Source organism: Pedobacter cryoconitis (assembly GCF_014207135.1).
In the GTDB taxonomy this organism is placed as follows: domain Bacteria; phylum Bacteroidota; class Bacteroidia; order Sphingobacteriales; family Sphingobacteriaceae; genus Pedobacter; species Pedobacter cryoconitis_D.
The window spans coordinates 288358-346028 of the sequence record NZ_JACHCC010000004.1 but is presented as its reverse complement, the minus strand read 5'-3'; the positions used below and the strand labels follow the sequence as shown (position 1 = coordinate 346028).

Genomic DNA, 57671 nt, shown 5'->3' with positions numbered 1-57671 from the left:
ATTAAAAATATGGCTGCGTTACCAATTTCGTCAATTTAAGTCCAGACTCCGTTCACAAAAGATTAATGATGATTAAACTTCTTATAGATTATCAAACGTTTATACTTCAATCTTACGGTGGAATTTCTCGTTATTTTGCCAATATACATCATGCCGCCCAGGCTAGAGAAGATATAGAATCCAGAGTTGGCCTGTTATATACACGTAATTACTATCTGAAGGATTATCCTTCACCATTAAATAACGCATTAGGCCAATGCCTGATGAAGAAACAATCCAGGTATCATTCCTGGAATAAAGCTTACTCCAGACACCTGATCAGCAAAAACGACTATACAGTACTTCATCCCAGCTATTATAACCCATACTATATAAAATACGCCAAAAAACCAGTCGTAATTACCGTTCATGACATGATTCATGAGCGCCTGCCCGAATATTTCGACCCAGGTGATTTTTATGTGAGATTTAAAAGGCTCTGCATAGAAAATGCAGCACATATCATAGCTATTTCGGAAACCACTAAAAGAGATTTACAAGAAATACTTCAGGTTGAAGAAAGCAGGATAACTGTTGTTCACCATGGTTACCAGATGAGTCCGGACTTAGCTGGTCAGCACGAAGAAGTCAATGTTCGGAAACCGGATAGCAACTATCTTCTCTTTGTCGGTGACAGGAAAGGTTACAAGAATTTCCCGATCTTTCTGACCGCAGTCAGCGAATTATTAAAGACTGATCAAACATTGAAATTAATATGCGCGGGCGGAGGTCCCTTCAGGGAAGCAGAGCAGGAGATGCTGATGCGTCTGAAAGTCAAAGACAAAGTAATTCAGGTCAGTCCAACAGATAATGAGCTGAAAAGTCTCTATCAGCATGCCATAGCTTTTATTTTTCCCTCTCTTTATGAAGGATTCGGATTACCCATTCTGGAATCTTTCAAAAACAATTGCCCGGTAATCGCAAGTAACAATGCCTGTTTTAAGGAAATCGGAGAAGATGCAATAGCTTATTTTGACCCGCATGACCAGCATAGCATTGCAGCCACAATTAAGGAGGTAATGACTAACGAGCCCTTCAAAGAAAAGCTCATTAGCAACGGCAGAAAGCAACTGGAAAAGTTTTCCATGGAACTTTGTATGGAAAAAACAATGGCTGTTTACAGGAAGGTCTCAGGATAAACCCCATCCTTATTTCAGCTTTTTCAGGATCATATCAAAGTCCTTTAACAGCAAACTTTCTCTTTCAATAGTACGGCGATCATACCGGCTGAGCTTTCTTCTCAACGACCTGATCAGATACGGTTCTTTACTATTTTTAAATGGATCAAAAGACAGTTTTGCTTTAGTAAACAAATGCGTGCTTATCCCATCAGAATAGAAATGGAATCCTAATTTTTTTGCAATAGCATCCAGTGAAGACTTCGTATGCAAAGCAATATGCTGACCTGTTTCAGGGACGAAATACCACCAGTCAGCAACATCTTTCAGATTAGCAGGCTGCAATTCTGTAGTAAAAAGAATATTATCTCCGAATTCAGCGATAGCTTTTATTCCTTCCAGTGGACTGGCCATATGTTCAAACACCTCAAAAGCAGTTACCAGTTCAAAGTTTTTCTGCTGTGAACAATCAGAAAGGTCGAAATACTCAGCAAAGATATTCTGACAGTATATATCAGAATGATAAAAATCATATCCTTTATCCCGCATCATCCGCGTGAACATCCCGTAACCACCAGCATAATCCAAAAACTTTTTACCCCCTTCAAAACAGGAAGATATAATTCTTAAAGTTCTGTTTCTAAGCATTTCATTTCTGGATACCAGGCCCACGTCAAGTTTCGTTATAGCGGACGAATAAGCCTCTTCCAGCCAGTAAGGTTCTTCCGTCTGGATAAATCCGGTTTCAACACATTTATAATAAGTAACCGTGTATTTATTTAATACTTTAGTTGTGAACAGGACCTCGGTAGGTCCCCCGGTTATTTTACTATACATATAATCAGTTTCATCTTAAAATTTACTCAATTCAGTAGCTAATATCCCCTTTAAACTCTTCTTTACCTCTATGGCAGAAAAGTGCTCCAGCGTATAGGATTTAACCGCATTAGAGTAAGCTAAATAAGTCGAATCATCCAGTTGCATCAATTCATTAATTGTTTCATTCAGACAATCAGAATCTAACGAGGGTAATTCAAATATAAATTTTTCCTGAGGAAAACCACAATACTTCCCTACTATCGGAATCAATCCGGCAGACATAGGTTCGATTGTTCCTCCCGGAAGTCCGTCGATATAACTTGGAGCGATAGAGTAAGTACAATTCTCAATAATATGCATCATCTCTTCCGAATCCATCCGGATATTTTTATAAAGGAATACGTTAGTCTGTTCTTTTAATACATCCGAATAATAATCCTCCAGAACTTCATTGATTGAAGGTACGACAACATAAAAGTTAAGGTCCTTTCTTAATCTAGCCATCTCCATCACCAGATGAAACCCCTTGGTGATCAGCTTTCCTCCGCTCAAAAACAGAAAATTAGAATTGCGGTTTTCTATACTTTTTGGTTTATAACCGGCAAACGTACCCAGGATATTATTATTTAATGAATAAACCTTATTCTTAAATCTTGACCGATAATCTGACAGGACATTCCCATGAGCCAGAATAACTACAAAATCAGCATTAAAGTGCGAATAATAACAATTTTCATCGAGCACATTTGCTTCATTTGACAGCCACAAACCCGATAATTTATAAAAATCACCGATGCTTTTCAAACTCATCTCATTGTGCAGGTAGTGATGCGCTCCGGTAACAAAATGGATCCTGGGGATACTTCTGTCTGCACTATAAAATGAATGCTCCAGGTTCCGCCCCATGCCAAATATGACTGCGTATTCGTCATAGTTTAAAATCACATCTGAATTAAAATAATCTACGATATCTACATTATAACCTTCTTCTGAAAAGCATTCTGCAACGATATGAGATGTTACATAGTTCTGGTGGGTAAATTGATTTGCATTCAGGAACGGCGACCTTATATAAGAGATCAGTACCTTCCTGTCAAATCCTGTCAGATACAGATTTGTAATCAGTCCTCTGTTTTTTTTTAACTTCCTCTTGAATATTCCTCTGAAGGTCTTTTTAAGATTCATACTAAGTTAAGTGTCAATATAAAAAAAAAGGAGCTGTCAATATGCTTGAACAACTCCTGTTTAATAAGTATGTAGTGATTACAGTTTTCTCTTAACCTCTACCTGTTCGTAAGCCTCTACGATATCCCCAACTTCAATATTATTAAAGTTATGAATATTCAGACCACATTCGTAACCTCTTGCTACTTCTTTAACATCATCTTTATAACGTTTCAATGAAGCCAGTTCACCTGTGTAAACTACTACCCCATCTCTTACGATACGGATTTTACTATTACGTGTAATTGTACCATCCAATACCATACAACCTGCAATGGTTCCGACTTTAGTGATTTTGAAAGTATCTCTGATCTCTACGTTTGCAGTAATTTTCTCCTGGAACTCAGGAGCAAGCATACCTTCCATCGCAGCTTTGATCTCATTGATCGCATCATAGATGATAGAATACAAACGGATATCGATTTGTTCAGCTTCAGCAAGTTTTCTTGCACCTGAAGAAGGACGAACCTGGAAACCAATGATGATCGCATCAGAAGCCGAAGCTAACAATACATCAGATTCTGAAATCTGACCTACTGCTTTACTGATGATATTGATCTGAATTTCTTCAGTAGACAGTTTCAGTAATGAATCCGCTAAGGCTTCAATTGAACCATCCACGTCACCTTTAACAATCAGGTTCAGCTCTTTAAAGTTACCAATCGCTAAACGACGGCCAATCTCATCAAGTGTAATATGTTTTTGTGTTCTCAAGCCCTGCTCACGCATCAATTGTAAACGTTTGTTTGCAATTTCTCTGGCTTCAGATTCATTCTCTACTGCGTTGAACTTATCACCTGCTGTAGGTGCACCCTGCATACCCAATACCTGTACCGGTACTGATGGGCCTGCCTGCTCTACTTTTTGTCCGCGTTCGTTAAATAATGCTTTTACACGACCACTGTAGCTACCTGCAAGAATCGGATCTCCGACTTTCAATGTACCAGCCTGAACCAGTACAGTAGTTACAATACCACGTCCTTTATCTAAAGTCGCTTCAATTACACTTCCTGTAGCACGTTTATTAGGGTTAGCCGTTAATTCTAACAACTCAGCTTCTAATAATACTTTATCTAACAGTAAATCTACATTCAAACCGCTTTTACCTGAAATCTCCTGTGACTGGAATTTACCACCCCAATCTTCTACCAGGATATTCATGATAGATAACTGCTCACGGATTTTGTCAGAGTTAGCACCCGGTTTATCAATTTTTGTGAAGGCGAATACCAAAGGAACACCAGCTGCCTGCGCATGACTGATTGCTTCTTTAGTCTGAGGCATCACTGCATCATCCGCTGCAACCACAATAATTGCAATATCTGCTACTTTCGCACCACGTGCACGCATCGCTGTAAAGGCTTCGTGACCCGGTGTATCTAAGAACGTAACTTTTTTACCAGTAGCAGTAGTTACCATATAAGCACCAATGTGCTGGGTAATACCACCCGCTTCACCTGCTACAACATTTGCTTTACGGATATAATCCAGCAATGATGTCTTACCATGATCGACGTGACCCATGATAGTAACAACCGGGGCTCTTGGTTCTAAATCTTCAGGATTATCTGATTCTTCAATAATGCTGTCACCTTCATCATCCGGTTTAACGAATTGTATTTCGTAACCAAACTCATCAGCAACAATTGTTAATGTCTCTGCATCCAAACGCTGGTTGATCGAAACGAACATACCCAGACTCATACAAGTACCAATAATTTTGGTAACCGGTACATCCATCATGCTGGCCAGCTCATTTGCCGTTACAAATTCTGTAACTTTCAATACTTTAGACTGTAGTTCCTGTTCCATTGCAGCTTCTTCGGCTGAAAGAGCTACATCATCACGTTTACCACGACGAAGTTTCGCACGTTGTGCAAATTTACCTGACTTACCGGCTCCGCTTAAACGTGCAAGCGTTGCTTTAATCTGGTCTTGTATTTCTTTTTCCGTAGGTTCTTCTTTAGATCCGCCAGTTCCTCCTGGTTTGCTGTTTCTAAAGTTCGGCCTGTTGGCTGTATTATTTGTATTGTTCCTGAAATCAGGTCTGTTGGTAAAAGTCGGTGCGCCGGCAGGTCTTGCAGGAGCAGGAGTGTTACCACCACCTCCCTGTTGACCAGGTGTTGAAGGATTACCTCCTCCAGACGACTGATTTTGCTGTCCAGGTGCACCCGGAGTCTTTTTACGCTTGCGTTTCCTTTTCGCATCGTTACTGTCAGCTGAAGAAGCGACAGGTTGTGATTTACGTTCAGGTGTTGTCGGCAAGACAATTTTACCAATAATATTTGGTCCGGAAAGTTTTACCGAACGTGCTTTGATAACCTCAACTTCGTCAGGTTTATCAGCTTTTGGTGCAACTACTTCTTTAACCGGCTCTGCTTTAACAACAGGTGATTCCACAGGTTTTGGTTTTTCTTCTTTAACTTCTTCCACAGGTTTAACTACTTCAGGTTTAATTTCAACAGGTTTAGCCACAATAGGTTTTTCTACCGGCTTAACTTCCTCCTGAACTACCTTAGGTGCTTCCGGGATAATCGCTGCTGGCTCTGGTTTCTCAACTGGAGCAGGCGGTACTACAACCGGAGCTTCAGCTTTAACAACCTCAGGAGCGGGAAGTTCTTCTTTTTTAGTAGGACGGGTCTTAGAGTTTAAATCGTCAAGATTAATTTTCCCTACAATTTTAACACCTTTTAATGTTCCTTCTTCAACCTTTTCAGCCTCCTTTTCTACTTCCTTCTCAGGAGCAGCACTCTCTTCTTTCGGTTTTTCAACTACAGGAGGAGTATAGGAATGAAGGTTCTTGATTAAGATTCCTTCGCTTTCAAATTCAACATTTTTTCTAGGTGCATCAGCAACTTTATCAGTTACTTCAGGCTCATCACGACGAATTTTACCTATAACAATTTGATTGGCTTCTTCTTTTACGATTTTATCTCCCTGAAACTCCTTTAATAATGCATTATACATATCACGAGAGAGTTTTGTAGTGGGTTTATTCTCTACAGAAAAGCCTTTCTTTTCCAAAAACTCAACGGCCGTAGCTATCCCTACGTTAAGTTCCTTAACTGCTTTGAATAAAATTATTGGTTTGTCGTCTGACATTGATTATCCTATTTTTTTCTTAATTCTTATACAAAAGTAACGTTTATTCTTGTTTTTTCATCCGTATATATTGTTTTTTAACGGTTATGAACCTATAATGAACTTATAATCCCTTAATCAGGTCTGCATTCATTCTATTTCATCAAGTTAACGCTTATTCAAATTCTGACTGTAAGATACTGATAACTTCTTTAATTGTTTCTTCTTCCAGATCAGTTCTTTTCACTAATTCATCAACAGATAGTGCAAGTACACTTCTCGCTGTGTCACAACCAATTGCTTTCAATTCGTCAATGATCCAGCTATCTATTTCATCCGAGAATTCTTCGATATCCACATCTTCATCTTCTTCTCCAGCTTCACGATAAACATCTATCTCATAACCAGTTAATTTACCGGCAAGCTTAATATTATGTCCTCCGCGACCGATAGCCAGAGAGACCTGATCAGGCTTCAGATAAACTGATGCATGTTTAGTCACATCATCCAGTTTGATCGAAGTAATTTTTGCAGGACTCAAAGCCCTTGTGATATATAAAGAGATATTATTAGTGAAATTAATAACATCAATATTCTCGTTTTTAAGTTCCCTTACGATTCCATGAATACGTGAACCTTTCATTCCGACACAAGCACCCACCGGGTCAATTCTGTCATCATAAGATTCTACTGCCACTTTAGCACGTTCTCCTGGTTCGCGAACGATTTTCTTGATCGTAATTAAACCATCAAAGATCTCAGGAACCTCAATTTCAAATAAACGCTGTAAAAACTCAGGAGCAATTCTCGAAATAATGATTTTCGGAGTACTGTTCATCATATCTACCTTCAGGATTACTGCACGGACAGTATCACCTTTTTTGAAATAATCAGCTGGTATCTGTTCTGTTTTAGGCATGATCAACTCATTTCCTTCATCATCCAGTACAAGCGTTTCTTTTTTCCAAACCTGGTAAACTTCTCCCGTTACAATTTCTCCAACCCTGTCTTTATATTTTTTAAAGATTTCGTCCTTCTCCAGTTCAAGAACTTTAGATACCAGGGTCTGACGTGCAGCTAAAATAGCTCTTCTGCCAAAACTCTCTAAAGTAATCTGCTCTATGTAGTCGTCACCAACTTCCATATCTGCATCCAATTGTTTAACCTCAGCCAGTTCGATTTCCAGATCATCATCTTCAGAAAAGCCATCTTCCATAACTTTTCTTGTACGCCAGATCTCTAAATCACCATTATCAGGGTTAACAATTACATCACAATTCTCATCAGTACCATATTTCTTACGCAGCATACTGCGAAATACCTCTTCCAGCACACTGATCACCGTAGGACGGTCGATGTTCTTGAACTCTTTGAATTCTTGAAATGAATCGATTAAATTAATATTGCTCATTTTTATTTAAATGAAATTAAAACCTTTGTTTCTATTATATTATTAAAGTCCAGACTGGTTTCAACCAATTGTGCTTTCTTTCCTTTTTCTTTTACTTTCGCTGCTATAGTAATTGTATGTTCATCCATAGACAGTAACTCTCCTTCTTTAATTTCACCACCGGTGATTTTAACACTCAAATCACGCCCGATGTTTTTCGCATACTGTCTTTTCAGTTTCAAAGGTTCGCCAACACCAGGAGAAGAAACCTCGAGATTGTATGCTTTTTCTATAGTATTTTCTTCTTCCAGATGAAAACCAACATGTCTGCTGATCGCTGCACAATCCTGAATACTGATCCCTTCATCACCATCTACATGAATGATCAATTTATTGCTGGGTAACAACTTCACCTCAACCAGAAATAACTCCGGTCTGTCCGAAATTTTTTCCTCTACTAATTCTATTACTCTCTTCTCTACTTGCATAAACCAATTTGCGGGTAAAAGAAAAGAGGGGACCTCTGCCCCCTCTTGCCCTCTATAACAGTGCAAAGGTAGGCAATTTATTTCAAAAATAAAAACAATTACAGCTTGATAAATCCACCAGCCAATCCATCATTCAATTTAAAAAAATTAAATAACAGCCTGAAACAGAATTAAGAAAAAAAATTAACGGCCTGAAATCTGATGATTTATCGCTTCAAAACAGCCTGCTGAGGTTCTATACGATGATTTAGCTGTCCACTCAACACTTTTTCTGTATTTGCAAACCCACTGTTCATATAAGAGAAAACTACATAATGTTTTCCCCGAACAAATGATTTTAAAGGTTTAAAAACTAATGTACTGTCCGTAACCATCAGTTTACCTGGCACTTCATGCTCCTTCTCTGTAGAATCTTCATCATCGGAAGTTTCCAAAACAGAGATTAAATCTGTATAAGCCGTATCAACATGGGGCCTGTTCCGGATCTGCAGTAAGCCGGCCCGGTCAATGACAGAAAATACGATTGCAGTACTATCCGTAGAAAACCGGATAGAAAGTGGCTTATTATTTGCTGATGAACATGACATTAAACAGGCCGCCAGCAACAATACCGGAGGTAATTTTGATAAACAACTATACATTTTTTAAAACTAAACATTATGAAACTTATTATTGAAATTTTATTGATGGGTCTTGCCATGCTGCTTGGATCGTATCTTGTTCCCGGGGTTCATCTCAACGGATTCGGGACTGCCATTATTGCGGCTGTTCTGATTGCACTGGCCAATGCAACTATCGGATTCATTCTCAGACTACTTACTTTTCCAATTAACTTTCTGACATTAGGATTGATGTCTTTTATTATCACTGTACTGATGATTCTATTAGTATCCCGGATGATGTCAGGATTCGCAGTGTCAGGTTTTTTTGCAGCAGCGTTCCTGGCCATTGTCGTAGCAATTATCAAATCTCTGTTTGGCGCAATTGCCGGAACCAACAGTAATTAACAATACAAGGAAACCGATAGAACGTCCTGTAGGTAATAATTCCAGACATTCTATCGGTTTTGAAATTTTTTAGTTTATAAATAATTATTATGGAGCCAATCTACCGCGATGAGAACTAACTTGATTATTTGATCCTGCATCTGCTAGTACATAAGCCATCGTCACAATTGGAGATATCTTATACGTGAAGTAAAAAACTAAGTTACCGTCATCCTGAAGTGCATAGTAAGCATTATCACCGATTAGTTCTCCATTATTAGCGCACCTCCCACTAGCCCAATTTGCACCAGTATCATACCCTAGCTCCCTGTACATCACAAGATTACCATCTGTTTGAAAAAACAAAGACTTAGCAGGAACCGGGCTAGTATTATTTGTAGCACTATCCCAAACAGCGACACCGTCAGTACGATACACTACAAGATTACCATCGGTTTGTATTGTAAGATAGTATTTACCATTAGGAGAGTATACATTTTGTCCAACGGTTAACATAGGTGTAACGTTATTTGGATAAAATTTCGTACTTGGCATACTAGTAAGTTGAGCTGTGCTTAAAACATACTTTTTCATACTGGCAGGTAGGCCTGATAAAGATGTAGTGACCCTATATTTTGTTTTCGAATATTCAGTAACAGTCTTTTGCTCCTTTGTGCTATAATATACAAATCTTAATGAGATCTCACCGTAAGTTTGTAAAACAGGAAGTGATCCTTCAATATCAGTCTTGGCTAGTGCAATCCCCGGTCTGCCATCTTGAACCCAATCAACATTACTGATATTCTTTACTTTTGATATTTCCTGGTAACCACCCCCAATAAACATAACAACCGTTACAGCACATGTTCCATCCTCTAACAAACTTGACCCTGGCGCAAAACCCCTTGCAGCAGAAAATCCAAAATTAAATTTCCCTCCTGTATTCGGATTAAAATACAATAATCCACCATCCAAATTTTCATTTGCTATTACAAATTGAGTAAGCTGGACATCAGCTCTTACAGAAAAAAAACTCACTACTAACACTGCAAATAATATTATTCTTTTCATATCTACAGATTTTTGTTCTCAAATTTAAGTTTGTATTCATTAGCCCTATTGTACTGAACAGAAATAGTATCTTTGTTAAACTCATATCCTCTTATCAGATAGCTATTTTTGAGTTTATCAAATTTGATTTCTTCAGAATTTACTCCAAGCGTATTTGCCAGATAATTTAAAACTTTTTGATTTGATTCCTTATCTGCACTAAGTTTTGCAGGAATTGTAATTTTCTGATCCACTTTTCCCTCTTTCTTACACCCTGATAAGGCGAGTACAAAAGCGAACGACAGAGTCGCTAATTTTAACGTCATAATGAGTTTATTTTTCATTTTTTTATCTTTTCGCAAAAGTAACTAATAAAAAGAAAAAAAAACACCCCCTTAAAATTAATGCACCTCAAATAAAATCTCAATGATAGTGCTCAAAAAAACACAATCAAACTATAAATCCATCCCGATCTGAAACAAAAAAAAGTCCCCCAGACAACTGGAGGGCATTCAAAAGTCTGTGTAGTTAAATTGCAAAAATGTGGTAGTTCAAGATTTATGAACTATCACATTTTCTATGACTTGTATGAAGCTTCTTTAGCCGAGATTTCATGTAACCAATTTTAAAAACGTCACTTTCAATTATTACTTAATCGCTTATTTTCAGGGTGCTTTTTCAGTGCCCACAAAATATCGGCACCTCTTTTTTATTGGACATTATTCATTTACTGTTCAAAAATGATTCGAGTACCATTCGTGAGGAGATCATATTCAGAACACCCTTAGAACATGGCAGGTCCATGCTTTTCAACTAGTTAAAATACATGGACCTGCCACGCACTAACAACGAGTCAATACTGGTTCAGTCACGACTAGCACCCGACTACTACCCGACCACAACCCCAACAGATTAGCAACCATCTCTGCTTGGTTAAAAGCAACAATAAAAAGGGGGGCTTTAAAAGCCCCCCTTTTTTATTTATATATCTATCAAAAAAATGATCTTATCTGAGTATTTCTCTTGAAATGACCATTTGCTGGATTTCGGAGGTCCCCTCATAGATTTGCGTAATTTTAGCATCCCGCATTAAACGTTCAACATGGTATTCTTTAACAAAACCATATCCTCCATGCACCTGCACAGCTTCAACCGTCACATCCATCGCTACCTTAGACGCATAAAGCTTAGCCATTGAACCTGCAAGTGTATATGGTAATCCCTGATCTTTCAACCAGGCTGCCTTATAAACCAGTAATCTTGCCGCTTCAATTTTCGTAGCCATATCTGCCAGTTTGAAGGCAATCGCCTGGTGTTCAGCAATTGGCTTCCCAAATGATTTACGTTGTTTAGCATAGTCCAACGCCAGTTCATATGCACCAGCTGCAATACCTAATGCCTGAGCTGCAATACCGATACGTCCGCCCTCAAGGGTTTTCATTGCAAATTTGAATCCGAAACCATCTTCTCCGATCCTGTTTTCTTTAGGAACCTTAACGTCATTAAACATCAGAGAATGTGTATCAGATCCACGGATTCCCATTTTATTTTCTTTCGGTCCTATTGTAAAACCTTCCATACCCTTTTCAACTATGAAGGCATTAATTCCTTTATGTTTAAGCGCAGGGTGCGTCTGGGCAATAACCAGATAAGTAGAAGCAGTACTACCATTGGTAATCCAGTTCTTGGTTCCGTTCAGCAAATAATAGTCACCTTTATCCTCAGCCGTAGTTTGCTGAGAAGTCGCATCCGAACCAGCTTCCGGTTCAGAAAGACAAAATGCACCGATCTGCTGACCTGACGCTAAAGGCTTAAGGTATTTTTCCTTTTGAAATTCAGAGCCATAAGCCTCTAAACCGTAACATACCAAAGAATTATTAACTGAAACCACAACCGAAGCCGAAGCATCAATCTTAGAAAGTTCCTCCATAACCAGTACGTAGGATAGCGCATCCAATCCGCTTCCGCCGAACTTTTCTGAAACCATCATTCCCAAAAAACCCAGTTCGCCAAGTTTTTTCACCTGCTCAGCAGGAAACTTTTGATGTTCATCTCTTTCAATCACACCAGGCTTTAATTCACTCTGCGCAAAATCCCTCGCAGCCTGCTGGATCATCAATTGTTCTTCACTTAATTGAAATAGCATAATAATTATTTTTGTAAAGTTACTTTTTGCCAAATTTAGTATTTCCAATCGAAAATTACTATGGCTGCATAGTATCTTTACAAAAAATATTCAGACAGGCTCTTATTTCAACAGATGATTGTTATCATCCGGAAAGACCAGAATTGGTTTATACAATTTAGCTTCCTCTATCGGAAGGGATCCGTAGGATATAATAATTAAAGTATCTCCAACCTGCACCTGTCTTGCAGCTGCACCATTCAGACATACTGTTCCTTTACCGCGTTCACCTTTAATCACATAGGTTTCAAATCTTGCCCCATTATTATTATTGACAATTTGCACCTTTTCATTAGCAATGATATTCGCGGCATCCATCAGGTCTTCATCGATAGTGATGCTGCCTACATAGTTTAATTCCGCCTGTGTCACCCTGACACGGTGTATTTTCGATTTTAATATCTCGATAATCATGCTGTAAAGTTAGATAATATTATATTGATTCATTGTAATTCATGTCAGTTCAGCATCATGTTATCGATCAGCCTGGTTTCACCAACTTTTGCGGCAACCAGCGCGACCACATGCTGCGCATTCTTATTTGTTTCCGGGAGAAGAGTTTCACCGTTAGCAATCGTAAAGTAGTCAAGCTCAACACCTTCCACCTGCTGAATGATCGTTTTAGCCTTTTGAAGAAGATTTTCAATACTGTCCGTCTGAAAATGCGCTTTCACATAAGACAATGCCTTACTGAGTACAAGTGCGTGCTCATGTTCCGCGGCAGAAAGATGGATATTTCTGGAACTCATTGCCAGTCCATCTTCTTCCCTGATAATGGGACAGGATATGATTTCAACGGGTAAATTAAAATGAGCAACCATATTGCGGATCATCAGCACCTGCTGAAAGTCTTTCTGACCAAAAAAAGCAAGATCCGGATCTACTGCATCAAAAAGTTTTTTAACAATCTGAGTCACGCCCTGATAATGCCCCCTTCTGAATTCACCTTCCAGTAAAAATTCGGCAGGACCTAAATCGATATGCCAGTTTTCCGGTACGGGATACATTTCCTTAACTGAAGGCATGAACACGAAATCACAGCCCGCCTCTTCCAGCATTTCAATATCATGCTGCAGGGGCCTGGGATATCTTTCCAGGTCTTTAGGATCAGTAAACTGTGTGGGATTCACGAAAATGCTGCATACTACGATATCAGCATGTTGCTGCGCAATTTTAACAAGAGAGACATGTCCTTTGTGCAAAGCGCCCATTGTAGGCACTAAAGCAATTTTTTGTTGAGCCAGTTTTCGTGGCTGCAGCAAGCTATTTAATCCTGCTATTGTATTTATAACTTCCAAACCCGGTTGTAAAATTTCAAAGTCCAAAGTTGGGTAATTATATAATCCCAACAAAACATCTCGGCAAGATATTGATAAATTTGAATAAATTGCTTACCTTTGCCCCTTGATTATCTTTTCTTTAACATAAATATTTATTCACAAATATGGAGATGGCAAAAACGAAGCTACTGATTGTTACACACGAGATGTCGCCTTTCCTGGAACTCACCAAAATTTCAGAGATTACCCGCCAACTGCCTCAGGCAATGCAAGAAAAAGGATTTGAGATCCGTATTCTTATGCCGAGGTTCGGAAACATCAATGAACGGAGGAACAGGCTGCACGAAGTTATTCGTTTATCTGGGATGAACATCATGATTGATGACAATGACAACCCTTTAATTATCAAAGTCGCATCAATTCCAGCAGCCCGTATGCAGGTTTACTTCCTGGACAATGAAGATTATTTCCAGCGCAAGTATGTATTCAGAGATAAAGAAAATAAGTTTTATGCAGATAACGACGAAAGAACGATTTTCTTTTGTAAAGGTGCATTAGAAACTGTTAAAAAGTTAGGCTGGGCACCGGATATCGTGCATTGCCATGGCTGGATGACTGCACTGGTTCCTGCATATATCAAGACTTCTTACAAGAACGACCCTACATTTAAGAATTCAAAAGTAGTTTACTCTGTATATGAGAACTGCTTTACAGAATCTTTACATGCCGATATGCATAAAAAGGCCGTGATGAACAACATGACAGCTGATGACACTAAAGTTTTTGAAAACGCAGACAGCAACACATTACATATTGGTGCAATCACCTATTCTGATGCCGTTGTTTTAGCCGATGAGAAAATTGATGCTCATGTGTTAAAATTTGTTAAAGATTCAAATAAGCCAACTTTAGCCTTTAATTTAACCGAAAATTTCGAGAACTTCTATTCTTTATATGAGGAAATCTCGAATGATGAATTGGTTTCAATAGCTTAAACTCAGGTATTATTAAATTAAATATGAAATTTTCAAAACTAGACTTATTGACCCTGTTAATAAGTCTTTTTCTTTTCTCGTCTTGTAAAAACTCCAGTACGATTGGTTTAGATATTGATCCTAATAATGCGATCAAAGGGATACTGATTGACACCGTCACGGTTACTTCCAGAACACTGGCTGATGATCCTGTGACTACATACCCCACTGGTGTAGCCAATGTTTCTTCGGCCGGCCTGATCCGTTACCCTTTAGGACAAATGACTGATCCTGTATTCGGATCAACAGTTGCCAGCCTGGCTCTATCGTTAAACCTTCCGGGTAGTGTGTATTATGCTTTCGGTAAAAACGCAGTTATTGACTCGGCAGTTTTAGTTATGCCTTATCAGATTGTACCGGCAACTTCATCAAGTATTGCTGCTGGTGTAAGTCTTTTCTCGCCTTTCTACGGAGATAGCACCTCAGTGTTTAACTTCAATGTAAGCCAGTTAAATCAAAACCTGTCGACTCAGACTTCATGGTTAAGCAATGTAACTTATGCTTCAACCGATCAGCTTGGATCCATGACAGCAGGTGTAAAACCAAACACCACCACAAAAGTGATCAGTATAGTTACAGGTGGCCCGGATACAGCGATTACAGTAGTTCCCCAGATAAGGATCAGACTGAATCCAAGTATGATCCAGAACAAAATCATAAATCTGGATTCTGTCACACTCAGCACGAATGCCAACCTGAATGCTGCATTTAAAGGCCTCAAAGTAACCGCAAGCAGTACTTCCAAAAATGGCGGAATGATGTTCCTTGATTTTAAAGGCGCAAACTCCAACCTGGAAATCTATTACAAAAGACAAAACGCAACAACTGCAACATTAAGAGATACTGTAGTCGCTAAATTCCCGATCAATGCCGGAACTAATCCGATTGCGGCGACTGTAGCACACGATTATACAAATACTCAGATTGCAGCGCAGATTAAAACTCCTGCAGACTATCCTGTAACTTACTTACAGGCTATGAGCGGGGTTAAGAACAAGATAACGTTCCCCTATCTTAAAAACCTGCTGACTTCAATCGGTTCTAAAATTGTAATTAACAAAGCCGAACTGGTTATTGATATTAACGATCCGACAGACTCTATTCCATTCAAAATACCACCGAGACTGGCACTGTACAGATACGACATTGCAAACCAGAGACAGCAGTTACCAGACAACAACCCGGCTTCATCATCGAACCCGTCTGGCGATCCACGTGCAGCACTTCCATTCGGAGGCTATTATGACCCGACCAAAAAGAGCTACACTTTCAACATTACCAATTATGTGCAGGATATTGTTAGTGGTAAAACAGTGGATTACGGAACTTACCTGGCACCAACTGCAGCCAGTGAATTTAACCTGTTCGATTATCCGACCTCAGGAGGAAGAGCGGTCATCGGCTCATTTAACAATCCAAACAACAGGAAAATAAGGCTAAACATCTATTACATCAAAAGCACAAACTAGCTTTAACAGGATGATATAAACAAAACGGGCTGTCCAAATGGACAGCCCGTTTTGTTTATAAAGAGATCCCGGCTGTTTAAAAAGGGAGATCTCCTGAGATGCCATCTGCATCGAGGTAATCATTTTCACTTTTAGGCGTACCGCCTGTGCTCACCGGTGTATTCTCAAAATCACTTTTCCTGCCAAGGATGGTGAAATTTTCAGCGACTACTTCGGTTACATATTTTTTTATCTTCTCCCTGTCTTCAAATGAGCGTGTACGTAGTTTTCCCTCAATATAAACGAGTTTCCCCTTTTGTAAGTACTTTGATGCCACTTCAGCCAGTCCTCTCCACAGCACAATATTATGCCATTCTGTTTGCTCAATTCGTTTTCCGTCTTTATTATAGGTTTCTGACGTTGCTAAAGGAAAGCTGGCAACCGTAACACCACCATCTAAGTGCCGGACTTCAGGATCCTTCCCTAAATGTCCTACTAAAATTACTTTGTTAATACCTGACATGAATTTGGAGTTTACTATTTGTTAAAATAGAAGTTAATAAATTTGGTTAGAATTTTTGGTTGCGGCAGTTGATCCAAATCGGCCCATGAGACCCAATTGGCTTCTGCGTTAACATTAAAGTTAATGATATAATTATCTAAAGCAAAAAACTGAACATATATAATTTGGTGTGTCAGTAAATGTTTCATTTGCATCAGCGGACGGATAACCACATCCGGTCCGAAACGCTGTTTAACTTCTATGGAAAACTCTTCACCAGCTGTTTCCGGCGCCACCAGTGTTTCAATTCTTGGGAAATCATATAAATGCTGCCATATATCCTCCTTAATTCTTTTATTGACCAGGACACAATCTTCTGCCTGGCAAATGAAATAATTAATATATCTGGTTTTAACCTTTACCGTTTTAAGCTTAACCGGCAGTACATCGATCAGGTTATTGTGCTTTGCATAACAAGAGCCTGCAATGGGGCAAATCCCGCAATCCGGAGATTTCGGTTTACATTGCAGCGCCCCAAATTCCATGATCGCCTGGTTGTATAATGCCGGATCATCCACATGCATAATTAATGACTGTGCCAGTTCTGAAAACTGTTTTTTGCCAGCCCCGTTATTGATGGGCGTATCGATTCCGAAATACCGCGACAATACCCGGAATACATTCCCATCCAGCACCGCTTTAGCTTCCCCAGAAGAAAAAGAAGAGATTGCGGCAGCAGTATATTCACCAACACCTTTAAGCTTAACCAGCTCGCTATAACTCACAGGAAATACACCTTCGTATAACTCCTGGATCTGTTTTGCAGTGAACAGCATATTCCTCCCACGGGAATAATAACCGAGTCCCTGCCAGAGCTTCAGAATTTGTGTTTCTGATGCTGCCGCAAAGTCTGATACCGTAGGGTAAGCTTCCAGAAAACGATTGAAATAAGGTAGTCCCTGCTCTACTCTGGTCTGCTGTAAAATTATCTCTGAGAGCCAGATAATGTATGCATCTTGTGTATCTCTCCAGGGGAGGTTTCTTTTGTTGATCAGATACCATCCGATTAGCTCTTGCTGAAATGCCATAACCCCAAAAATACGAGTAATCCAGTATTTTGCAGATTTATAAATTATAATTTTTTAAGGCGCAAAATTTACCAATGTATATTTTGTTATACCCTGTAGAAATACCCCGATCACACCATGATTATATAAAACTTGCAATTCCCTGATACTATTTGAGATAAATAATTGATCTTTTATTTTCCTATCTCATTAAAAAGCAATACTTTTGCAACCCCAAATCACTTATAATATTAAACACACAACAATTAATAATAGAAAATATGACTAAGGCAGATATTATTTCAGAAATATCAACGAAAACAGGAATTGAAAAGGTAGATGTACAGGAAACCGTTGAGGCGTTTTTCAAAGTAATCAAAAGCAGCATGATCGGTGGCGAAAATGTCTATGTTAGGGGTTTTGGAAGTTTTGTTGTTAAAAAGAGAGCACAAAAAACTGCAAGAAATATTTCAAAAAACACTGCAATTATTATTCCAGAGCATTTTGTTCCAAGTTTCAAACCAGCAAAAGTTTTTGTTGATAAAGTAAAGAACAATTCTAAAAAACTAAGCGTAGAAGCTTAATCTGCTTATGATGAACACTATCCGGTCTAAACAAACATTAATTATAGCCGCAGTAATCCTGCTAGCCGTATTTTTGTTTACAAGAGATATTAAAGGTTTAGTGAAGCCGAAGAAAGAGACAACTGGCGTTCCTGCCGGTGGACAACTGACTTCAGCAGGCAGTACAATTAATTTGACAGAGGTTTCGACCGCTGCAAAAAATTCAATTAATGCAAACTTAGCTGCAGAAATCACTACATTGGAAAATGCATATAAAACTGCATCGGAAGATCAGAAAGTGAACGCAGCAAAAGTTCTTGCAGAAAAATGGGATGATGTTGAGCAGGCTGTTCCAAGCGCGTTATATCTGGAAATCATAGCTGGCAAGGAGCGTAACCTGAATAACTGGTTAGCTGCTGGCGGCAGACTGATGAAAGCTTTTGACAACTCACAAGATAGTTTAATCTCTCCTGTGCTGTTACAGAAAGCCAATGCAGCTTATACGAATGCTGTAGCGCTGGACTCAACAAATCTTGAAGCTAAGACAGGCTTAGGAGTTACCATTGTTAATGGAATGGGAGCCCCGATGTCAGGAATAGCGATGTTACTGGATGTTGTTAAGAAAGATCCGAAGAACCTGAAAGCAAACATGAGCTTAGGAACTTTTGCGATAAAATCCGGACAATTTGACAAGGCAATCACCAGGTTCAATGATATCATTGCAACCAAGCCTTCACCAGATGCTTATTTCTATCTGGCTACAGCTTATGAAAACCTGGGCAAAAACAAGGAAGCTGTTGAAGCTTACTTAAACAGTAAAAAACTAGCAGCGAATCCAACTTTATCTAACTTTATAGATAAAAAAGTGGCTGAGCTGAAAAACAAAAACTAATAAACAGATTTATAAAAATATTTAAACCTTACAATTATGCCAAGCGGTAAAAAAAGAAAAAGACATAAAATGGCCACCCACAAACGTAAAAAACGTTTAAGAAAAAACAGACATAAGAAAAAATAGAATTTTTCTCCACGATCAACGAACAATAGATACTAGGAATCATCTTAGTATCTATTGTTCGTTGATCTGTTTTTTTTATATTCAGTCCATGTGTTTAATAAGGGATTTATCCCTTTAAATGTATAGCTTTTGGTAAAGGAATTAATTATCGATTCATCTCCCACGGGGGTAACCATAGCTTTGATTGAAGATAAACAACTTGTAGAACTTCATAAAGAACACGTCAACACGAATTACGCCGTAGGCGATATTTATTTAGGCCGCATAAAAAAGATTATGCCGGGGCTAAATGCTGCGTTTGTTGATGTAGGTTATGAGAAAGATGCTTTTTTGCATTATTTCGATCTTGGTCCGCAAGTTCAATCTTTATTAAAGCTTACAAAAATTAAGCGGAATGGCACTGTTAGTGGGACATTATTAGACAATTTAAAGCTTGAAGCCGATATTAATAAGGCTGGCAAAATTTCTGAGGTTGTTTCCAAAAACATGCTTATACCTGTTCAAATAGCTAAAGAGCCTATTTCAACGAAAGGACCGCGTCTAAGCTCTGATCTTTCTATTGCAGGACGGTACATTGTATTGGTCCCGTTTTCTAATGTAATTTCAATCTCTAAAAAAATTAAGAGTAATACTGAACGTAATCGTTTAAAAAAGATTATTGAAAGTATTAAACCCAAAAATTTTGGTGTTATCATCAGAACCGTCTCTGAAGGTAAAGGGGTTGAAGAACTGCAAAAAGACTTATTGGATTCTGTCTCTAAATGGGAGAGTTTCATTAAAAAACTACCGGAGGCCGAGCCCTCTAAACGTGTCTGGGGAGAAATGGACAGGACGTCAACGTTAATTCGTGACATCTTAAGTACAGACTTCACTAACGTTTACGTAAATGACACAGGTCTGTTTGAAGACATCCGTTCTTACGTACATGAAATTTCTCCGGAAATGGAGAAAATAGTAAAACCATACAAACACAAAGAGCCAATTTTCGAACACTTCGGGATCGAAAAGCAAATTAAGAATGGCTTTGGTAAAACAGTAAATCTTGCTGGTGGTGCTTATCTTGTTGTTGAACACACAGAAGCGCTGCACGTAATCGATGTCAATAGTGGTAACAGAACTGCTAACAAAGAGAATCAGGAAGAGAATGCCTTACAGGTAAACAAAGAAGCCGCAAAAGAGATTGCCAGACAACTCAGACTTCGTGATATGGGCGGTATTGTGGTCATCGATTTTATCGATATGCACAAACCGGTTAACCGTAAAATGTTGTTTGACTACCTGCGTGAACTGATGCTGCTGGACCGTGCTAAACACACTATTCTGCCACCAAGTAAATTTGGCCTGGTACAAATTACACGTCAGCGTGTTCGTCCTGAGATGAATATCGTGACCAGTGAAGTTTGCCCTATGTGTCATGGAACTGGTGAAATTAAAGCAAGTATTGTTTTAATGGACGATATTGAAAGTAATATGAACTACATCCTGCGTGAGCAGAATGAAAAAAATATTACACTTTGTGTACATCCGTATATAGAGGCCTTTATCAAAAAAGGTATTTACTCCCTGCAATGGAAGTGGTTCTTTAAATTCGGACAGAAAATTAAAGTGAAGGCGGTTCCGTCTTACTTATTAACAGAGTTTCATTTTATCTCTTCTAAAGACGAAGAAATAAAACTGTAAATCTCGTGTTCAAAACATAATAGAAAAGCCTGGTAACTAAAATTACCGGGCTTTTCTATTTAATATCGGTCTAATAACGTTAAATTCGTTTTTTAAATCTCAAATCAATTGGCTAAAACTAAATCAGCATATTTTTGTCAGAGTTGTGGATACGAATCAGCCAAATGGCTTGGTAAATGTCCATCCTGTAATTCATGGAATACTTTTGTAGAAGAAGTAATCGAAAAAGCAGGTGCCAGTGTACCTGCATGGCAAACGAGCGGCTCGACCAAAAGGTCAAACAAACCCAATAAGATTACCAGCATCGCTTTTAGCGAAGAGAACAAAATTTCGACGAATGACCTGGAACTGGACCGCGTACTAGGCGGCGGACTGGTAGCTGGTTCGGTTGTCCTGATTGGCGGTGAACCTGGAATAGGTAAATCGACGCTGATGTTGCAGCTTGCACTAAACATCGCAGGCAAAAAAGTGCTGTATGTTTCGGGAGAAGAGAGTGAACAGCAAATCAAGATGCGGGCCGAAAGAATAACCAATATCCCTACTGCTGATTGTTATATTCTTACGGAAACTTCAACACAAAATATATTCAAGCAGATAGAGATCCTGGAACCGGATATTATTATAGTAGATTCTATACAGACGCTCCATTCCGCACATATTGAATCTACTCCCGGCAGTGTATCACAGGTCAGGGAATGTACAGCGGAATTATTACGTTTCGCTAAAGAAACCAATACACCGGTATTTCTGATCGGCCATATTACGAAGGACGGAGCGATAGCAGGTCCTAAAATACTGGAACATATGGTGGATACGGTATTACAGTTTGAAGGGGACAGGCATCATGTTTACAGAATACTCCGTTCTATCAAAAACAGGTTTGGGGCAGCTGCAGAGCTAGGTATTTATGCGATGCACAGCGGTGGCTTAAGACAGGTTTCCAATCCTTCGGAGATTCTTTTATCTCAAAGGGATGAAGAACTGAGCGGGATTGCAATTGCAGCAACTTTAGAAGGCGCCAGACCAATGTTAATTGAGACCCAGGCTTTGGTGAGTACTGCGGCTTATGGAACGCCGCAGCGATCAGCTACAGGCTTTGACACCAGACGCATGAATATGCTGCTTGCCGTACTCGAAAAACGCTGTGGTTTTAGGTTAAGTACCAGAGATGTATTTTTGAATATTGCAGGAGGGATAAAGGTAGAAGATCCGGCTATTGATCTGGCTATCCTGGCTGCGATTATCTCTTCACATGAAGACATATTCATTTCCTCTAAAATCTGCTTTGCGGCAGAGGTCGGGTTATCAGGTGAAATCAGGGCTGTAAACCGGGTTGAACAGCGGATTGCAGAAGCTGATAAGTTAGGATTTGAAAGGATATTTGTTTCCAGTTATAATCTTAAGGGGCTGGTTACTGATAAGTATAAAATTGAGATTACAGGTGTGAATAAGATAGAAGACGTTTTTTCTTTGTTATTCGGGTAAGAAACAGGTCTCAGATTTAGACCTGTTTGGGGGCATTTCAGAGCCGGTATCGGATTACTTATAAGTAATCCGATACAATGTATCTCTGCTTTTAAGATTGTAATATATCGCTTTATTTAAACGATCAATCCCTTTAGTTATAATTTTGCTCCCATTGACGAGTATAGTGTCATTCTTGATCAACTGGACATTAATGACATTAGTAAAGGAGTAATCATCTATTAGATTTTTGTGCTTATTAAAGTCTTGCTTCGTATAGGTCGAATATCCAACATCTCCTGCCACTGATGCGCTAATAATATTTCCCTTCTCGTCAAATATCTCATCGGTTACAATGAGATATTTATTCCCTTGATAGTTAAATGTACTATCATCTTCCTTTAGCGCATAGCCCGGTTTAACTAAGATAGAGGTCGCTTTGCTAACGACTTCTATCTTAGTGGATAGACATTGTCCAATAAACAACAATAACCCTACTGGTATATAAAGAATTAATTTACTCATGGTGTAACTGTTTTACGTGTAGGGTCTGACGATGTACCCTGCACAACTACCTGTATTTTTCCCGGATCAGTTTGACTATTATTTGCCTGATTAACAATTGAATTAACAACACTGGTCACTGTACTGTTTGATGGATTTGACGATGAATTATTTGGATTAACTACTCCAAAACAACCATATGCCATTGCAACATTAGTATTACCATTAGGGGTAACATAATATCCTCCAACATGCATTTCTTCACCTGTAACATAATTCGTATGTGCTCCTGGTACCTCTGCCTCTACGGCAGCAGATCGATCTGCTGACGGCAGTTTGTCACTTCCATTTTGTGTTAATTTTAAGGCAGGCAACCCCGCAACCTGCACAGGTTCTGCATCATAAGTTTTTGAACTTCCCACAGCCGGCACAAACCCTACATTGGTAGCGGTTCTTGGACCATCGCCATTTCCATTCTCTTTATACGCATTTGAGTAATCGCTCTTGGTAACAGCATAGCCAGCTCTCGTCACCCCAAATTCCATGTGAAAACTTGCATCTTCTGTATCTGTAACTACTGCCCTATACACATTAATAGTTGTAGTCGCCACTTTAGAGTTATTACTATACCTACTTGAATAACCCGCAACAGTTTGCTTAGTTCTTCCAATCACCTGGTTAGTAATTGTAATTATCGGGTAAGTAGCCATTCCGTCAGGATCAATATTCCTGATAGGATTATTTTCAACATAAGTGTATGGAGAAAAACGCCTCGATTTCTCCGCCAGGGGATCTACACTTGTCCACCTTCCAATAACCGGATCATAAAACCTCGCTCCATAATCATACTGCCCTAATTCATCCTGCAACTCCTTCCCATTATAAAGGTACTTATTATCATTTGAAGCTGTCAGAACAGCCTTCCTTAAACCAAAGGCAAAATAATCATCCTTTTGCAAAACCTCAATACTTGCTGATGGATTTTTATAAAATGTTGCCCTGTTATTTCCCAGATGATCAGTCAGCGTATATTCATAGCTATAGATTCCTCCATTGTTTCTTACCAACCCCTCTTCAGTAGTAATAATATCGATAGTTCCATCACCTTTATGCTGGATCCCACCAATGTAATCCGTAGTCACTGAACCACCAGTTTTCTTTAACTTATTACCAGCAGCATCATATGTATAACTTAAATTCTGACTGCCTGTGATAGTCTGTGGTAAGTTCAGGTAATTATAAGTCAGTTTAATGTTTTTCTCACTGTCATTGTTCAAATTACCATTCGCATCATAACCATAAGCACTATTGGTAAAACCAGTTATCTTAGTCAGCTGGTTACCAGTATAACCACTATAAGTATTCAGCAGTCCATTTCTGGTCAGTGTTTTGATATTCCCATTTACATCATAACTGATAATTTCCGCAAGATTTGTTGAAGTCGCATCAGTCAGCCTATTTAGTTTATCATAACTGTAAATAAAATTATTGTCTAAATTATCTTTTGCCCTTCCCCAAAGCTGCTTGGAAATATTACCATTCCATTGTGGTTTATCCCCTTCATTGTACTTCAACTGCATGTTGAATAAATCACTCGCACTTTTATTCAGCCAACCTCTTTCATTATATCCATAAGTGATTGTTTGCAGATAAGAACCTCCATTGTCAGTACTATGCAGCTGTTTAGTCACTACCTGCCCGGTTTCAGTATAATCCAATTTATTCAGGACTATTTCGGGTTGTCCATTGATACTTTCTGATGTAGCAATTTTACGCCCTATATGATCATAGAAATAGCGATTGGCAATTACTGTGGCTGCCTGCCCCTTGATTGTGTGATTACGTGTACTCTCTGTGAGTTCGCCTGCAAAGTTGTATGCATTATCAACGATATCTGTCCCACCCAGATGATTTTCACGCTTAGTCTGTACAAGACGGCCTTCTCCATCATAGTAGTAAACAGAAAGCAACATATTACTTGTACCCAATGTAGTTATCCTGGTCCCTGTCATCAATGATTTAGTCCGTTCTGCTCCCATTTGGTTTCCCGATGGCTGACCGAAGGTGCCCACCAATGGGAAACTGTAATCATCATAATAATTGATCACATAATAAGAACTTATATCTGAGGCCAGCGGAAAAGAGAGATTATCATAACCGATATCACCACTGGCTATTCTGTTTTCCCAGAGTACTTTCTGAGCCGTTACAAGGTCCTGCAAAGCAGCCCTTTTAATATCTTTAGTGTATAACCCTGAAATCACCACTCTGCCTAAAGCATCATATTTAGTGAATATCCACTGCTTAGCTGCGCCTCCATTAGCATCCTGCGTCAGGACAACCTGATCCAAACTATTATAAACCAGGTACTCCCAGTCCTTACCTGGCACCTGTTTCTCAACTAAACGCCGACGTCCATCATAATGATAACCATAAATAAACTGCTTAAAAACATCATCACTTTCCGCAAAACTACTTATGTTACTCTGTCCGTTTTCATTCACTGCCGGAGGTAATACATAACGTAGATTACCCAAATCATCATAAACATAATAAGTAGAAAGACTTTTGGTATCAGTTTCCCAAACCCGTTTCAGAATTACCAGACCATCAAAATTTTTATATTCGTCCGTTGAACCAGCTTTTAAATCCGCAGCTTTCCAGTTTTCATCTTTGGAGGTAGTTTTGTATAATTTACCCACCCCATAATTGGTTGTTCCTGAAGCTCCGGTTGTCGTAATCGTCCAAAGCTTCACATCATCAGCCGCATTCGTTCCATACTCTATTTTCTGCGTATGCCCGGTATTACTTCCGGAAACAGGCTGCCAGTCAGCACCAGGTGCCCCTTGTTCAACAACCCGGTTCAGTGGAGAGGGTTCAAAAACAGTCTGCCCATAAGGATAACCAGTTGCAGCAATTCCAGCAGTAGGTGTAGCATAAAAAGCAGTCAGCCCCGTCAATGCATCGCTGCGGTAAGCACCACCGTTACTAGTAATAGCATAAGGCTGATATTTCTTATCCTCCCTGCCAAAAGCATCATAAGTCACCGGCTGCACTACATCAGCAAAACCCGGGCTTCCCTGAATAATTACAGTTTGCATCGGACGACCCAATCCATCAAAATACTGAATGCTCTGATTGACCTCGGCAGTATTATAGCTATTTGAACTTGCCGCAGCATCAGTCTTGATATCCGGTCTTCTAAAGACCCGCGCCAATATGTAGTTTTGGTCAGTACTTGGCTTACTGGATAAAGCCACCCAGTTATCAAAATTGATCCCGGTAAAGATCCTCACAGTTTTGCCAGCTGGAATCGTAAAACCAGGAAGTAGTGTAATACTTCTGACAGCCTTTATCTCGGTCTGATTAGTATAGGCATTCAATGTTGTGTCCTTCGGCATCTGTCCTTTACTCGAATGAATGCCCAGAAACAAAGCACAAAAAATCAGGGCAGGGGAATATAAATATCTTCTCATGAGGCATTAATCTTTGGAATAATTAATAGAATTTAACAGCTACAATTTTTGAACACGACAAAACCATAACCTGTTTAATAGCAGCGTAAATTAAATTAATTAATACACAAATCATAAAGAATAAGAATAATAAAACATTAAGAAATTGATATCCGAAACGTACCCCTCCCAGAGAATTTCGAGGCGATGTAAAAAGCAGAACTGCCAGATATATAGTCACAAAAAAAGGCCTGTGTTTTTCAACACAGGCCTCAGATATTTTAAAGATTATATTATTTCGATAAATACATAGATTTGTCTTTATACAGTTTTCTGAAATATGGATCTTCCAGATCTTTGATAAACCGGATAGATTCACCTGTTGATTTCATCTCCGGACCTAATTCTTTAGGTACTTCAGGGAATTTATCATAAGAGAAAACAGGCTCTTTAATCGCATAACCTTTCAGTTTACGTTCGATCGTGAAATCTTTCAGTTTATTCACACCTAACATGATCTTAGCGGCGATATTGATGTAAGGAACGTCATAAGCCTTAGCGATAAAAGGAACTGTTCTGGAAGCTCTTGGATTCGCTTCAATCACATATACCTGTTCATCCTTAACAGCGAACTGTATATTCAGTAAACCAATTACGTTTAATGCTCTCGCAATTTTCTTAGAGTAAGTTTCCATGCTTTCCATTACCTTCTCAGAAAGACTGAATGGAGGTAATACGGCAAATGAATCTCCGGAGTGGATACCTGCCGGCTCAATGTGCTCCATCAAACCTACGATATGTACATCCTCACCATCACAGATGGAATCAGACTCTGTTTCTTCTGCTCTGTCCAGGAAATGGTCAATCAGTACTCTGTTACCAGGCAGGTCACCCAATAATTTTACTACTGCTTTTTCCAGGTCTTCATCGTTAATTACGATGCTCATTCCTTGTCCGCCTAATACATAACTTGGACGAACCAGTACCGGGTAACCTACTTCATTAGCTACGACAATAGCCTCTTCAGCATTTTCAGCCACACCATATTTAGGATAAGGAATATCAAGCTCTTTTAACAGATCTGAGAAACGGCCGCGGTCTTCGGCGATATCCATATCATTGTATGAAGTACCGATGATCTTGATTCCGTTTTCATGCAGTTTTTCTGCCATTTTCAAAGCAGTCTGACCACCTAGCTGTACAATCACACCTACCGGGTTCTCCAGTTCGATGATTTCACGTACATGCTCCCAGAATACTGGCTCAAAGTATAATTTATCAGCCATATTGAAATCGGTAGATACCGTTTCAGGGTTACAGTTGATCATAATAGATTCAAATCCGCATTCTTTTGCTGCCAGTAAACCATGCACACAAGAGTAATCGAATTCAATTCCCTGACCGATACGGTTCGGGCCTGATCCTAATACAATAACTTTCTTCTTATCAGAAGGTACAGACTCATTTTCCTCCTCAAAAGTAGAGTAGTAATATGGGGTCTGTGCAGCAAACTCAGCAGCACAGGTATCTACCATTTTATAAACCCTTCTGATACCTAATGACTTTCTGCGGTTATAAACTTCGTCTTCAGTTACATTACCCAACAGGTAAGCAATCTGAATATCAGAGAAGCCTTTTTGCTTCAATGTGAAGAAGAATTCTTTTGGTATATTATTTAACGAATAACGTTTCAGTTCTGTTTCCAGATGCACTAATTCCTGTATCTGTGCTAAGAACCACTTATCGATTTTAGTTACTTTACGGATAGACTCCAATGGAACACCCATGCTCATTGCATCCTTGATCAGGAACAAACGGTTCCAGCTCGCATGCTCTAAACCATACATGATCTCCTCGATACTTCTGTTGTGTTTACCGTCAGCACCTAAACCTGCACGTCCGATCTCCAGACTCTGACAAGCTTTTTGCAGGGCTTCGATAAAACTACGGCCGATGGCCATAACCTCACCAACAGATTTCATCTGTAAACCCAGTTCCATATTGGCACCTTTGAATTTATCAAAGTTCCAGCGAGGTACTTTTACAATTACGTAATCCAGTGTTGGCTCAAAGTAAGCTGAAGTAGTTTTGGTAATCTGATTCTCGATTTCATCAAGGTTATAACCAATTGCCAGCTTAGAAGCGATCTTTGCGATAGGATAACCTGTTGCTTTACTCGCCAGTGCTGATGAACGGGAAACCCTTGGATTAATCTCGATAGCAATGATGTCATCGTTATCAGGGTTAACAGAGAACTGTACGTTACATCCACCTGCGAAATTACCAATTGCACGCATCATTTTGATTGCCTGGTTACGCATATCCTGGTAACAGGTATCAGATAAAGTCATAGCTGGTGCAACTGTAATCGAGTCACCAGTATGAATACCCATCGGGTCAAAGTTTTCGATAGAACAGATGATAATCACATTATCATTACTGTCTCTCAATAACTCCAGCTCATATTCTTTCCAGCCTAAAACTGCTTTTTCTACTAATACTTCGTGCGTTGGAGAAGCTTCAAGACCACGTTTCAAGGCTGCATCAAATTCTTCTTTTTTATGCACGAAACCACCACCAGATCCACCTAATGTATAAGAAGGACGGATAACCAGTGGATAACCGATTTCCTGAGCAGCTTCTTTACCTTCCAGGAAAGAGTTTGCGATTTTCGATGGAGCAACACCCACACCTATATCTACCATTAACTGGCGGAAAGCTTCCCTGTTTTCTGTTTTTTCAATCGCAGCAACATCAACGCCGATAACCCTAACGCCGTGTTTTTCCCAAACGCCACGCTCTTCAGCTTCTTTACAAAGGTTTAAGGCAGTCTGCCCTCCCATAGTAGGTAATACTGCATCAATTTTCCGTTCTATCAGGATCTGTTCGATAGAATCTACCGTCAGAGGTCTGAGATAAACATGGTCTGCAATGACCTTATCAGTCATAATAGTCGCAGGATTGGAGTTTATAATCGAAACTTCAATTCCTTCTTCTTTTAAGGATAAGGCAGCTTGGGATCCGGAGTAATCAAACTCACAGGCTTGGCCAATAATAATAGGTCCGGAACCGATAATCAATACTGAACGTATAGAGGTGTCTTTAGGCATAAGGCTTTAAAAAAGTCTAAAGTGTTTTGTTAAAAAATGTTCGTCTTGTAAGACCTGATAGCTGGGCGAGATTTTATGTGCTATTGCTAAAGAATCCCGACTGTTCTGTCGGGATGCAAAGATACAGTATTAGGTGGTAATATTGCAGATTTTTTTTAAAAGAGATTTAGAGAAATCCGGACTAAAAACACGGATTACCTGACAATAGAGCCTCTTTAATTTTAATGATTGTACTTGGAACAACTTTTGTTCGTTAATGGAAAAGGCGAAACGCCGGTTGACACTACAAAAAACACTCACACACGAATGAAGAAATTACTATTTGCGGTCCTTGCCGCTACCGTTTTATTTAGCGGATGCGGGACAGTTCAATCCATTATTAAGTCCAGTTTTCCATATACAGCTACACTGGTTGTACCTAAATCATCAAAAGTAGATTCGACTTTATCTGTGACCAGTGCAGCTAGCAGTTTTGATGAGGTGTTTGGAAACCAGAGTGGAAGTGACTATATCAGGGATGTCAGAATTGCCTCGGCCCGTGTAATAGCCTCCGATCCAAATGACAAAAGTATGGGCATGTTCAAGTCTGTAAAAATGTTTGTCTCCAACGGGAACAGCGGCGAAGTCATGGTTGCGTCAAGAAATGATGTTTCAGCACATATAGGATCTTCACTGGTACTAGATATTGACAATTCCCGTTTTCTTGATAAATACATTAAAGGCAACAGTCTGAAAATACGTATGGAATATGTATTAAGAGATAATTTAACCACAGATGTAAGCGTAAGAACTTCTTTGAGTTTCAGTTCTTCGCCTAATAATAAAAAATAAATATATCCTGCAACCTGAGGTTGCCCATGAATACGGTATATAGATCTTTGTTTGGTTTATTATCCGGTAGGTGATCACTCCTGCCGGATTTTTTTTTGATTACATTTGGCGCATGGTAACAATAGCTGATGCGGTCAGGGAGAGCATTATACATTTTTTCAACATCACCACTCCATTGGAATGGTGCGGGGTAATCACCGGAACCCTTTGTGTCTGGCTGGCAGCAAAAAATAATATTCTAAACTGGCCTCTGGCTATCATCAGCGTCCTGATTTACATTTTCATTTTTTTTGAAAGCAAACTCTATTCAGATATGGGCCTGCAGGTCTATTTTCTGGTTACCAATGCCTATGGCTGGTATTTCTGGAGCAAAAACAGAAATAACCCGGAAACCTCCAGACCAGTCAGTATTATTACCAATAAAGAAATGGGCTTATCGGCAATTGCAGTTATTCTACTCACCATACTGCCAGGAACCTTACTTCACTACTTTACCAAAGCATCTTATCCATTTCTGGACAGTTTCTGCACGGCATGCAGTCTGGTCGCTCAGATATTCCTGGCCAGAAAAGTATTACAGAACTGGCTGATCTGGATCTTTGTAGATATTATTTATGTCGGTGTTTATATTTCCAAAGACCTGTATGCGACCGCGATTATGTATGCATTATATGTTTATATCGCATGGGTAGGCTATCAGGGATGGAAGAAAACCTATATTATTGAAAACAGTCATGATTAAAAAAATAGCAATTGTCGGCCCGGAAAGCACGGGTAAATCAACTATAACAAAACTCCTGGCCAAACATTACGGTACGCTTTGGGTGTCCGAATTTGCCCGTTATTATTGTGCAGCACTGACCAGCCCATGTACCATGCAGGATGAAATAAACATGTTCCATGGACAGGTTGCCCTTGAAGAATCAGTCCTTGCCATTACCGAAAAGGATCTCATTTTCTGTGATACCACCTTTTTAACAGTCAAAATATGGAGTGATGAAATGTTAGGGGAGACTGCACAGCTAGTCCTTGATGCTTTACCGGAAAGAACCTACGACCTTTACTTATTGCTGGATATTGATTTACCCTGGCAGGAAGATCCTCTGCGTGACTTCCCGCATATGCGTGAACATTTCCTGTCTGTATGGCATAAAGAATTAAAAGCCCTGGGTGCGAATTATGTCCTGATCAACGGTATTGAAGACAGGTTACAAAACGCAATTACTGCCGTAGATCACTTTCTGGGGCAAGTATAGTAGCTGCTAAACACCAAGAATTGCTATCTGTAAAAAAATGCATACCTTTGCTTTCATCAAAAGGGGTGCCTTGTTTTGTAAAAAACACAAAGACAGGCTGAGATCATACCCATTATTTGAATACTGAGTTTATATCCTGTTATTCAAATATGCACCTGATCCGGGTAATGCCGGCGGAGGGATTGGAGTTATGGAGTTTAATTATGCTGTATTGGGCCCTATTTACAGCAGGTTTTACTAAAAAGCAATAAAAAATTGAAAACTTTACTGATCGCAGTTATTACTGTGTTCCTATTCCCTGTTTTTGCCAATGCGCAATTCACTATTTCAGGATCTGTTTCCGAAAAAACAACACACAATAGTTTAGCAGGAGCGAGTATCAGCCTGAAAGGGGCTGGAAAAAACACCAATAGCTCTGCTGGTGGAAAATACCAGTTAAAAAATATTAAAGCCGGAAAATATACGCTTACTGTAAGTTTCATCGGTTATGAAACCCAGCAGAAAACCATTGAGATCAGTGGAGATCAGCAAATTGATTTTAGCCTGGTCTCATCGGCTTATCTGGCTGATGAAGTCATTGTCATGGCTACCAGAGCGACAGAAAAATCGGGTACCACTTATAAAAATTTAAGTAAGTCGGAGGTTACTGCCAACAACTTTGGCCAGGATTTACCTTTTATTATTAACAATACTCCAGGTGTGGTAGTCACTTCAGATGCCGGAGGTGGTGTAGGTTACACAGGTATCCGGATCCGGGGCAGTGATGCAACCAGGGTGAATGTAACCGTGAACGGGATTCCTTTGAATGATTCTGAAAGCCAGGGAGTCTTCTGGGTAAATATGCCGGATTTTGCTTCTTCAGTAGAAAGCATTCAGATCCAGCGGGGTGTGGGTACCTCAACGAATGGTGCGGGCGCATTTGGTGGAAGTTTAAATGTACAAACCTCTGCACCAGGCCTGGAACCTTATGCTGAACTCAATAATACCTATGGCTCTTTCAATACTTTAAAAAACACTGTAAAAATCGGAACCGGACTGATCGATGATAAATTTAGTTTTGACGGCCGCCTGTCCCGGATACAATCGGACGGTTTTGTAGACCGCGGTGCATCACTGCTGAAATCATATTTCCTCTCTGGTGCTTATCATGGTAAAACAGACTTGCTCCGTATCAATGTTTTTTCAGGTTCTGAAAAAACGTATCAGTCCTGGAATGGTGTCCCTGAATCAAGATTAAGAGGTGACGTACAGGGAATGAATGACTACATCATACGAAATGGCCTGAATGAAACTGATGCGGCAAACCTTCTGAATTCTGACAGCCGGAAATACAATTCCTTCCTTTATAAAGACCAGAATGATAATTACTGGCAGGACCACTATCAGGTATTATATGCCAAACAGTTTAATGATAAATTTTCGTTCAATGGTGCATTACATTATACTTATGGCCGGGGATATTATGAGGAATTTAAACCCGGACAAGCTTTTAGTGACTATGGTTTAGCAAACCCGGTGATTAACGGTGCACCTGTAACGACTACCGACCTGATACGCAGACGCTGGCTGAATAATAATTTTTACGGAACAACCTATAGTTTTAATTACAAAGCGCAATCTAATTTAACCTTTACACTGGGTGGAGCTTATAACCAGTACAGAGGTAAACACTTTGGCCAGGTGACCTGGTCACAAGTCTCTTCAACACTGAATAATTCTGATCATTATTATGATGGGGATGGAAATAAAAATGATTTTAATGTCTACGCTAAAGCAACTTACAGCCCTGTAGAGAAACTAAGTTTGTTTGCAGATCTGCAATACAGAAGATTTACTTATGCTATAACCGGCCAGGATGACAACCGGAAACCAGTTGATATCCACGACAACCGGAATTTCTTCAATCCGAAAATCGGGGCCACTTATTTTGTCGATCCGAAAAGTAATATATACGCTTCCTTTAGTGTAGCGAATAAAGAAGGAAACCGGGATGATTATATCAACGCCATAGCTGGTGCATTACCAGTTCCTGAACGTTTGTATAATGTAGAAGCCGGATACCGGATCAAAGGAACGGATTATAGTGCAGGTATAAATGTATATGGCATGTTCTATAAGGACCAGCTGGTTATTACCGGTCAGATAACGGATGTAGGTGGAAATATCCGTCAGAATGTACCTGACAGCTATAGGGCAGGCGTTGAATTTGATGGTTCCTATACACTCAGCAGACATTTTTTAATAAATGCAAATGCAGCCCTGAGCCGGAATAAAATCAAAACATTCATAGAACATCTTCCCAATTCAGATACTAAAACAGATGATTTAATCACCTATCAAAACACCAATATTTCTTTTTCTCCTGATGCCGTACTTTTCGGAGAACTCGTTTATAAACCGTTTACTAGTTTCGCTATCGCCCTGCAAAGTAAATATGTGAGTAAACAATACATGGACAACACACAAAACGAAAACAGGAAATTAAACGGGTACTGGGTAAACAATCTTCGTTTAGGATACGATTTTAGTTTCAAAGGGGTAAAGAATATGAATATTGGCTTATTAGCAAATAACATCCTGAATAAGAAATACGAAAGTAATGGTTACACCTATGGCTATACAAGTGGCGGCAACCGGACTACCGAAAACTTCTATTTTCCACAGGCAGGTACAAACTTCCTGTTATCTTTGAATGTTAAATTCTAAAATAATGAAAAAATTCATCGAGAAACTTCAGTTCATCACTCACGATATAGATACCCTAACACATGTAGAACAGGCACAGATAGCTTGTGAAGCAGGAGCTAAATGGGTTCAATACCGTTGCCTGACGAAAGATGACGAAGCTCTTTTAAAAGATATTAATACTATTGCCGAAATCTGTGATGACTGGGGGGCAACCCTGATCGTGACCAATCATATTCACCTGAACAGAAAAGCAGATATCCAGGGTTTCCACATCGAGGATATGGATGCGGATTTTACCGCATTACGCGCGCAACTGGGTGAAGATATCACGATCGGAGGTTCTTCAAACACCGTGGAGGGCTTAATCAGACTTGCCGCTGAAGGTGCAGATTACGCAGGTTGCGGCCCATTCAGCCATACCGATACTAAACCGAACAATGCTCCCTGGTTAGGTCTGCAAGGCTATAAGGAGGTCGTTGCGCTATTAAAAGAAAAAGAGATTGATCTACCGGTATTAGCTGTTGGTGGTGTAAAACTGAATGATGTAGATGCCCTGATGGAAACGGGCATATTCGGAATCGCTGTATCTTCGGCAATCAATCAGGCCGAAAACATGAAGCATGCTTACCAGGATTTCTACGACCTGGTTAAATAATTCATTCAGCACCTTAACCATTTTTAGATGAAAGTATATTTTATAAGTGGTTTAGGTGCTGACCAAAGGGTTTTTCAATTCCTGCAATTACCGGGAATTGAAAAAATCTATATCAACTGGGTAGATCCTCTTCAGAATGAAGAACTGAGAGCCTATGCCAGCAGATTAACTGCTCAGATTGACTTGACCCGGGAAGTTATTCTTGTTGGAATCTCTTTTGGAGGCATCATTGCCCAGGAGATTTCCAGGATCGTCCCCTGTAAAAAGGTAATTATCATTTCAAGTGTTAAATCACCAGCCGAATTCAGCTGGCAACTATCCTCAGTAGCATTTACCAGAATTTACAAGCTGTTTCCTGCCCGATTCCTTAAATGGACTAATATCCTGACAGCTGATTATTATTTCGGTACTCAATCTGCCGAAGAATCAAAGCTCCTTCATCAGATTATTCTGGACACTGACAATAAATTTATGCTATGGGCAATAGCTCAGCTCATGCAATGGAAAAATGAGGACATCCGGCAGGACATCATTCACATCCATGGTACATCAGACAGAATATTTCCTGTCAAAGCAATTAAAAATTATATAAAAATAGAGCATGGAGGTCATTTCATGGTAGTTAACAAAGCAGAAGAACTGAGCCGGATACTAAATTGTCATTTTTAATATTACATTTCCATAATGTATTGTTATGATTTACATTTGTTTAAAACCATTTTCCTTTGGATAGTCCCACGACCGTAGAAAAAAAAGACCCTTACGCTGCCCTCCGTTACAGAGAATTCAGATCTTACCTCGGTATGCGTTTCTTTTTCACCTTTGCCTATCAGATGCAGGCAGTAATTATAGGATTTCATATTTACCACCTGACTAAAGATCCGCTTGCTCTTGGGCTTATTGGTCTTTGCGAAGCTATTCCTGCTATTGGAATTGCTTTATATGGGGGATATGTTGCAGATAAATCAGAAAAAAGAGGTCTGCTAATGAAAATATTTCTGGGTGTTCTTCTCTGCTCGGTCATCATGCTGGTCTCTACCTCAGAACAGATGCATGCCTATGTACCGACCAGCTATATAGTTCCCATTATGTATATTATGGTATTTGGGATAGGTATTGCCAGAGGGTTTTTCAGTCCGGCGACCTTTTCGCTGATGGCACAGACCGTTCCTAAAGAACTCTATCCCAATTCAAGTACCTGGAACAGCTCTTCTTATATGACTGCTTCTATTGTCGGCCCTGCCATCGGTGGATTAATCTATGGCTTTTACGGGATCACAGTAACCTATACGGTGATTATATTCTTCATATTTATTGCACTGGTCTGCGTATTTTTCCTGAAATCACATCCACCTAAATATATTCCCAAAGAAAGTATCCTGAAAAGCCTGACAGAAGGTGTCCAGTTTGTCTTTAAAAGTAAGATGATGCTGGGTGCAATGAGTTTAGATCTTTTCTCTGTGTTTTTTGGGGGTGCAGTCGCTTTACTACCGGTTTTTGCCAATGATATTTTAAAAGTAGGCTCGGAAGGACTTGGGTTTATGCGTGCAGCAGCCTCATCTGGTGCAGTTCTGACGATGCTGGCCATGACCAGGATATCGCCGATGAACAAACCATGGAGAAACCTGCTGGTTGCAGTCGTTGGTTTCGGAACCAGTATTATCTGTTACGGCCTGTCTAAGAACTTCTACCTGACTTTGGTATTCCTGTTCCTCGAAGGTGCTTTTGACAGTGTCAGTGTCCTGATCAGGTCTACGATTATGCAATTATTAACACCGGACAGAATGCGTGGCAGGGTCTCGGCTGTCAATAGCATGTTTATAGGCTCCTCTAATGAAATCGGAGCCTTTGAATCGGGATTAACTGCAAAACTGATGAGAACGGTGCCTGCGGTAGTTTTTGGTGGCTGTATGACTATTGTCATTGCCGGTATTACTTATACCAAAACCAAAAGCCTGCTTGGCCTCACACTTCAGGACATACACGAAGAAACTGTCTGAGGTTTATCTTTCTCCAACCTGCTGACGCCACATGGCATAATAAAGCCCTTTTTCGGCTAAAAGTTCAGCATGTTTACCCTGTTCGATAATATGACCTTTTTCCAGCACGTAGATCCGGTCTGCATGGCGGATGGTAGATAACCTGTGCGCAATGAGGATCGTAATATGATTGGTGAAGTCTGAAACCTCCCTGATGGTCGCTGTGATCTCTTCTTCTGTTAAAGAATCGAGTGAAGAGGTCGCCTCGTCAAAAACAAGAATATCTGGTCTGCGCAATAAAGCTCTGGCAATAGACAAGCGTTGTTTTTCGCCACCAGAAACCTTCACACCACCTTCGCCGATAACCGTATCCAGTCCTTTATCCGCACGGGACAATAGCGTTTGACAGGCTGCCTGCTCCATTACCCTTAAACACTCCTCATCTGTAGCATCAGGGCGTACAAACTGTAGGTTCTCCCTGATTGTACCGGAGAATAATTGTGTGTCCTGGGTAACAAAACCAATCTTCTCTCTTAACTGATCCAGATCTACCTCACTGCTCGATATATTATTATACAGTACTTCCCCGATCTCCGGCTGATAAAGACCTACAAGAAGCTTTACCAGGGTCGTTTTACCAGAACCTGAAGGACCTACAAAGGCAATTGTTTCACCGTCGTTTACTTTAAAGCTGATCTCATTTAAGGCATTTGATTTCCCGGTAAGATGTCTGAAACTTAATCCCGAAAACTCAAGCGATTCAATTTTATGAAGAATTTTAGGATTTAAAGGTTTCTGATCCACTGGTGTATTGAGGATCTTCCTGAAATTTCCTAACGAGACCTCTGCTTCTCTCCAGGAAAGAATCACATTACCTAACTCCTGTAAAGGGCCAAAAAGGAAAAAGGAATAAAATAAGAAGGAGAAATACTGCCCCGCAGAAATCGTATTCTCAAAAATGAGGATCAGCAGCACAACCACCATCGCACTTCTGACCAGGTTAACTGTTGTACCTTGTACAAAACTCATGCTCCTCACATACTTTACCTTCCGGAGTTCAAGGCCCAGTATTTTGTAAGTAGTTTTATTCAGACGGTCAATTTCCTGATTGGCTAGTCCAAGACTCTTCACCAGCTCTATATTTCTTAAGGATTCGGTTGTTGAGCCTGCTAATGCCGTTGTTTCCGCTACAATATTCCGTTGAATTACCTTGATCTTACGACTCAGGAACCAACTGACAAAGCTAATCACAGGAATAGCCAGGAAATAAATAAGGGTCACTTTATAACTTACCGTCACCGAATAGACAATGACGAAAACCATTCCGATCAGACTTACAAACAAGACACTGATAAATGAAATGATAAACTTTTCGCTGTCCAGCCTTACTTTCTGTAAAATACCCAGTGTTTCACCACTCCGCTGATCTTCAAAGACCTGATAAGGCAATTCGAGCGAGTGTTTTAAACCGTCCGCATACATCTGTGCGCCAACTTTCTGCACGATGATGCTGGTAAAATAATCCTGAAAATTCTTGGCAATACGGGAAACCATAGCCGCACCAACGCCCAATCCGATGAGCCCCAGAACGCCCCAGACAAACTGATCACGGCTCAGTACATCTTTTTTTTCAATGAACCGGTCTACAATCCGGCCCGTAATATAAGGATCCAGTAAAGAAAAGCCGATGTTAATAGCAGCAAGGAACAATGCCAGGCAAACAATCCATTTATAATTTTTTAGATACTGGATGAGTAAATTCATGTAGAAAAAAAATAAAGCCCAAAAATAGACAAAGGGAATTTAGCTTTTGCCAAATTCCCTTTTAATTACGCTTACATTATATTTAGGTTATAACCTTATACAGTCATTACGTCTTTTTCTTTTGCTTCGGCGTGTTTATCAACCTTTACAATATAGATATCTGTTATTTTCTGTACTTCAGCTTCACCAGTTTTGATCTCGTCATCAGAAACACTTTCACCTTTCAGCTTTTTGATTTTCTCATTCGCATCTTTACGGATGTTACGAATAGTGATACGACCACGTTCAGCTTCTTCTTTAACCTTTTTTACCAGGTCTTTTCTGCGTTCTTCAGTCAGTGGCGGAACTACCAGACGGATAACAATACCATCATTCTGTGGATTAATACCGATGTTTGCCTCCATAATTGCACGTTCAATAGGAACAAGCATATTTTTTTCCCAGGGCTGGACTAATATAGTACGCGCATCAGGTGTATTCAAACTTGCAACCTGGCCTAAACCAGTAGCGCTTCCATAATAGTCAACCGTAATTCCATCCAGCATACCAACTGAAGCTTTACCCGCGCGTATCTTGGTCAATTCAGATTCACAATGTGCAATTGCCTTGTCCATTGTAGCCTGAGCATCTTGTAATTGTTTCTTTATGAGGTCATTCATAATTTGTGCTTTTTATCAAAAAAATATATTTGTATTAAATTTAGCCTCTAACAAGGGTTCCGATCTCTTCTCCCTGAGCAATTTTCATAAAGTTCCCGGTTTTATTCATATCAAAAACGATAATAGGCAATTCGTTTTCTTCACATAGGGTGAAAGCGGTCATGTCCATCACGTTTAAACCTTTTGCATAAACCTCTTTGAAAGAAATCTCAGAGTAACGGGTTGCTGAAGGATCTTTTTCAGGATCTGCTGTATAGATACCATCTACACGGGTTCCTTTAAGTACGACATCAGCTTTAATCTCAATGGCACGCAATGCTGCTGCCGAGTCAGTCGTGAAGTATGGATTTCCGGTACCGGCACCAAATATAACTACACGTCCTTTTTCAAGGTGTCTTACAGCCCTTCTACGGATAAATGGTTCACAGATCTGCTCCATTTTAATTGCAGTAAGTAATCTTGTTTTAAGTCCTACTTTTTCCAGCGCATCCTGCAAAGCCATACTGTTGATCACAGTGGCCAGCATTCCCATATAATCAGCCTGTGCACGATCCATTCCGGATTTTTCTGCACTCAGGCCTCTGAAAATATTACCGCCACCAATAACTATAGCAATTTCCAGTCCCTGTGCATGAACAGCTTTAATATCTTCAGCGTACTGTTTTACGATGTCATTATCAATACCATATTGCTTTTCGCCCATTAGCGACTCGCCGCTTAACTTGAGTAGGATCCTTTTATACTTCATGACTCCAAAAATAACCATTTGTTTTAATTATTAAGCCGAAATGTTTAAACCAGCTACAAAAACCTTTCTTAAATCCAGTTTATCCGTTAATAACACTAAATCAGCTGCTTTCCCTACAGTGACCCCACCGTATTTATCGCCGAGTTTCAACAGCCTTGCCGGACGCTCCGAAGCCATATTTAAAGCCACATCCAACGGTATCCCGCAATGTTTAACACAGTTATCAACCGCTTCCAGCATGGTAATTTTTGATCCCGAAATGGTTCCGTCGGGCATGACATAGGTTGTTTCTCCTAACTGGTGTTTATAGGGGCCTACAATGCAAGTGGTAACCGCATCCGTAATCAGGAATAACCTCTCCGGCATCAGTTTGTAGGTCATCTTAACGACCTCAAAATCAACATGGGCACCGTCAGCGATGATACTGGCCATAGCGACAGGGTGATTAAATATAGCCGCAGGTAAATTCAGGTTCCGGTGATGGATAGGGGGCATCGCATTATACAAATGGGTAGTAGTCGTAAAACCGCTGCTAAATGCCAGGTTAGCCTGTTCATAATTAGCATCGCTATGCCCAAGGGACAATACAATTCCCTGGCCCAGAATATAATCAATCACCTCCTTGTCCTGGAGTTCATGCGCTATAGTCATCATTTTAACAACTCCACCGGCATCTTCAAGCAGGTCTTTCACTTCCTCCAGAGACGCCTTATGGACTAATTCACCAGGATGGGCACCCAGACGTTTTGGATTTAAATAAGGCCCTTCCAGGTGTAAACCTAAGAAAGCACGGGCTTCGGACCTGTAAGCTTTAGCGGTAGCAATCGCCTCTTTAAACACGGCTATCGTATTGGTTGCTAAACAAACCAGGAAACCTGTTGTTCCTTTACGAACCAGGTCATCATCCATTTGTCTTAATGTTTCTACAGTAGGATAAGCAGAAAACAGGTTACCACCACTCCCATAGATCTGAAGATCTATAAAACCAGGGCTGAGGTAATTCCCCTGTCCATCGATAATTTCATATCCTGCCGGAATAATATCAGTGGTTATGGACTGGATCAACCCTTCTGCGATTAGAACATTCGCATCAGTAATCAGTTGCCCATCTTTAAAAAACTTTGAATTCTTAATTGCGATCATATATCTCCGGAATAATTTATGCTGAGAGTCATCATAAATATAGGGCAAAAAAAAAGTCCCTTAAAATAAGGGACCTTTTAATTTATCATGAAGGAACTATGATCCTAATTGAACACGTTTAAATGCTGTAACAGTTAAATCTTTAGCTGTGTCATTTAAAAATTTACGAACGTCTTTAGAAGAATCCTTAACAAATTCCTGGTTTAATAAAGTACTGTCTTTGTAGAACTTGTTCAGTTTACCAGCAGCAATTTTTTCAACCATTTCTTCAGGTTTTCCTTCAGCACGGATTTGCTCTTTAGCAATTTCCATTTCACGCTCGATAGTGTGTGTATCTACATCAGCTTTGTCTAAAGCAACCGGGTTCATTGCAGCAATTTGCATTGCAACATCTTTTCCAGCTTCGTCAGCACCAGCAACTGCCTGGTTTAAAGCAACCAGAACACCTAAACGGTAGTTACTGTGGATGTAAGGGATAACTTTTTCGCCTGATACTGTTTCAAATTTAGAGATACCAATTTTCTCTCCGATTTTACCAGTGTTTTCAACGATGATATCAGAAACTTTCTGACCGTCAACTTCAAGAGCTAAAAGTTCTTCTAAAGTAGCTGGGTTTTTCTCTACAGCTAAATCAGTGAATTTGTTAGCTAAAGCGATGAAATCAGCATTTTTAGCCACGAAATCAGTTTCGCAGTTTAATTCAACTACAACACCACGTTTTCCGTCAGCTGTAGCTTTTGCGATTACAACACCTTCGTTAGAATCACGATCCTGACGACTTGCTGCAACTTTAGCTCCTTTTTTACGTAAGTAATCAACCGCAGCTTCGAAATCGCCATTGGCCTCTATTAATGCTTTTTTGCAATCCATCATACCGGCACCGGTCTGTTGGCGTAATTTGTTTACATCTGCTGCAGAAATTTGTACTGACATTTTATTTTCTTTTTTAAGTTTTTATCTAAAAAATTATGGGTTGTACATTGTATGTTGTAAGTAAAACCCGCAACGCACAACATACAACCCAAAAATATATTATTTATGCTTCGCTTGTACCTTCTTCGGTTTCAGCATTTTCTTTTCTTGCTCTTCTAGCGCCAGGTGCAGCAGTTTCAGGAGCATCAGCAGCAGTTTTAGCAGCTACAGCTTCTTTTTCAGCTTCATCATCTTTTTCACGTTTACGCTCATCTAAACCTTCTTCGATTGCTTTGATGATAACATCAGTAATTAAAGAGATAGATTTAGTTGCATCATCATTCGCCGGGATAGGGAAATCGATGTTAGAAGGATCAGAGTTAGTATCAACCATTGCGAAAGTTGGAATGTTTAATTTCAACGCCTCGCTAACAGCGATATGCTCTTTTTTAACGTCAATTAAAAAGATAGCAGCTGGTAAACGGTTTAAATCCGCGATACCACCTAATAAGCTTTCCAATTTGATACGCTCACGCTGGATCATCAAACGCTCTTTCTTAGAAAGAATAGAGTAAGTACCGTCTTTAGTCATTTTATCGATGTTAGACATCTTTTTGATTGACTTACGTACAGTCTGGAAGTTAGTTAACATACCACCTAACCAACGCTCAGTTACGAAAGGCATGTTTACTTTTCTTGCTTGATCAGCAACGATTTCTTTAGCTTGTTTCTTAGTCGCTACAAATAAGATCTTACGACCTGATTTTACGATCTGTTTGATCGCTGAAGCAGCTTCTTCAGTTTTAGTTAAAGTTTTGTTTAAATCTATAATGTGAATCCCGTTGCGTTCCATAAAAATATATGGTGCCATTTTCGGATTCCATTTGCGGGTAAGGTGACCAAAGTGTACACCTGCATCCAATAAGTCTTGATATGTTGTTCTTGCCATTGTCTTTGTCCTCCTTGAGATTAACGTTTACTGAATTGGAACTTTTTACGAGCTTTCTTACGTCCTGGTTTCTTACGTTCAACCATACGCATATCACGGGTCATTAACCCTTTAGCACGTAATGCCGGTTTTTTCTCAGCATCTAATTCGACAATAGCTTTAGCGATCGCTAAACGAACAGCTTCTGCCTGGCCTTTAATACCACCTCCTGCTACGTTAACCATAACATCATACTGTCCAACAAGTTCTGAAACTTCAAAACTTTGGTTTACAATATATTGCAAAGGTAATGTAGGGAAATATACTTTGTGATCTTTACTGTTTACAGTAATTGTACCGTTGCCTTCTTTCATGTAGATTCGCGCAACAGCAGTTTTTCTTCTTCCTGAAGTGTTAGTAACTGACATTTCTTTCTTCCTTTAATTAAAGTGTAATGGTTTTTGGTGATTGTGCTGCATGAGGATGCTCAGTACCTGCATAAACAAATAAGTTGGTGTATAATTTTGCACCTAATTTTGTTTTAGGTAACATACCACGAACTGCTTTTTCTACTACACGTCTCGGATGTTTCGCCAATAACTCTTTTGGAGAGATGAAACGCTGACCACCTGGATATCCAGTATATGAGATGTACTGTTTATCGTTCATCTTGTTTCCGGTCAACTTAATCTTGTCTGCATTGATAACGATCACATTATCTCCGCAGTCTACGTGTGGGGTATACTCAGGCTTGTTTTTACCACGGATGATCATTGCGATCTTCGATGACAAGCGCCCCAAAATCTCGCCTTGTGCATCAATAACAACCCACTGTTTGTTAACAGTTTTAGCATTGGCAGAGACAGTTTTGTAACTTAACGTATTCACTTGCTTGTATTTAATTTGTTAAACAATTATTTTTTCTCCCTAGGATTTAGGGACTGCAAAGATAGATTAATATGTTTAATTGTCAAATAGTTACTCATCTTTTTTTATCTATTTTTTCATACCAGCTCTTTAAAAGCTGCAAAAAGATAGTAAAATCGAATAATAGCCCCGAAATAATCAGTCTGATCGTTACTCCCGGGTAATAGTGGTGCCCAATAGCATCAATGAATAAAGAAACAGCTCCATAACCCATATACAAAGCATATAATAGAGTTATTCCCGCGCAAAGCCATTGCCACAGGGACCAGTCGCGCTTTTCGTTCTCCAGGTTCAGCAAAGCCATCCAGTTAAATACAACCACGACAAGCAAACCGAAAACCACGATTCTGTTGCCATCCTGCAGATAAGCGAGGAAATAAACAACTGCAAACACCAGATTCAGATAGGATAAAGTTCTCAGCATTAAATATCCTTTTTTTAAATAAAAATGAACCTTTTTATCCTCATATTGTTATCCTCATACAAAAAAGACAATTATCATGACAAAAGAAACAAAAATAGTTGCAGGTATATTAGCAGGAGCTGCCCTAGGTGCTGCGGTAGCATTAGTTTTATCTTCAGACAAGAGTGATGACCTTAAAGACAAAGTTACAGACTGGTTCTGTGATTTACTGGACGCTTCCAAAGATAAGCTATCTGATGTAGCCGGTAACGTAAAAGACACAATAGCAAAAGTAAGAGCCTAAAATAGATAACGCCGGTTTTACCGGCGTTATCATTAAAATTAAATACCTTATAGATGAAGATCGCTTTCCACGGTGCAGCACGCACCGTTACTGGTAGCAAACACCTTGTTACCCTGAATGACAACACCCAAATACTACTAGACTGTGGCCTGTTTCAGGGCATGGGAGAAGCGACAGAAAACCTCAACAGCAACTTTGGCTTTGACCCTTCAAAAGTAACACACCTTATTCTTTCACATGCACATATTGACCATTGTGGATTAATCCCCCGGTTAGTTGCACAAGGATTTGCAGGACATATATATAGTACCCCTGCAACTAAAGACCTGACCCGGATCCTGTTACTGGACTCGGCAAAGATTCAGGAACAGGATGCTGAATATGCAAATAAGAAGAGACCTGAAGGCGAACCAGAAGAACAGCCACTTTATACAGAGGAAGATGTAGTCAAGACATTAACCTTGTTTAAAACGATAGACTATAATACAGATTTTGCCATTAGTCCGGCGATAACCGTATCATTCACTGATGCAGGACATATCGTAGGAAGCGCAGCTGTTCACCTTACCTTAAAAGAAGACGGAAAATCTACCAGGCTTACTTTCAGTGGTGACGTTGGCCGTTATGGTGACCTCCTGTTAAAAAGCCCTCAGACTTTCTCACAGGCAGATTATATAATTATGGAGTCTACTTATGGAGACTCTCTGCACAAAGACCTTGAACCGATCGAAAATATGTTGTTCGAGATCATTCAGCAGACCTGTATGGTCAAAAAGGGTAAGGTAGTAATTCCGGCATTCAGCGTAGGCAGAACCCAGGAGCTATTGTATGCTTTAAACAGCCTTGAACTGAAGCACAAATTACCAGCTGTCAATTATTATGTAGACAGCCCATTGTCTATGCAGGCCACTCAGGTATTGAAAGATCATCCTGAGGTCTATAATAACGGTGTGAAAGAAGTCATGAAGACAGATCATGATCCATTTGACTTCAAAGGCCTGAAATTCATAGAAAGCGTAGAAGAATCCAAAGCGCTGAATAATGACAGCAGGCCCTGTGTGATTATATCGGCATCAGGCATGGCCGATGGAGGCAGGGTAAGACATCATATCCGCAATACGATCGGTGATCACAAAAACACGATTCTGATGGTCGGTTATTGTTCACCAGGTTCATTAGGAGGCCGTTTACTGGCAGGCGATCAATCGGTGTACCTTTTCAGAGAGACCTATCAGGTGGTTGCAGAAATACAATCCATCAAATCCATGAGTGCACACGGAGATTACGAAGATTTACTTCATTTCCTTTCTTCTCAGCGCCCGGAACAGGTTAAACAGCTTTTCCTGGTACACGGAGAGTATCCTGTTCAGCAGCATTTTGCCAGCAGGCTGAATGATCATGGGTTCAAACAGGTCATGATCCCGGAACATCACCACGTATTTGATTGTAATATTTAGATATCTTTGCCCCCGATGGATGTTTTCGGAAATGCTTTACAAGATCAGTTTACCAACGGTAATGCAGCCACCTTATGGCTGCATAATTCATATGACGAACCAGAAGAGATGCCCGTAGACATCTTTTTTCGGACGGAAGAAGAGATGCCGGATATTGAACTGGAAGCTATGGATCTTTGCGAAGGCCGGGTACTGGATGTTGGCGGAGGAGCCGGCAGCCATGCACTAATCCTTCAGGGGCGGGGTTTCGATGTGGTCGCGCTGGATATTTCTGCCGCTGCTGTTTCAATCATGAAAAACAGGGGCGTAAAAAATGCCGTACAGGGTGATGTATTCAGTTACCAGGGTGAGAAATTTGACACCTTATTATTTCTGATGAACGGAATTGGGCTTACAGGCACTCTGGATGGCTTCAAAACATTCCTGAACCATGCTAAATCATTACTGAATGAAGACGGACAGTTATTATTTGACACTTCAGACATTTCCTATTTATATGAGGAGATGGAGAAACCTCTTGATAAATACCATGGAGAAATAGCCTATCAATACGAATACAAGGATCAGAAAGGGGAGTGGTTTAACTGGTTGTACCTGGATCCTGCCTTACTCAAAGTCATTGCTAAAGAATGCGGCTGGGAATGCCACCTGCTATTTGATGACGGAGAGGATCAGTATCTGGCAGAGATGAGAGTTGCTCAATAATCTGGAAGTCAAAATAATTCAGAAAATCCATTATCAAAACCTGAGACTGTATTTTTACTGTTCATTTTACCCCCTATGAGCAGCAAAAATATCCGGTTGAGCATCCTTGATCAGTCACCTGTCAGAAAAGGTGTGACTGCCAGTCAGGCTATCAAAGAAACCATTGAACTTGCAAAACTGGCCGACAATTTAGGCTATACCCGTTTCTGGGTTTCAGAACATCATAATACCACCACACTTGCTGGCTCCACACCCGAAGTGCTGATTGCACATCTGGCAGGAGAAACCCAAAATATAAGATTAGGATCCGGAGGCGTCATGTTACCGAATCACAGTGCCCTGAAGGTTGCTGAAAACTTTCGGATGCTCGAAGTATTGTTCCCGGGGAGAATAGATCTCGGTCTGGGCAGGGCACCAGGTACAGACAGGATCACAGCGAGTATACTCAATCCTTCCAATCAATGGAAAGAACAGGACTTTTTAGAACAGTTGGTTGATCTGAGAAACTATCTGCATGATACGGCGGAACCAGGTACGATACAGGAAAAAATTACTGCCATTCCCAAAGCACTTACCGTCCCGCCACTATGGTTGTTAAGCTCCAGTGGTCAGAGTGGTATATTTGCAGCTCATTTTGGCATGAATATGTCATTTGCCCATTTTATTAATCCTCATGGTGGCCCCGAAGCCGTACAGCTTTACCGTGAACGCTTCCAACCCTCTATAGATAATATTGCCCCGGAAGCTAACGTCAGCGTATTTGTTTTTTGCTCGGAAGATGAGGAGCTTATTTCCCGTCAGCAGGCACTGATGGACTATCGTTTTCTCCAGCTTGAAAAAGGAGGCAGATTATTTTCTGTAAGTTATGAGGATATTAAAAATGTCAGCTACAATAGCGCCGAACAGGAAAGGATCAACCATAACAGACAAAGGGTGTTGAGCGGAACACCGGATGTCCTGAAGGAAAAAATAGATACATTGCTTACCAATTACCAGGTAGACGAGCTAATGGCCGTCACCATTACCGAGGGCTTCGAAGAGCGTATACGCTCTTATGAATTACTGGCAGCAATGTATCTGAAATAACTTATTTACTCTTTTCTTCCCAGATCTGAGCAATATTAATGATAGTTTCAACTGCTTTTTCCATGTCCTGCACGGAAGCCCATTCCTGCTTGCCATGGAAAGCATGTTCTCCGGCAAAAACATTCGGACAAGGCAGCCCCATCAGAGATAATCTCGATCCGTCTGTTCCTCCTCTGATACTTTGTTTTTTAACCTGTATACCTGCTCTTTCGATAGCCAGAACACCATATTCCAATACCTGAGGATGCTGATCCAGTACCTTTTTCATATTACGGTACTGTTCTTTAATTTTAAGTTCATAGGTAGAGTTAGGATAAGCAGTCATCACCTGTTTAACAATAGTTTCCAGTGTCTGTCCGTGTTCCGCTAATAAAGCATCATCAAAATCACGGATAATAAAATGTGCTTCTGCCTGCTCTACATTTCCGTGCATAGTTACCGGATGTAAAAAGCCTTCCTTTTTGGCCGTAGCCTCAGGAGTCAGCCTGTCTTTTGGTAATGCACTGATGATATCACTCAGGATTTTAATAGCACTTTCCATTTTACCTCTTGCAAAACCCGGATGTGAACTGACACCATGTATAATTAACACAGCCCCATCCGCTGAGAAAGTTTCATCCTCAATAGAGCCGCAGGTTTCTCCATCAATGGTATACGCAAAATCAGCACCCAGTTTCTTAAGGTCTGCTTTGTCAACCCCTCTGCCAATTTCTTCATCAGGTGTAAACAGAATTCTTATTTTACCATGCTTAATCTCCGGATGCTGCATCAGAAAAGCCGCAGCTTCCATAATTTCTGCTAAACCAGCCTTATTATCCGCCCCTAGCAAGGTAGTTCCGCTGGCCGTAATAATATCATTACCAATCTGGTCCTTCAGGTCTCTGTGTTCGCTCATTCTGAGTACTACTGTATGATCATCGGGTAACACCAGGTCCTCCCCCTGATAATTGGTATGTATAATTGGCTTTACTCCATAACCGCTGCAATCCGGCGAGGTATCCATATGGGAACAGAAACAAATTACCGGAACATCTTTTTCCGTATTCGAAGGGATAGTCGCATAAACATATCCGTATTCATCGAGATGCGCATCAGACACACCTATTTCCAATAGCTGCGCTACGAGCACCTTCCCCAGATTTTTTTGCTTTTCTGTCGAAGGGACACTTGCCGACTCAGGATCAGACTGTGTATCTATTTTTACATATTCAGTAAATCTATTTTGTAAAGTTTTACCTGTGTTCTGATATTTTAGCATAATTTTAAAAAAAGTAAAGGCCCGTTTAAATTTATATTACCCAGGCGCTAAAGATAACCAAAGATGATATTTTATCTATAAACAATCAGCATAACTTGAAAAGGATACTTATAATAACCGTTCTACTGGCCGTTACATTTTCTTCATTTGCACAGTCAAATTTTTACAAACTTTCTGTCGGCGCAGGGGGAGGTATCACTCAATCCTTTACAGATCTCCGGAAACATGATTTTGGCGCAGCAGGATACGGCACGCTGGATTATCTGCTGACCCCCTTCCTCAGTATCGGACTGGAGCTTCAGAAAGGGGAAATCAACGGAGGTAGTATCCGCACTGATCCTGACAACCGCCAATTCATTAATTCCTACCTGACGGGGTCATTCAATTTTAAAATATCTTTGGGACAAATTATAGATTTTAACTATAATAACTCTTTTAATAACCTCAAAGGCTTATATATTGGCTCTGGAATTGGGGTTATTAAAAACAAGATGAAAGGAATTAACCGTTACAGCTTCACAGACCCGCCTGTTTATTATCCGGGAGATGATACTTCGTCTGACGTTTATTTTCCCCTGAACCTGGGGATAAACTTTTATTTCCCGGATCATGAAGGCTTTTACAGATACGTACTTAACTTTAACTGCCAGAGCAATATTACCCTGGGCGAAGGACTGGACGGCTATGACAATACCAGCATAACCCGTAAATCAGGCAAAACGAATATCTATAATTTCTATACTGTCGGGGTGAAGTATAACTTTGGTAAACTGGGATTGTTTAAGAAGACCTTCAGGAGGTTTTAACCTGATGAAACTAATCATAACGCGCTAACATCAAATTCTAATGAAGTACTTTTTATTGTTTTTAAGCCTTACCTTAACGATGGAAACATTTGCACAGCAAACGCCTTACGAACTCAGTAATAAGAATCAAACTGCCACTTATCAGCAAGCTATTGATTATTACAAACAACTGGCTAAGACTTATCCTCAGGCCAAATTGCTTTCCTATGGTAATACTGATTTCGGGAAACCACTTAATCTGCTGGTGTTGTCCAGGAACAAAATCTTTAATCCCGCTGAGATCAGAAAAAACAATCAAAGAATATTATTGATCAACAACGGGATTCACCCCGGAGAACCTGAAGGTATTGATGCTTCTATGATGCTGGCAAGAGACCTGCTCAAGGGTAACCGTTTACCAGAAAATGTAGTGATCTGCATCATTCCCATTTACAATATCGACGGCTCTTTCAATCGCAGCAGCACGTCCAGGGCAAACCAGAACGGCCCTGAAGCTTATGGTTTCAGGGGGAACAGTAAAAATTATGATCTGAACCGGGACTTTATTAAAACGGACTCGAAAAATTCGGCAGCTTTTCAGGAAATATTCAATCTCTGGCAACCAGAAATTTTTGTAGATACCCATACCAGCAATGGGGCTGATTACCAGTACACCATGACCCTGATCCCGACTCAGAAAGACAAACTGAACCCAGTTCTTGCAGGTTACCTGACGCAGACCATGGTTCCTGCACTTTATGCAGAGATGAAGAAAAAAGGTTATGAGCTGATCCCTTATATCAACTCCATAGAAAATACGCCGGATGCAGGAATAACTGGTTTCCTGGAAACCCCGCGTTATTCGACCGGTTATGCCGCGCTGCATAATACAATCGGCTTTATGCCGGAGACCCATATGCTTAAGGTCTATCAAAAAAGAGTAGAATCCACTTACCAGTTATTACAAACCTATATTGACCTGGTGAGCAGAGATGCGAAAATAATTGGTGAGAACCGACGGAAAGCAGACGAAGCTGTCAGCAAACAAAAGGAATTCCCGCTGAGCTGGAAGCTGAATGAAAATACTTATGAGCTGTTATCGTTCAAGGGTTTTGAAGCCAAATATAAACCAAGTGCAGTAAGTGGTGCTGACAGACTTTATTACGACAGGAATGCACCTTACACGAAAGAAATCAAGTACTGGAATAAATTTGAACCCCAGGTCACCGTAGAAAAACCGGTTGCTTATATCATCCCCAAAGCATGGGACAGGGTCGTTGAACTACTGAAACTAAACGGCGTAAAAGTACAGGAGCTAAAAGACAATATGACTTTAGCTGTTGACGTTTATTATATCAGTGACTATAAAACTGCATCAAGACCTTATGAAGGCCATTACCTGCACAACAGTGTTCAGCTCAGTACAAAAAACCAGACGCTGAACTTCTATAAAGGTGATTACCTTGTTTATACTGACCAGCCGCAAAACAGGTACATCATGGAAACACTGGAACCACAGGCAACTGACTCCTTCTTTAACTGGAATTTTTTCGATTCTGTTTTAGATCAGAAAGAACATTATTCTGCCTATGTATTTGAAGATACAGCAGCCGGATTATTAAAAGAAAACCCTGATCTGAAGACAAAACTGGACCAAAAAAAACTGAGTGACAGTTCTTTTGCCCAGAATCCGGCAGCACAACTGGAGTTTGTGTACAAAAACTCTAATTACTACGAAAACACGCATTTACGCTATCCAATTACTAGATTGCAGAAAAATATAAAAAACGATTCCAAATAATATGATTGAATACCTGATAAACACCCCTGTTGCCTCCCTGATCTTCATCTTCACGCTGGTTACCAGTATATATGCATTCAATGACCCTTCCCTTTACGGAAAGTTCATGCTTCATCCTTACAGTGTTTACCGCAGAAGTAATGTCTATACATTGATTACCAGCGGACTGATCCACGGAAGCTGGATGCATCTGATATTTAATATGTTTACCTTTTATTTCTTCGCATTCAATCTGGAAGCGACTGTCGGAAGTCTGAGATTTGGCCTGATTTATTTTTTGGGCTTAATTCTGAGTGATATCCCCTCAGTGATCAAACATAAAGATGATTTTCATTACCATAGCCTGGGTGCTTCAGGAGCTATCTCTGCTGTGTTATTCAGCTATATTTTATTCTACCCGCTGAACACCCTGATGATTTTTCCTTTACCAATACCGATCTGGTCAGCGTTATTCGGCGTATTATACCTGTTGTACTCTTATTATATGTCAAAAAATTCGAGGGACAACATCAACCATGACGCACACCTTTTCGGGGCCATTACAGGGATCATCATCACCATACTGGTTGTGCCTGGTATTGTACCACATTTTCTCTCTGCGATTACCGGCCGTTTCGGCGGTTAACCTGCCGGAGGTAAAGAAGGTGGATTAAAATAACTTGTTGGTGCAGTCGGATCTTTTCTGATTTCCATCAGCAGGTTACCCCATGGTTTCCAGAAATTTTCCAGTACCTGTGCATAGGTTTTGTGCTGCCATACATCAAAAAGTGGCTTATTCATCGTCCCCCTCAAAGGCATTGCATCGATATAAACCGAACCATCTACCGGCATAATGGTGTATTCAGGTAAACGGTTAAACAGATAGGCAGAGTAAAAGAACCTGGCACAAAGCTCTTCAAACTGCTGATCGGTCACCGGCTGACCTGTGATCTGATCAAGGATTTCCTGGTGATAACGTTTATTAGTTCCATTATCCTGCAAACAGGCTATGATTCCGAAATCCTTAAGTTTTAAAGAGAAGGTAAGTGTATTAATTTCATCTCTGAAGCTAAAAGGGATATCGTCCTGTGTTAATGGCACAATCACAATAGACCAGGGTGTAAAATCCTCCAGTACTACACTACGGTAAATACCCTGGATCATCGTTTGCAGATTCCCGAATTTATGCATCAGACCCTGCGACATATTTAAGCCGTCATCGCTGATCTGCTGCAATTTTACAGCCGCATTCATTTCTATATAGATCAGGCTGTATAAGAACTTACCTATCCATTTAAACAGGTCGAGTTCATCCAGCTGTGACACGCCTGCATATCCCTTTTCAAATGCCGCGGCTATTTTTTCTTCCAGAGGCTGAATGAAATTGAGCAAGACCTCTTCGCTAACGGGTACCTTGAGTGTATTGTATGACCTGATACTTTCATCCAGCAATTTAATCTGTTCATCTCCGCTAAAATTAGCCTTCTCCAGCAACCATGCAGGTAAGATATTAGTCTCTACTATTGGCGATGTAAAAGTATCCCCGCTCAGGAAGCAGTTTTTATATTTAAAATCGAAGTTTTTAAACGGCTGATAAATTGTACTGGTCATATGAGGCACAATATTAGGGATATTATTTTTACATTCGGTGAGACGCCCATTTTTTAACTTTGATATTACTAAAAGCCAGAAAACCTTATGCAGGCAGCTTATATTTCTTTCGACCTCGAACTTAAACACCCTTTTTCGATATCCGGATTCACCCGGACAAGTACACCCATCCTGCTGCTAAAGCTAGTTTGTGAAAACCAGGAAGGGTATGGCGAAGCTTCTATGGTTCCTTACCTTGGCGAGAGTTACAATTCGGCAGTTTCCTTTCTTCAAAAGGTAGACTGGAACAGGTTCAGCTATCCTTTTAACTTCCCGGAAATTATCAGTTACCTGGATAGCATCGATTCTGGTAATCCTGCAGTAAAAGCAGCCATTGACATTGCATTGAATGACATCCAGGGAAAAATGCTGCAAAAGCCTTGTCATGTTATCTATCAGGCCGATCCGGCAAAAATGCCTGTGACCTCTTATACCATAGGTATCGATAAACCGGAAATCATCAGGGAAAAAGTTGCAGGCGCCCGGGATTTCAAAGTCCTGAAAGTCAAATTAGGGTCTGGTAATGACCGGGAGCTGATCAACACGATCAGAAGTGTTAGCAATTTACCGCTCTATGTAGATGCCAATCAGGGCTGGACAGACCGGAAAATGGCTATAGACCTGATTTACTGGCTGCATGACCAGGGTGTACTACTCATTGAACAGCCCATGGCCAAAACAAATAAAGAAGGTAATGCCTGGTTAACAGCCCGCAGCCCGATTCCAATTCTGGCTGACGAAGCTGTGCAAAGACTGGCTGATATTGACAATCTGAAAGGTGCTTATCATGGAATTAATATCAAACTAATGAAAAGCGGTGGAATGTATGAGGCTCATCAGATGATCTTAAAGGCACGCTCTTATGGAATGAAGGTAATGATTGGTTGTATGAGTGAAACCTCAGTTGCAACACTTGCGGGACTGGCTTTAGCACCATTATGTGACTGGGTAGATCTGGATGGTCCTTTTCTGACCAGGAACAATCCCTTTGATCAGCCGGAGTTTAAAGATGGCCGGTATGTGTTAAATGACCTCCCAGGTTTAGGCCTGAAAGGTCTTTCAACTAATTTGTTTCGTCCTTGACAGCGGGTGTTTTCAGACTATTTTCTTTTTCTTTAATCCCTGATCTTACTTCTTTGACGATGTTGATCTTCAGGTAAAGGAAAAATATACTTGTAGCTATCAGTAAAGCGACAACAGGATAGTTCGCATTCTGGAAAGCCCATTTAAGACCAATCACAGAAACAACTATTCCTAAAGTATAAAATGTATTTAAAGCAATTTTCTTCTTCATCTTAGTAAACAGGCATAGTCGGGTCAAAAGCAGCCTGCCAAGCCAGAATACCGCCTTTTAAATTGTATAGATTGGTGAAGCCATGAAGCTGCTCTAACTGCATTACGGCTGCTGCACTGCGTTTTCCGCTTCTGCATTGCATAATTACAGGTTTATCTGTAGCAATTTTATCTACTTCGATCAGGATTCCTCCCAAAGGGATATTCTCTCCATTAAGATTTGAGGTCTCATATTCGAAAGTTTCTCTCACGTCAATCAATTGAAAGTCTTCCTTATTATCTATCTTTTGTTTCAGTTCTTCTACGCTGATTTCTTTCATCTTTATTCCATTTAAAAGAGCGGGATACCGCCCGTACATAAAAGTCAAAGATAAAGTTTATCAACCATTTAAATGCAAAACGCAGGTCAAAATTTAAATGGCACAGTGGTTTTACATCCTGTGTTGTAACAACTAAGAATACCGGGCGTTTAATAGTATTCTTTATTAACTTTGATTCATCATGGATGCTTTGTCACGTTTCTTCTGGTTTTGTTCTGGTATACACCAGCCTACATTAGAGAAGCACCCTACCGAACACAATAAATATGTCGGTATTGGCGCAACTATCTTTTTCACTGGTCTTTTCGCCGCATTATCCGGCGGATATGCAATGTATTTTGTCTTTAAAGGTGATACTGCAGCTGTAGTATTTGCTATCTTTTTTGGTTTACTCTGGGGACTGGCCATTTTTAATATGGACCGCTACATTGTATCCAGTATCAATAAAAACTCTTCTTCTACCAAACAGATTTTACAAGCCACGCCCCGGATTTTGCTGGCCATTATGATCGGCATGGTGATTTCCCGCCCCTTAGAACTCAAGATCTTTGATAAAGAGATTAAAGAACGGCTAAAGGTGAGTTACCTGAATAATCAGCGCTCAAAAATTGACACCCTCAACAAGGCTTTTAATAATAAGTATACGATAGAACTTAACAAACTGAAAGAGTTTAAAACAAAAAGGGATTCGCTGGAAAGCGGGATCAAAACTGATCGTCAGAAACTTAATTTTGAGGTCTTTGGAACTAAAACAACGGAGACTTCGGGCGTGATGGGTTATGGCCCATATGCCAAAAGAAAAGAAGAAGAGCTCAGACAAAGACAGCAGAACCTGGATTCACTGAACTCAGAAGTCAGCAGAATGGATAGATTTGTAGACGGAAGAAAACAGTTTGACGGTTTATTAGCCGAAAGGCTCTATACGGGGAAACAACTGGACAGCCTGACTAGTATTGCTGGTTTCGCTGACCGTAACTGGGCCCTGGGCCAGCTGAGCTTTAATACAGATGGCACCAGGGACACGACAACGGCATTAGCTGTTACATTTATCGGTTTGTTATTCATTTTCTTTGAATGCCTTCCTGTATTTGTAAAAATGATGAGTTCCAGAGGACCCTATGATATATCCGTAGAAAATCTGGAAACGAGCCAGGTACACACTTCGGAAAAAGACAGGGACTTTGAAATAGAAGTGACTGATGGCGTACATGACACGCGGGTAGCGACAGCGATCCGGAAACAAAAAGATAAACTAAATAGCGAATGATGAATCCGACATGATTAAAATAATCATTAAGCATGCAGGGCAATGATTATTTTAATCATCAAAGGAACCATCTGACAAATGAAAAACAATAAACCGAGCTTGCGAGCTCATTGATACACATAAAAACATCAATACTAATCAATAATATAAACAGATGAAATATTTTTATTACCCCTTAATTTTACTTTTTATTGCGAGAACGGCATCTGCACAGGACATCAATAAAATTATTACCAAAGATTATGTAGATAACCTGATCAAAACCCTGAGTAGTGATGACATGCAGGGCCGTGCGACATTCAGTCCGGGAATTGATAAAGCTGCAACATTCATTGAATCAGAGTTTAAAAAAATAGGTTTGCAACCCCTTACCGGTGCGAAAGGTTATAGACAATCGTTTTACAAATACCAGTTTAAGCCCGTATCGGCCGAAGTATCTGTTAATGGCAAAACTATTCCTGCTGCGGATATCGCAGTTTTAGGCAATGCCTCAGAAAGCACGAGTTTCAACAATACCACAGGTGATGGCTGGGCTAAACTTGATCCTTCAAAACCGTTCAGAGAGCAATACAGAGCATTGGCTCGCAGCAAACAGCGCAAGCTGGTACTTGTAGATCCGAAATTCACTACTGAGCTGAACCAGTTAAAAGGTTATTTAGCACAGGGAGCTGTCCTGGACGAAAAAGACACGCAACAGAAAGATCCATCTGCCATTGTCTTTGTACTTTCTGCAGACACTACTGTAACTGACTTTAACGTCTCTTTAAAAAGCAGCCTGCATAAATTGCCTTTGTTTAATGTAGCCGGAATTATCCCTGGAAAATCGAAAGCTAAAGAATTGGTTATTTTCTCTGGACACTATGACCACCTGGGCATTATTCACTCCGCAGATCAGGACAGCATTGCCAATGGTGCGGATGATGACGCTTCTGGTACAACGGCCATGATCGCCCTGGCGAAATATTATAAAAAAGCGAACAACAACGAGCGTACACTGATATTTGTAGCTTTTACAGCTGAAGAAATCGGCGGTTTTGGTGCAAGATATTTCTCGCAGCAGCTTAATCCTGATGATGTCGTAGCAATGTTTAACATCGAGATGATTGGTAAAGAAAGCAAATTTGGCAAAAACACGGCCTTCATCACTGGTTATGATAAATCAGATTTCGGAAAGATCCTGCAAAAAAACCTGGAAGGAACTGCCTTTACGTTTCATCCTGATCCTTATCTGCAACAGAACTTGTTCTACAGAAGTGACAATGCTACACTGGCTGCATTAGGGGTACCTGCACATACCATCAGTACAGACCAGATAGATATTGATAAACTATACCATACCGTAAAAGATGAATACAGTACACTGGATAC

At 40.1% G+C, this 57671-nt stretch carries 55 protein-coding genes and 1 riboswitch (2 of these 56 only partly in view); of the genes, 26 read left to right on the top strand and 29 right to left on the bottom strand.

Features of this window, described 5'->3' with window-relative positions; genetic code table 11:
* A protein-coding gene (locus HDF25_RS09170; RefSeq protein ID WP_184624441.1) for a glycosyltransferase crosses the window boundary here: on the top strand, positions 1 to 76 show its final stretch. Its footprint begins 644 nt before the window's first position; the window shows 76 of its 720 coding nt (coding positions 645-720); its start codon lies off the left edge, out of view; it ends in the stop codon at positions 74 to 76.
* A complete protein-coding gene (locus tag HDF25_RS09165) occupies positions 66 to 1178 on the top strand; it encodes a glycosyltransferase family 4 protein (RefSeq protein ID WP_184624440.1) in 1113 nt (370 codons plus the stop codon). Before HDF25_RS09170 ends, HDF25_RS09165 begins: the two co-directional genes overlap by 11 nt.
* Before the next feature lie 9 nt (positions 1179 to 1187).
* Here HDF25_RS09165 and HDF25_RS09160 read toward each other — a convergent pair whose 3' ends face one another.
* The 6 genes from HDF25_RS09160 to HDF25_RS09135 form a co-directional block, all read right to left on the bottom strand.
* Positions 1188 to 1994: a class I SAM-dependent methyltransferase gene (locus HDF25_RS09160; RefSeq protein ID WP_184624439.1), complete on the bottom strand. Its 807-nt coding sequence runs from the start codon at positions 1992 to 1994 to the stop codon at positions 1188 to 1190.
* A gap of 15 nt (positions 1995 to 2009) precedes the next feature.
* Positions 2010 to 3161, bottom strand: coding sequence for a glycosyltransferase (locus HDF25_RS09155; RefSeq protein WP_184624438.1), 1152 nt, complete (start codon positions 3159 to 3161; stop codon positions 2010 to 2012).
* Positions 3162 to 3239: 78 nt separating this feature from the next.
* On the bottom strand, positions 3240 to 6302 hold the full coding sequence (infB, locus tag HDF25_RS09150) for a translation initiation factor IF-2 (protein WP_184624437.1): 3063 nt from the start codon (positions 6300 to 6302) through the stop codon (positions 3240 to 3242).
* 154 nt (positions 6303 to 6456) lie between these two features.
* Positions 6457 to 7692, bottom strand: a complete 1236-nt coding sequence (gene nusA, locus HDF25_RS09145) for a transcription termination factor NusA (RefSeq protein WP_041886225.1) — start codon at positions 7690 to 7692, stop codon at positions 6457 to 6459.
* Positions 7693 to 7694: 2 nt separating this feature from the next.
* The gene (rimP, locus tag HDF25_RS09140; RefSeq protein ID WP_184624436.1) at positions 7695 to 8159 is read right to left on the bottom strand and encodes a ribosome assembly cofactor RimP; all 465 of its coding nucleotides are present in this window, start codon (positions 8157 to 8159) and stop codon (positions 7695 to 7697) included.
* A 206-nt stretch (positions 8160 to 8365) separates the two neighbouring features.
* Complete coding sequence (locus tag HDF25_RS09135) at positions 8366 to 8800, bottom strand: hypothetical protein (RefSeq protein ID WP_184624435.1); 435 nt, start codon at positions 8798 to 8800, stop codon at positions 8366 to 8368.
* Between the two features lie 18 nt (positions 8801 to 8818).
* Between HDF25_RS09135 and HDF25_RS09130 the strand changes: the two genes are divergently transcribed.
* A complete protein-coding gene (locus HDF25_RS09130; protein ID WP_184624434.1) occupies positions 8819 to 9166 on the top strand; it encodes a phage holin family protein in 348 nt (115 codons plus the stop codon).
* Positions 9167 to 9253: 87 nt separating this feature from the next.
* Here HDF25_RS09130 and HDF25_RS09125 read toward each other — a convergent pair whose 3' ends face one another.
* From HDF25_RS09125 to panC, 5 genes are all read right to left on the bottom strand, one after another.
* Positions 9254 to 10216, bottom strand: coding sequence for a hypothetical protein (locus tag HDF25_RS09125; protein ID WP_184624433.1), 963 nt, complete (start codon positions 10214 to 10216; stop codon positions 9254 to 9256).
* A 2-nt stretch (positions 10217 to 10218) separates the two neighbouring features.
* Complete coding sequence (locus HDF25_RS09120) at positions 10219 to 10539, bottom strand: hypothetical protein (protein WP_221450881.1); 321 nt, start codon at positions 10537 to 10539, stop codon at positions 10219 to 10221.
* A 662-nt stretch (positions 10540 to 11201) separates the two neighbouring features.
* Positions 11202 to 12341, bottom strand: coding sequence for an acyl-CoA dehydrogenase (locus HDF25_RS09115; RefSeq protein ID WP_184624431.1), 1140 nt, complete (start codon positions 12339 to 12341; stop codon positions 11202 to 11204).
* A 102-nt stretch (positions 12342 to 12443) separates the two neighbouring features.
* On the bottom strand, positions 12444 to 12794 hold the full coding sequence (gene panD, locus HDF25_RS09110; protein ID WP_111635459.1) for an aspartate 1-decarboxylase: 351 nt from the start codon (positions 12792 to 12794) through the stop codon (positions 12444 to 12446).
* A 44-nt stretch (positions 12795 to 12838) separates the two neighbouring features.
* The gene (gene panC, locus HDF25_RS09105; protein ID WP_317618193.1) at positions 12839 to 13705 is read right to left on the bottom strand and encodes a pantoate--beta-alanine ligase; all 867 of its coding nucleotides are present in this window, start codon (positions 13703 to 13705) and stop codon (positions 12839 to 12841) included.
* 125 nt (positions 13706 to 13830) lie between these two features.
* On the opposite strand from panC, the gene HDF25_RS09100 reads away from it, so the two are divergent.
* Together HDF25_RS09100 and HDF25_RS09095 are read left to right on the top strand one after the other, a co-directional pair.
* Complete coding sequence (locus HDF25_RS09100) at positions 13831 to 14655, top strand: glycogen/starch synthase (RefSeq protein WP_260409346.1); 825 nt, start codon at positions 13831 to 13833, stop codon at positions 14653 to 14655.
* 23 nt (positions 14656 to 14678) lie between these two features.
* The gene (locus HDF25_RS09095) at positions 14679 to 16163 is read left to right on the top strand and encodes a DUF4270 domain-containing protein (protein ID WP_184624429.1); all 1485 of its coding nucleotides are present in this window, start codon (positions 14679 to 14681) and stop codon (positions 16161 to 16163) included.
* 76 nt (positions 16164 to 16239) lie between these two features.
* On the opposite strand, the gene HDF25_RS09090 is transcribed toward HDF25_RS09095, so the two are convergent.
* Positions 16240 to 16665: a single-stranded DNA-binding protein gene (locus tag HDF25_RS09090; protein WP_184624428.1), complete on the bottom strand. Its 426-nt coding sequence runs from the start codon at positions 16663 to 16665 to the stop codon at positions 16240 to 16242.
* Positions 16666 to 16679: 14 nt separating this feature from the next.
* On the bottom strand, positions 16680 to 17732 hold the full coding sequence (gene mutY, locus HDF25_RS09085) for an A/G-specific adenine glycosylase (RefSeq protein WP_184624427.1): 1053 nt from the start codon (positions 17730 to 17732) through the stop codon (positions 16680 to 16682).
* Between the two features lie 260 nt (positions 17733 to 17992).
* Between mutY and HDF25_RS09080 the strand changes: the two genes are divergently transcribed.
* The 4 genes from HDF25_RS09080 to radA all read left to right on the top strand — a co-directional run bounded on the left by HDF25_RS09080 (position 17993) and on the right by radA (position 22457).
* Positions 17993 to 18295, top strand: coding sequence for an HU family DNA-binding protein (locus HDF25_RS09080; protein WP_041883022.1), 303 nt, complete (start codon positions 17993 to 17995; stop codon positions 18293 to 18295).
* A gap of 7 nt (positions 18296 to 18302) precedes the next feature.
* Positions 18303 to 19166, top strand: coding sequence for a tetratricopeptide repeat protein (locus HDF25_RS09075; RefSeq protein ID WP_184624426.1), 864 nt, complete (start codon positions 18303 to 18305; stop codon positions 19164 to 19166).
* 255 nt (positions 19167 to 19421) lie between these two features.
* Positions 19422 to 20972: a ribonuclease E/G gene (locus HDF25_RS09070; RefSeq protein WP_184624425.1), complete on the top strand. Its 1551-nt coding sequence runs from the start codon at positions 19422 to 19424 to the stop codon at positions 20970 to 20972.
* A gap of 108 nt (positions 20973 to 21080) precedes the next feature.
* Positions 21081 to 22457 carry a DNA repair protein RadA gene (gene radA, locus HDF25_RS09065; RefSeq protein ID WP_184624424.1) on the top strand — a complete coding sequence of 459 codons (1377 nt, stop codon included), beginning with the start codon at positions 21081 to 21083 and terminating at the stop codon, positions 22455 to 22457.
* 54 nt (positions 22458 to 22511) lie between these two features.
* Here the strand turns inward: radA and HDF25_RS09060 are convergent, their stop codons facing one another.
* The 3 genes from HDF25_RS09060 to carB all read right to left on the bottom strand — a co-directional run bounded on the left by HDF25_RS09060 (position 22512) and on the right by carB (position 29505).
* Positions 22512 to 22961 (bottom strand): hypothetical protein, encoded by a 450-nt coding sequence (locus HDF25_RS09060; RefSeq protein ID WP_184624423.1) that lies wholly within the window; start codon positions 22959 to 22961, stop codon positions 22512 to 22514.
* The gene (locus HDF25_RS09055; RefSeq protein ID WP_184624422.1) at positions 22958 to 26416 is read right to left on the bottom strand and encodes a DUF6443 domain-containing protein; all 3459 of its coding nucleotides are present in this window, start codon (positions 26414 to 26416) and stop codon (positions 22958 to 22960) included. Before HDF25_RS09055 ends, HDF25_RS09060 begins: the two co-directional genes overlap by 4 nt.
* Before the next feature lie 272 nt (positions 26417 to 26688).
* Positions 26689 to 29505, bottom strand: coding sequence for a carbamoyl-phosphate synthase large subunit (carB, locus tag HDF25_RS09050; RefSeq protein ID WP_184624421.1), 2817 nt, complete (start codon positions 29503 to 29505; stop codon positions 26689 to 26691).
* A 306-nt stretch (positions 29506 to 29811) separates the two neighbouring features.
* Between carB and HDF25_RS09045 the strand changes: the two genes are divergently transcribed.
* The 7 genes from HDF25_RS09045 to HDF25_RS09015 all read left to right on the top strand — a co-directional run bounded on the left by HDF25_RS09045 (position 29812) and on the right by HDF25_RS09015 (position 36935).
* A complete protein-coding gene (locus HDF25_RS09045) occupies positions 29812 to 30336 on the top strand; it encodes a hypothetical protein (RefSeq protein WP_184624420.1) in 525 nt (174 codons plus the stop codon).
* Between the two features lie 112 nt (positions 30337 to 30448).
* The gene (pnuC, locus tag HDF25_RS09040; protein ID WP_184624419.1) at positions 30449 to 31078 is read left to right on the top strand and encodes a nicotinamide riboside transporter PnuC; all 630 of its coding nucleotides are present in this window, start codon (positions 30449 to 30451) and stop codon (positions 31076 to 31078) included.
* Entirely contained in the window at positions 31071 to 31592 is a 522-nt protein-coding gene (locus HDF25_RS09035) for an AAA family ATPase (protein WP_184624418.1), read from the top strand. The genes pnuC and HDF25_RS09035 overlap by 8 nt, the downstream gene beginning before the upstream one ends.
* Before the next feature lie 51 nt (positions 31593 to 31643).
* A riboswitch (TPP riboswitch) is annotated at positions 31644 to 31791 on the top strand.
* 56 nt (positions 31792 to 31847) lie between these two features.
* The gene (locus tag HDF25_RS09030; RefSeq protein WP_184624417.1) at positions 31848 to 34298 is read left to right on the top strand and encodes a TonB-dependent receptor; all 2451 of its coding nucleotides are present in this window, start codon (positions 31848 to 31850) and stop codon (positions 34296 to 34298) included.
* Between the two features lie 4 nt (positions 34299 to 34302).
* The gene (locus tag HDF25_RS09025; protein ID WP_184624416.1) at positions 34303 to 34935 is read left to right on the top strand and encodes a thiamine phosphate synthase; all 633 of its coding nucleotides are present in this window, start codon (positions 34303 to 34305) and stop codon (positions 34933 to 34935) included.
* A gap of 27 nt (positions 34936 to 34962) precedes the next feature.
* Complete coding sequence (locus HDF25_RS09020) at positions 34963 to 35604, top strand: alpha/beta hydrolase (RefSeq protein WP_184624415.1); 642 nt, start codon at positions 34963 to 34965, stop codon at positions 35602 to 35604.
* Positions 35605 to 35660: 56 nt separating this feature from the next.
* A complete protein-coding gene (locus HDF25_RS09015; protein WP_184624414.1) occupies positions 35661 to 36935 on the top strand; it encodes an MFS transporter in 1275 nt (424 codons plus the stop codon).
* 3 nt (positions 36936 to 36938) lie between these two features.
* Here the strand turns inward: HDF25_RS09015 and HDF25_RS09010 are convergent, their stop codons facing one another.
* From HDF25_RS09010 to HDF25_RS08970, 9 genes are all read right to left on the bottom strand, one after another.
* Positions 36939 to 38678 carry an ABC transporter ATP-binding protein gene (locus HDF25_RS09010; protein ID WP_184624413.1) on the bottom strand — a complete coding sequence of 580 codons (1740 nt, stop codon included), beginning with the start codon at positions 38676 to 38678 and terminating at the stop codon, positions 36939 to 36941.
* Positions 38679 to 38773: 95 nt separating this feature from the next.
* Positions 38774 to 39337 (bottom strand): ribosome recycling factor, encoded by a 564-nt coding sequence (gene frr / locus HDF25_RS09005; protein ID WP_184624412.1) that lies wholly within the window; start codon positions 39335 to 39337, stop codon positions 38774 to 38776.
* A gap of 40 nt (positions 39338 to 39377) precedes the next feature.
* The gene (gene pyrH / locus HDF25_RS09000) at positions 39378 to 40085 is read right to left on the bottom strand and encodes a UMP kinase (RefSeq protein ID WP_184624411.1); all 708 of its coding nucleotides are present in this window, start codon (positions 40083 to 40085) and stop codon (positions 39378 to 39380) included.
* A gap of 30 nt (positions 40086 to 40115) precedes the next feature.
* Positions 40116 to 41228 carry an N-acetylglucosamine-6-phosphate deacetylase gene (gene nagA, locus HDF25_RS08995; protein WP_184624410.1) on the bottom strand — a complete coding sequence of 371 codons (1113 nt, stop codon included), beginning with the start codon at positions 41226 to 41228 and terminating at the stop codon, positions 40116 to 40118.
* Between the two features lie 96 nt (positions 41229 to 41324).
* Complete coding sequence (gene tsf, locus HDF25_RS08990; protein WP_183880509.1) at positions 41325 to 42161, bottom strand: translation elongation factor Ts; 837 nt, start codon at positions 42159 to 42161, stop codon at positions 41325 to 41327.
* A gap of 103 nt (positions 42162 to 42264) precedes the next feature.
* Complete coding sequence (gene rpsB / locus HDF25_RS08985; RefSeq protein ID WP_068404332.1) at positions 42265 to 43089, bottom strand: 30S ribosomal protein S2; 825 nt, start codon at positions 43087 to 43089, stop codon at positions 42265 to 42267.
* A gap of 20 nt (positions 43090 to 43109) precedes the next feature.
* The gene (rpsI, locus tag HDF25_RS08980; RefSeq protein ID WP_184624409.1) at positions 43110 to 43496 is read right to left on the bottom strand and encodes a 30S ribosomal protein S9; all 387 of its coding nucleotides are present in this window, start codon (positions 43494 to 43496) and stop codon (positions 43110 to 43112) included.
* A 16-nt stretch (positions 43497 to 43512) separates the two neighbouring features.
* Positions 43513 to 43956 (bottom strand): 50S ribosomal protein L13, encoded by a 444-nt coding sequence (rplM, locus tag HDF25_RS08975; RefSeq protein ID WP_184624408.1) that lies wholly within the window; start codon positions 43954 to 43956, stop codon positions 43513 to 43515.
* Between the two features lie 94 nt (positions 43957 to 44050).
* Positions 44051 to 44419 (bottom strand): hypothetical protein, encoded by a 369-nt coding sequence (locus HDF25_RS08970; protein ID WP_184624407.1) that lies wholly within the window; start codon positions 44417 to 44419, stop codon positions 44051 to 44053.
* Positions 44420 to 44495: 76 nt separating this feature from the next.
* On the opposite strand from HDF25_RS08970, the gene HDF25_RS08965 reads away from it, so the two are divergent.
* The 4 genes from HDF25_RS08965 (at position 44496) to HDF25_RS08950 (ending at position 47950) form a co-directional block, all read left to right on the top strand.
* Positions 44496 to 44702 carry a YtxH domain-containing protein gene (locus HDF25_RS08965; RefSeq protein ID WP_184624406.1) on the top strand — a complete coding sequence of 69 codons (207 nt, stop codon included), beginning with the start codon at positions 44496 to 44498 and terminating at the stop codon, positions 44700 to 44702.
* Between the two features lie 53 nt (positions 44703 to 44755).
* Positions 44756 to 46159 carry an MBL fold metallo-hydrolase RNA specificity domain-containing protein gene (locus HDF25_RS08960; protein ID WP_184624405.1) on the top strand — a complete coding sequence of 468 codons (1404 nt, stop codon included), beginning with the start codon at positions 44756 to 44758 and terminating at the stop codon, positions 46157 to 46159.
* Between the two features lie 15 nt (positions 46160 to 46174).
* A complete protein-coding gene (locus tag HDF25_RS08955) occupies positions 46175 to 46864 on the top strand; it encodes a class I SAM-dependent methyltransferase (protein ID WP_184624404.1) in 690 nt (229 codons plus the stop codon).
* Between the two features lie 75 nt (positions 46865 to 46939).
* Positions 46940 to 47950, top strand: coding sequence for an LLM class flavin-dependent oxidoreductase (locus tag HDF25_RS08950; protein ID WP_184624403.1), 1011 nt, complete (start codon positions 46940 to 46942; stop codon positions 47948 to 47950).
* A 1-nt stretch (position 47951) separates the two neighbouring features.
* Here HDF25_RS08950 and pepT read toward each other — a convergent pair whose 3' ends face one another.
* Positions 47952 to 49208 carry a peptidase T gene (pepT, locus tag HDF25_RS08945; RefSeq protein ID WP_184624402.1) on the bottom strand — a complete coding sequence of 419 codons (1257 nt, stop codon included), beginning with the start codon at positions 49206 to 49208 and terminating at the stop codon, positions 47952 to 47954.
* A gap of 95 nt (positions 49209 to 49303) precedes the next feature.
* Here pepT and HDF25_RS08940 point away from each other — a divergent pair, with 95 nt between their 5' ends.
* From HDF25_RS08940 to HDF25_RS08930, 3 genes are read left to right on the top strand one after another with little or no spacing between them, the layout of a single operon-like run.
* Positions 49304 to 50014, top strand: a complete 711-nt coding sequence (locus tag HDF25_RS08940) for a hypothetical protein (RefSeq protein ID WP_260409345.1) — start codon at positions 49304 to 49306, stop codon at positions 50012 to 50014.
* Between the two features lie 40 nt (positions 50015 to 50054).
* Positions 50055 to 51794, top strand: coding sequence for a M14 family metallopeptidase (locus HDF25_RS08935; RefSeq protein ID WP_184624401.1), 1740 nt, complete (start codon positions 50055 to 50057; stop codon positions 51792 to 51794).
* A 1-nt stretch (position 51795) separates the two neighbouring features.
* Positions 51796 to 52419, top strand: a complete 624-nt coding sequence (locus HDF25_RS08930; RefSeq protein WP_184624400.1) for a rhomboid family intramembrane serine protease — start codon at positions 51796 to 51798, stop codon at positions 52417 to 52419.
* Here HDF25_RS08930 and HDF25_RS08925 read toward each other — a convergent pair.
* The gene (locus HDF25_RS08925; RefSeq protein WP_184624399.1) at positions 52416 to 53384 is read right to left on the bottom strand and encodes a hypothetical protein; all 969 of its coding nucleotides are present in this window, start codon (positions 53382 to 53384) and stop codon (positions 52416 to 52418) included. The two genes, HDF25_RS08930 and HDF25_RS08925, sit on opposite strands and share 4 nt — an antisense overlap.
* 87 nt (positions 53385 to 53471) lie before the next feature.
* Here HDF25_RS08925 and HDF25_RS08920 point away from each other — a divergent pair, with 87 nt between their 5' ends.
* Positions 53472 to 54506 (top strand): dipeptide epimerase, encoded by a 1035-nt coding sequence (locus tag HDF25_RS08920; protein WP_184624398.1) that lies wholly within the window; start codon positions 53472 to 53474, stop codon positions 54504 to 54506.
* Here the strand turns inward: HDF25_RS08920 and HDF25_RS08915 are convergent.
* Entirely contained in the window at positions 54487 to 54717 is a 231-nt protein-coding gene (locus HDF25_RS08915; RefSeq protein ID WP_184624397.1) for a DUF6358 family protein, read from the bottom strand. The genes HDF25_RS08920 and HDF25_RS08915 overlap by 20 nt on opposite strands.
* A 1-nt stretch (position 54718) precedes the next feature.
* Positions 54719 to 55036, bottom strand: a complete 318-nt coding sequence (locus HDF25_RS08910) for a rhodanese-like domain-containing protein (RefSeq protein WP_184624396.1) — start codon at positions 55034 to 55036, stop codon at positions 54719 to 54721.
* A gap of 181 nt (positions 55037 to 55217) precedes the next feature.
* On the opposite strand from HDF25_RS08910, the gene HDF25_RS08905 reads away from it, so the two are divergent.
* The gene (locus HDF25_RS08905; protein WP_184624395.1) at positions 55218 to 56303 is read left to right on the top strand and encodes a DUF4407 domain-containing protein; all 1086 of its coding nucleotides are present in this window, start codon (positions 55218 to 55220) and stop codon (positions 56301 to 56303) included.
* A 154-nt stretch (positions 56304 to 56457) separates the two neighbouring features.
* Positions 56458 to 57671, top strand: partial view of a M20/M25/M40 family metallo-hydrolase gene (locus HDF25_RS08900; RefSeq protein WP_184624394.1) — the 5' portion only. 100 nt of this gene lie beyond the right edge of the window; only the first 1214 of its 1314 coding nucleotides appear in the window; the start codon lies at positions 56458 to 56460; its stop codon lies beyond the right edge, outside the window.

Bases quoted from the DNA above. Each gene is read 5' to 3' on its own strand.
- HDF25_RS09165 (WP_184624440.1), top strand. From the start codon at position 66: ATGATGATTAAACTTCTTATAGATTATCAAACGTTTATACTTCAATCT.
- HDF25_RS09160 (WP_184624439.1), bottom strand. From the start codon at position 1,994: ATGTATAGTAAAATAACCGGGGGACCTACCGAGGTCCTGTTCACAACT.
- HDF25_RS09155 (WP_184624438.1), bottom strand. From the start codon at position 3,161: ATGAATCTTAAAAAGACCTTCAGAGGAATATTCAAGAGGAAGTTAAAA.
- infB (WP_184624437.1), bottom strand. From the start codon at position 6,302: ATGTCAGACGACAAACCAATAATTTTATTCAAAGCAGTTAAGGAACTT.
- nusA (WP_041886225.1), bottom strand. From the start codon at position 7,692: ATGAGCAATATTAATTTAATCGATTCATTTCAAGAATTCAAAGAGTTC.
- rimP (WP_184624436.1), bottom strand. From the start codon at position 8,159: ATGCAAGTAGAGAAGAGAGTAATAGAATTAGTAGAGGAAAAAATTTCG.
- HDF25_RS09135 (WP_184624435.1), bottom strand. From the start codon at position 8,800: ATGTATAGTTGTTTATCAAAATTACCTCCGGTATTGTTGCTGGCGGCC.
- HDF25_RS09130 (WP_184624434.1), top strand. From the start codon at position 8,819: ATGAAACTTATTATTGAAATTTTATTGATGGGTCTTGCCATGCTGCTT.
- HDF25_RS09125 (WP_184624433.1), bottom strand. From the start codon at position 10,216: ATGAAAAGAATAATATTATTTGCAGTGTTAGTAGTGAGTTTTTTTTCT.
- HDF25_RS09120 (WP_221450881.1), bottom strand. From the start codon at position 10,539: ATGAAAAATAAACTCATTATGACGTTAAAATTAGCGACTCTGTCGTTC.
- HDF25_RS09115 (WP_184624431.1), bottom strand. From the start codon at position 12,341: ATGCTATTTCAATTAAGTGAAGAACAATTGATGATCCAGCAGGCTGCG.
- panD (WP_111635459.1), bottom strand. From the start codon at position 12,794: ATGATTATCGAGATATTAAAATCGAAAATACACCGTGTCAGGGTGACA.
- HDF25_RS09100 (WP_260409346.1), top strand. From the start codon at position 13,831: ATGGCAAAAACGAAGCTACTGATTGTTACACACGAGATGTCGCCTTTC.
- HDF25_RS09095 (WP_184624429.1), top strand. From the start codon at position 14,679: ATGAAATTTTCAAAACTAGACTTATTGACCCTGTTAATAAGTCTTTTT.
- HDF25_RS09090 (WP_184624428.1), bottom strand. From the start codon at position 16,665: ATGTCAGGTATTAACAAAGTAATTTTAGTAGGACATTTAGGGAAGGAT.
- mutY (WP_184624427.1), bottom strand. From the start codon at position 17,732: ATGGCATTTCAGCAAGAGCTAATCGGATGGTATCTGATCAACAAAAGA.
- HDF25_RS09080 (WP_041883022.1), top strand. From the start codon at position 17,993: ATGACTAAGGCAGATATTATTTCAGAAATATCAACGAAAACAGGAATT.
- HDF25_RS09075 (WP_184624426.1), top strand. From the start codon at position 18,303: ATGATGAACACTATCCGGTCTAAACAAACATTAATTATAGCCGCAGTA.
- HDF25_RS09060 (WP_184624423.1), bottom strand. From the start codon at position 22,961: ATGAGTAAATTAATTCTTTATATACCAGTAGGGTTATTGTTGTTTATT.
- HDF25_RS09055 (WP_184624422.1), bottom strand. From the start codon at position 26,416: ATGAGAAGATATTTATATTCCCCTGCCCTGATTTTTTGTGCTTTGTTT.
- carB (WP_184624421.1), bottom strand. From the start codon at position 29,505: ATGCCTAAAGACACCTCTATACGTTCAGTATTGATTATCGGTTCCGGA.
- HDF25_RS09045 (WP_184624420.1), top strand. From the start codon at position 29,812: ATGAAGAAATTACTATTTGCGGTCCTTGCCGCTACCGTTTTATTTAGC.
- pnuC (WP_184624419.1), top strand. From the start codon at position 30,449: ATGGTAACAATAGCTGATGCGGTCAGGGAGAGCATTATACATTTTTTC.
- HDF25_RS09035 (WP_184624418.1), top strand. From the start codon at position 31,071: ATGATTAAAAAAATAGCAATTGTCGGCCCGGAAAGCACGGGTAAATCA.
- HDF25_RS09025 (WP_184624416.1), top strand. From the start codon at position 34,303: ATGAAAAAATTCATCGAGAAACTTCAGTTCATCACTCACGATATAGAT.
- HDF25_RS09020 (WP_184624415.1), top strand. From the start codon at position 34,963: ATGAAAGTATATTTTATAAGTGGTTTAGGTGCTGACCAAAGGGTTTTT.
- HDF25_RS09010 (WP_184624413.1), bottom strand. From the start codon at position 38,678: ATGAATTTACTCATCCAGTATCTAAAAAATTATAAATGGATTGTTTGC.
- frr (WP_184624412.1), bottom strand. From the start codon at position 39,337: ATGAATGACCTCATAAAGAAACAATTACAAGATGCTCAGGCTACAATG.
- pyrH (WP_184624411.1), bottom strand. From the start codon at position 40,085: ATGAAGTATAAAAGGATCCTACTCAAGTTAAGCGGCGAGTCGCTAATG.
- nagA (WP_184624410.1), bottom strand. From the start codon at position 41,228: ATGATCGCAATTAAGAATTCAAAGTTTTTTAAAGATGGGCAACTGATT.
- tsf (WP_183880509.1), bottom strand. From the start codon at position 42,161: ATGTCAGTACAAATTTCTGCAGCAGATGTAAACAAATTACGCCAACAG.
- rpsB (WP_068404332.1), bottom strand. From the start codon at position 43,089: ATGGCAAGAACAACATATCAAGACTTATTGGATGCAGGTGTACACTTT.
- rpsI (WP_184624409.1), bottom strand. From the start codon at position 43,496: ATGTCAGTTACTAACACTTCAGGAAGAAGAAAAACTGCTGTTGCGCGA.
- HDF25_RS08970 (WP_184624407.1), bottom strand. From the start codon at position 44,419: ATGCTGAGAACTTTATCCTATCTGAATCTGGTGTTTGCAGTTGTTTAT.
- HDF25_RS08965 (WP_184624406.1), top strand. From the start codon at position 44,496: ATGACAAAAGAAACAAAAATAGTTGCAGGTATATTAGCAGGAGCTGCC.
- HDF25_RS08960 (WP_184624405.1), top strand. From the start codon at position 44,756: ATGAAGATCGCTTTCCACGGTGCAGCACGCACCGTTACTGGTAGCAAA.
- HDF25_RS08955 (WP_184624404.1), top strand. From the start codon at position 46,175: ATGGATGTTTTCGGAAATGCTTTACAAGATCAGTTTACCAACGGTAAT.
- HDF25_RS08950 (WP_184624403.1), top strand. From the start codon at position 46,940: ATGAGCAGCAAAAATATCCGGTTGAGCATCCTTGATCAGTCACCTGTC.
- pepT (WP_184624402.1), bottom strand. From the start codon at position 49,208: ATGCTAAAATATCAGAACACAGGTAAAACTTTACAAAATAGATTTACT.
- HDF25_RS08935 (WP_184624401.1), top strand. From the start codon at position 50,055: ATGAAGTACTTTTTATTGTTTTTAAGCCTTACCTTAACGATGGAAACA.
- HDF25_RS08930 (WP_184624400.1), top strand. From the start codon at position 51,796: ATGATTGAATACCTGATAAACACCCCTGTTGCCTCCCTGATCTTCATC.
- HDF25_RS08925 (WP_184624399.1), bottom strand. From the start codon at position 53,384: ATGACCAGTACAATTTATCAGCCGTTTAAAAACTTCGATTTTAAATAT.
- HDF25_RS08920 (WP_184624398.1), top strand. From the start codon at position 53,472: ATGCAGGCAGCTTATATTTCTTTCGACCTCGAACTTAAACACCCTTTT.
- HDF25_RS08915 (WP_184624397.1), bottom strand. From the start codon at position 54,717: ATGAAGAAGAAAATTGCTTTAAATACATTTTATACTTTAGGAATAGTT.
- HDF25_RS08910 (WP_184624396.1), bottom strand. From the start codon at position 55,036: ATGAAAGAAATCAGCGTAGAAGAACTGAAACAAAAGATAGATAATAAG.
- HDF25_RS08905 (WP_184624395.1), top strand. From the start codon at position 55,218: ATGGATGCTTTGTCACGTTTCTTCTGGTTTTGTTCTGGTATACACCAG.